This is a genomic window from Thiococcus pfennigii (genome assembly GCF_016583835.1).
Lineage (GTDB): Bacteria > Pseudomonadota > Gammaproteobacteria > Chromatiales > Chromatiaceae > Thiococcus > Thiococcus pfennigii.
The window spans coordinates 1-51,966 of record NZ_NRRW01000027.1 but is presented as its reverse complement, the minus strand read 5'-3'; the positions used below and the strand labels follow the sequence as shown (position 1 = coordinate 51,966).

General features: G+C 70.1%; 44 protein-coding genes and 2 pseudogenes. 26 read left to right on the top strand and 20 right to left on the bottom strand.

The features are described 5' to 3' along the window. Window positions 1-72: 72 nt before the first annotated feature. On the bottom strand, window positions 73-1,203 hold the full coding sequence (locus tag CKO41_RS10540) for an NAD(P)/FAD-dependent oxidoreductase (RefSeq protein WP_200382177.1): 1,131 nt from the start codon (window positions 1,201-1,203) through the stop codon (window positions 73-75). Between the two features lie 94 nt (window positions 1,204-1,297). Next, window positions 1,298-1,948 (bottom strand): arylesterase, encoded by a 651-nt coding sequence (locus CKO41_RS10535; RefSeq protein WP_200249976.1) that lies wholly within the window; start codon window positions 1,946-1,948, stop codon window positions 1,298-1,300. Between CKO41_RS10535 and CKO41_RS10530 the strand changes: the two genes are divergently transcribed. The 6 genes from CKO41_RS10530 to CKO41_RS10505 all read left to right on the top strand — a co-directional run bounded on the left by CKO41_RS10530 (window position 1,947) and on the right by CKO41_RS10505 (window position 10,940). Then, complete coding sequence (locus CKO41_RS10530; protein WP_200249975.1) at window positions 1,947-2,636, top strand: ABC transporter ATP-binding protein; 690 nt, start codon at window positions 1,947-1,949, stop codon at window positions 2,634-2,636. The two genes, CKO41_RS10535 and CKO41_RS10530, sit on opposite strands and share 2 nt — an antisense overlap. Beyond that, the gene (locus CKO41_RS10525; RefSeq protein ID WP_200382176.1) at window positions 2,633-5,122 is read left to right on the top strand and encodes an ABC transporter permease; all 2,490 of its coding nucleotides are present in this window, start codon (window positions 2,633-2,635) and stop codon (window positions 5,120-5,122) included. The genes CKO41_RS10530 and CKO41_RS10525 overlap by 4 nt, the downstream gene beginning before the upstream one ends. Before the next feature lie 492 nt (window positions 5,123-5,614). After that, window positions 5,615-6,856, top strand: a complete 1,242-nt coding sequence (locus CKO41_RS10520) for a DUF1015 domain-containing protein (protein ID WP_200249973.1) — start codon at window positions 5,615-5,617, stop codon at window positions 6,854-6,856. Window positions 6,857-7,034: 178 nt separating this feature from the next. Next, entirely contained in the window at window positions 7,035-9,257 is a 2,223-nt protein-coding gene (locus CKO41_RS10515; protein ID WP_200382175.1) for a RelA/SpoT family protein, read from the top strand. Between the two features lie 222 nt (window positions 9,258-9,479). Next, complete coding sequence (locus tag CKO41_RS10510) at window positions 9,480-9,689, top strand: YgdI/YgdR family lipoprotein (RefSeq protein WP_200249969.1); 210 nt, start codon at window positions 9,480-9,482, stop codon at window positions 9,687-9,689. 177 nt (window positions 9,690-9,866) lie between these two features. After that, window positions 9,867-10,940, top strand: coding sequence for a phospholipase A (locus tag CKO41_RS10505; protein WP_200249967.1), 1,074 nt, complete (start codon window positions 9,867-9,869; stop codon window positions 10,938-10,940). A gap of 449 nt (window positions 10,941-11,389) precedes the next feature. Here CKO41_RS10505 and CKO41_RS10500 read toward each other — a convergent pair whose 3' ends face one another. Continuing rightward, window positions 11,390-12,433 carry a YihY/virulence factor BrkB family protein gene (locus CKO41_RS10500; RefSeq protein ID WP_200382174.1) on the bottom strand — a complete coding sequence of 348 codons (1,044 nt, stop codon included), beginning with the start codon at window positions 12,431-12,433 and terminating at the stop codon, window positions 11,390-11,392. A 341-nt stretch (window positions 12,434-12,774) separates the two neighbouring features. Between CKO41_RS10500 and CKO41_RS10495 the strand changes: the two genes are divergently transcribed. Continuing rightward, the gene (locus CKO41_RS10495; protein ID WP_200249963.1) at window positions 12,775-13,143 is read left to right on the top strand and encodes a TusE/DsrC/DsvC family sulfur relay protein; all 369 of its coding nucleotides are present in this window, start codon (window positions 12,775-12,777) and stop codon (window positions 13,141-13,143) included. 389 nt (window positions 13,144-13,532) lie between these two features. On the opposite strand, the gene CKO41_RS10490 is transcribed toward CKO41_RS10495, so the two are convergent. The 3 genes from CKO41_RS10490 to CKO41_RS10480 form a co-directional block, all read right to left on the bottom strand. Beyond that, window positions 13,533-14,066: a hypothetical protein gene (locus CKO41_RS10490; protein ID WP_200249961.1), complete on the bottom strand. Its 534-nt coding sequence runs from the start codon at window positions 14,064-14,066 to the stop codon at window positions 13,533-13,535. Between the two features lie 520 nt (window positions 14,067-14,586). Further along, on the bottom strand, window positions 14,587-14,796 hold the full coding sequence (locus tag CKO41_RS10485) for a hypothetical protein (protein WP_200249959.1): 210 nt from the start codon (window positions 14,794-14,796) through the stop codon (window positions 14,587-14,589). 378 nt (window positions 14,797-15,174) lie between these two features. After that, window positions 15,175-15,444, bottom strand: coding sequence for a hypothetical protein (locus tag CKO41_RS10480; RefSeq protein WP_242464250.1), 270 nt, complete (start codon window positions 15,442-15,444; stop codon window positions 15,175-15,177). A gap of 450 nt (window positions 15,445-15,894) precedes the next feature. Between CKO41_RS10480 and CKO41_RS10475 the strand changes: the two genes are divergently transcribed. The 8 genes and pseudogenes from CKO41_RS10475 to CKO41_RS10435 all read left to right on the top strand — a co-directional run bounded on the left by CKO41_RS10475 (window position 15,895) and on the right by CKO41_RS10435 (window position 22,875). Next, entirely contained in the window at window positions 15,895-16,467 is a 573-nt protein-coding gene (locus CKO41_RS10475; RefSeq protein WP_242464249.1) for a Na+/H+ antiporter subunit E, read from the top strand. Then, window positions 16,464-16,727 (top strand): MrpF/PhaF family protein, encoded by a 264-nt coding sequence (locus tag CKO41_RS10470; protein ID WP_200249957.1) that lies wholly within the window; start codon window positions 16,464-16,466, stop codon window positions 16,725-16,727. Before CKO41_RS10475 ends, CKO41_RS10470 begins: the two co-directional genes overlap by 4 nt. After that, window positions 16,727-17,017, top strand: coding sequence for a monovalent cation/H(+) antiporter subunit G (mnhG, locus tag CKO41_RS10465; protein WP_200249955.1), 291 nt, complete (start codon window positions 16,727-16,729; stop codon window positions 17,015-17,017). Before CKO41_RS10470 ends, mnhG begins: the two co-directional genes overlap by 1 nt. Next, window positions 17,014-17,963, top strand: a pseudogene (locus CKO41_RS10455) (hydrogenase subunit MbhD domain-containing protein). The gene mnhG and the pseudogene CKO41_RS10455 overlap by 4 nt, the downstream one beginning before the upstream one ends. Further along, the gene (locus CKO41_RS10450; RefSeq protein ID WP_200249950.1) at window positions 17,960-18,241 is read left to right on the top strand and encodes a cation:proton antiporter subunit C; all 282 of its coding nucleotides are present in this window, start codon (window positions 17,960-17,962) and stop codon (window positions 18,239-18,241) included. Before CKO41_RS10455 ends, CKO41_RS10450 begins: the two are co-directional and overlap by 4 nt. Further along, the gene (locus CKO41_RS10445; RefSeq protein WP_200382172.1) at window positions 18,234-19,676 is read left to right on the top strand and encodes a proton-conducting transporter transmembrane domain-containing protein; all 1,443 of its coding nucleotides are present in this window, start codon (window positions 18,234-18,236) and stop codon (window positions 19,674-19,676) included. Before CKO41_RS10450 ends, CKO41_RS10445 begins: the two co-directional genes overlap by 8 nt. Further along, complete coding sequence (locus CKO41_RS10440) at window positions 19,673-21,172, top strand: complex I subunit 5 family protein (RefSeq protein WP_200382171.1); 1,500 nt, start codon at window positions 19,673-19,675, stop codon at window positions 21,170-21,172. The genes CKO41_RS10445 and CKO41_RS10440 overlap by 4 nt, the downstream gene beginning before the upstream one ends. Then, the gene (locus CKO41_RS10435) at window positions 21,169-22,875 is read left to right on the top strand and encodes a proton-conducting transporter transmembrane domain-containing protein (RefSeq protein ID WP_200382170.1); all 1,707 of its coding nucleotides are present in this window, start codon (window positions 21,169-21,171) and stop codon (window positions 22,873-22,875) included. Before CKO41_RS10440 ends, CKO41_RS10435 begins: the two co-directional genes overlap by 4 nt. 59 nt (window positions 22,876-22,934) lie before the next feature. Here CKO41_RS10435 and CKO41_RS10430 read toward each other — a convergent pair whose 3' ends face one another. Beyond that, window positions 22,935-24,848, bottom strand: a complete 1,914-nt coding sequence (locus tag CKO41_RS10430; RefSeq protein WP_200382169.1) for an ABC transporter substrate-binding protein — start codon at window positions 24,846-24,848, stop codon at window positions 22,935-22,937. Window positions 24,849-25,210: 362 nt separating this feature from the next. On the opposite strand from CKO41_RS10430, the gene CKO41_RS10425 reads away from it, so the two are divergent. Genes CKO41_RS10425 through CKO41_RS10415 form a run of 3 tightly spaced genes read left to right on the top strand, consistent with a single transcriptional unit; the run spans window position 25,211 to window position 28,541 of the window. Further along, window positions 25,211-26,236 (top strand): amino acid ABC transporter substrate-binding protein, encoded by a 1,026-nt coding sequence (locus CKO41_RS10425; protein WP_242464248.1) that lies wholly within the window; start codon window positions 25,211-25,213, stop codon window positions 26,234-26,236. Window positions 26,237-26,266: 30 nt separating this feature from the next. After that, the gene (locus CKO41_RS10420; RefSeq protein WP_200249943.1) at window positions 26,267-27,454 is read left to right on the top strand and encodes an amino acid ABC transporter permease; all 1,188 of its coding nucleotides are present in this window, start codon (window positions 26,267-26,269) and stop codon (window positions 27,452-27,454) included. Between the two features lies 1 nt (window position 27,455). Continuing rightward, a complete protein-coding gene (locus CKO41_RS10415) occupies window positions 27,456-28,541 on the top strand; it encodes an amino acid ABC transporter permease (protein WP_200382168.1) in 1,086 nt (361 codons plus the stop codon). A 20-nt stretch (window positions 28,542-28,561) separates the two neighbouring features. On the opposite strand, the gene CKO41_RS10410 is transcribed toward CKO41_RS10415, so the two are convergent. The 5 genes from CKO41_RS10410 to CKO41_RS10390 form a co-directional block, all read right to left on the bottom strand. Continuing rightward, a complete protein-coding gene (locus tag CKO41_RS10410; protein ID WP_200382167.1) occupies window positions 28,562-29,254 on the bottom strand; it encodes a M48 family metallopeptidase in 693 nt (230 codons plus the stop codon). Window positions 29,255-29,292: 38 nt separating this feature from the next. Further along, the gene (locus tag CKO41_RS10405; RefSeq protein WP_242464247.1) at window positions 29,293-29,916 is read right to left on the bottom strand and encodes a YMGG-like glycine zipper-containing protein; all 624 of its coding nucleotides are present in this window, start codon (window positions 29,914-29,916) and stop codon (window positions 29,293-29,295) included. A 101-nt stretch (window positions 29,917-30,017) separates the two neighbouring features. Beyond that, a complete protein-coding gene (locus CKO41_RS10400; protein WP_242464245.1) occupies window positions 30,018-31,145 on the bottom strand; it encodes a vWA domain-containing protein in 1,128 nt (375 codons plus the stop codon). Window positions 31,146-31,316: 171 nt separating this feature from the next. Continuing rightward, window positions 31,317-33,077, bottom strand: coding sequence for a serine/threonine protein kinase (locus CKO41_RS10395; RefSeq protein WP_200382165.1), 1,761 nt, complete (start codon window positions 33,075-33,077; stop codon window positions 31,317-31,319). 78 nt (window positions 33,078-33,155) lie between these two features. Then, window positions 33,156-35,438 carry an ATP-binding cassette domain-containing protein gene (locus tag CKO41_RS10390; protein ID WP_200382163.1) on the bottom strand — a complete coding sequence of 761 codons (2,283 nt, stop codon included), beginning with the start codon at window positions 35,436-35,438 and terminating at the stop codon, window positions 33,156-33,158. 780 nt (window positions 35,439-36,218) lie between these two features. On the opposite strand from CKO41_RS10390, the gene CKO41_RS10385 reads away from it, so the two are divergent. Further along, window positions 36,219-37,529 carry a vanadium-dependent haloperoxidase gene (locus CKO41_RS10385; protein ID WP_200249935.1) on the top strand — a complete coding sequence of 437 codons (1,311 nt, stop codon included), beginning with the start codon at window positions 36,219-36,221 and terminating at the stop codon, window positions 37,527-37,529. A gap of 722 nt (window positions 37,530-38,251) precedes the next feature. Here CKO41_RS10385 and CKO41_RS10380 read toward each other — a convergent pair. After that, window positions 38,252-38,572, bottom strand: coding sequence for a nucleotidyltransferase domain-containing protein (locus tag CKO41_RS10380; RefSeq protein WP_200249933.1), 321 nt, complete (start codon window positions 38,570-38,572; stop codon window positions 38,252-38,254). After that, window positions 38,569-38,982 (bottom strand): nucleotidyltransferase substrate binding protein, encoded by a 414-nt coding sequence (locus CKO41_RS10375; RefSeq protein ID WP_200249985.1) that lies wholly within the window; start codon window positions 38,980-38,982, stop codon window positions 38,569-38,571. The genes CKO41_RS10380 and CKO41_RS10375 overlap by 4 nt, the downstream gene beginning before the upstream one ends. A gap of 761 nt (window positions 38,983-39,743) precedes the next feature. Between CKO41_RS10375 and CKO41_RS10370 the strand changes: the two genes are divergently transcribed. Genes CKO41_RS10370 through CKO41_RS10355 form a run of 4 tightly spaced genes read left to right on the top strand, consistent with a single transcriptional unit; the run spans window position 39,744 to window position 41,297 of the window. Continuing rightward, entirely contained in the window at window positions 39,744-39,950 is a 207-nt protein-coding gene (locus tag CKO41_RS10370; protein WP_338115564.1) for an AbrB/MazE/SpoVT family DNA-binding domain-containing protein, read from the top strand. 16 nt (window positions 39,951-39,966) lie between these two features. Beyond that, window positions 39,967-40,704 carry an amino acid ABC transporter ATP-binding protein gene (locus CKO41_RS10365; RefSeq protein WP_476718490.1) on the top strand — a complete coding sequence of 246 codons (738 nt, stop codon included), beginning with the start codon at window positions 39,967-39,969 and terminating at the stop codon, window positions 40,702-40,704. A 44-nt stretch (window positions 40,705-40,748) separates the two neighbouring features. Beyond that, window positions 40,749-41,063 (top strand): hypothetical protein, encoded by a 315-nt coding sequence (locus CKO41_RS10360; protein ID WP_200382159.1) that lies wholly within the window; start codon window positions 40,749-40,751, stop codon window positions 41,061-41,063. A 3-nt stretch (window positions 41,064-41,066) separates the two neighbouring features. Continuing rightward, on the top strand, window positions 41,067-41,297 hold the full coding sequence (locus CKO41_RS10355; RefSeq protein WP_200382157.1) for a hypothetical protein: 231 nt from the start codon (window positions 41,067-41,069) through the stop codon (window positions 41,295-41,297). 15 nt (window positions 41,298-41,312) lie between these two features. Here the strand turns inward: CKO41_RS10355 and tsaB are convergent, their stop codons facing one another. The 6 genes from tsaB to CKO41_RS10325 form a co-directional block, all read right to left on the bottom strand. Beyond that, window positions 41,313-41,990: a tRNA (adenosine(37)-N6)-threonylcarbamoyltransferase complex dimerization subunit type 1 TsaB gene (gene tsaB, locus CKO41_RS10350; RefSeq protein WP_200382156.1), complete on the bottom strand. Its 678-nt coding sequence runs from the start codon at window positions 41,988-41,990 to the stop codon at window positions 41,313-41,315. A 39-nt stretch (window positions 41,991-42,029) separates the two neighbouring features. Further along, a complete protein-coding gene (gene yoaA, locus CKO41_RS10345) occupies window positions 42,030-43,973 on the bottom strand; it encodes a DNA repair helicase YoaA (protein WP_200382155.1) in 1,944 nt (647 codons plus the stop codon). A gap of 62 nt (window positions 43,974-44,035) precedes the next feature. Continuing rightward, window positions 44,036-44,704, bottom strand: a complete 669-nt coding sequence (locus tag CKO41_RS10340) for a tetratricopeptide repeat protein (protein WP_200382154.1) — start codon at window positions 44,702-44,704, stop codon at window positions 44,036-44,038. 8 nt (window positions 44,705-44,712) lie between these two features. Further along, a complete protein-coding gene (gene mrcB / locus CKO41_RS10335) occupies window positions 44,713-47,154 on the bottom strand; it encodes a penicillin-binding protein 1B (protein ID WP_200382153.1) in 2,442 nt (813 codons plus the stop codon). Window positions 47,155-47,315: 161 nt separating this feature from the next. Beyond that, the gene (locus tag CKO41_RS10330) at window positions 47,316-48,092 is read right to left on the bottom strand and encodes an ABC transporter permease (RefSeq protein WP_200252887.1); all 777 of its coding nucleotides are present in this window, start codon (window positions 48,090-48,092) and stop codon (window positions 47,316-47,318) included. Continuing rightward, on the bottom strand, window positions 48,089-49,084 hold the full coding sequence (locus CKO41_RS10325; RefSeq protein WP_207143974.1) for an ABC transporter ATP-binding protein: 996 nt from the start codon (window positions 49,082-49,084) through the stop codon (window positions 48,089-48,091). Before CKO41_RS10325 ends, CKO41_RS10330 begins: the two co-directional genes overlap by 4 nt. 335 nt (window positions 49,085-49,419) lie before the next feature. Between CKO41_RS10325 and CKO41_RS10320 the strand changes: the two genes are divergently transcribed. The 3 genes and pseudogenes from CKO41_RS10320 to CKO41_RS10310 form a co-directional block, all read left to right on the top strand. Continuing rightward, on the top strand, window positions 49,420-50,247 hold the full coding sequence (locus CKO41_RS10320) for an RMD1 family protein (protein WP_200382152.1): 828 nt from the start codon (window positions 49,420-49,422) through the stop codon (window positions 50,245-50,247). 130 nt (window positions 50,248-50,377) lie between these two features. Beyond that, on the top strand, window positions 50,378-50,827 hold the full coding sequence (locus tag CKO41_RS10315; protein ID WP_200382151.1) for a DUF411 domain-containing protein: 450 nt from the start codon (window positions 50,378-50,380) through the stop codon (window positions 50,825-50,827). Window positions 50,828-51,456: 629 nt separating this feature from the next. Then, a pseudogene (locus tag CKO41_RS10310) lies at window positions 51,457-51,840 on the top strand (Uma2 family endonuclease); the annotation flags it as partial. Between the last annotated feature and the right edge of the window lie 126 nt (window positions 51,841-51,966).

Here is a 51,966-nt window from a genome sequence, read left to right as displayed (position 1 = left end):
TACCTGCGCCAGTTCCGCTGATGGGCGGCCCCGGAGGGGACTGCCCCGGCGCGAGGCGCGCGGGGCCGCCGATCAGCGGAACTGGCGCAGGTACCACCACTCGAACGCGTGCTTCAGCCAGTGGAAGACGCGCGAGTTCGGGAGAACCAGGTTGTGCTTCTCGGTGCGCGCGATCAGCATGCCGCGATCGTATGCGTCGACGATGCAGAGGAGCTCCACCTTGAAGGTCTCGCTCGGGGCATGTCCAGCGAGCTCGGCGACCAGGTTCTTGGCCGCCGTCCGCCCCTGCAGGTCGGCCATGTGGCCCTGCTTGGGCATCCAGTCGGGGCCCGGGAAGCTGCCGCCGTCGCCGGCGACGTAGACCCGCTCGAACCCAGGGACCCGGCAGTGCGCATCGCCCTGGATCAGGCCCCCCGGCGAGCGCGGCAGGGTGGTGTCGTCGAACCACCGATTGCCGGTGATGCCGGGCATGAAGAGGATCAGGTCGGCGTCCAGGTCGCCGCCCTCGGTCATCACCTTGTCCGCCGTGAAGCCCTTGAGCTTGTGGCCGAGATGGGCGCGGATGCCGCACTTGGCCATCTCGGCGAGGAGGCCGTCGACGGCCTTCGGTCCGAGGCGGTTGCCGGGGCGCTCGGCCGGGGTGAAGAAGACCAGCTCGAAACGCTCGCGACGACCCTCCGCGCGCAGCTGCCGATCGATGCCGAACAGGAACTCGAAGATCGGCCCGCCGCGCATCGAGCCCTGCTCCTGCGGGTTGCCGGCGAAGCCCATCGCGATCGTGCCACCGTCCATCGCCCGCAGGCGGTCGCGGATCTGCTCGGCGGCCGCGATGCCCTCGCAGGGCGTAATCGCGTGCTCGATACCGGGCAGCTTTCGGATGAAGCGCCCGCCGGTCGCGATGATGAGGCCGTCGTTCTCGATGTCGCCGGCCGTCGTCTCGAGGACCCGTCCGCCCTCGCGCAGGCCGGTCGCCTCGGCGGCGACGTGCGTCACACCCATCCGCGCGAGGAAGCGCGTGAGGTCGACCCGCAGGTCATCGCCGCGGCGCTGCCCTGACGGCAGCCAGATCAGGCCGGCGTAGTAGACGAACTCGGGGCGCGCGCTGACGAGGGTGATGTCGAGCGGCTGACCCGCGGCGCGCAGGGTCTTGATGGCGGTGAGCCCGGCGAAGCCGGACCCGACGATGGTGATGCGTCGTGACATGGCGACTCCCAAAGATTCGGATCGGTCGAGCGATGCGCCCCTCTGGCGCGGCCATCGCCGGCCGTTGGTGTAGGCTGGACGTGCGCCCGGGTCGTCAGCGCGCGCCCACGTCGTCGAGGAGCGGGGCCAGCACCGGCCAGACGTTCTCGAACAGCTGCGGCTGGGCGGCGGCCGTCGGGTGCACGCCGTCGGGCTGCATCAGCTCCCAGCGCTCGGCGACGCCGGCGAGGAGCGCCGGGACCAGCGCCGCCCCGGTCTCCTCGGCCACCGTCTTGAACACGGCTTGAAAGCGCTCCGTGTAGTCCGCACCGTAGTTGGGCGGCAGCCGGTTGCCGACGAGCAGGACCCGGCCACCGGCGGCCCGCGACCGCTCGATGATGGCCCGCAGATTCGCCGCCATCCGCTCCAGGTCCAGGCCACGCAGCCCGTCGTTGGCCCCGAGCTGGACGATGACCAGCTCCGGTCGTTCACGCTCGAGCAGGGTCGGCAGCCGGGTGAGGCCGCCGGCCGTCGTCTCCCCGGAGACACTCGCGTTGACGACCCGCCAGTCGAGCCCGGCCTCGCGCAGACGCCCATCGAGCAGGGCCACCCAGCCCTCGCTCGGGCGCGCTAGGCCATAGCCGGCGCTCAGGCTGTCGCCGAGGACCAGGATCGCGGGGGCCGGGTCGGCGCGCGCGACGGACGCGCCCGAGGATGAGATCAGCGCCAACAGCAACGCACCAGTGAACAGGAGTAGGCGGAACATGACAGCAGGGCTCGGCTCGGTCGTCTCGCGGGCCACGGGATTGGGTAAGGATGTTAACGGCCCGGGCGGGCGCTTGACCATACTGAGCGACTGCGAGCTGAGCGTGCGCGCCGGCGAGGCGGTCGCGATCCTCGGCGCCTCGGGCTCGGGCAAGTCGACGCTCCTCGGCCTGCTCGCCGGCCTCGACACGGCCAGCGCCGGCGAGGTCTGGCTCTGCGGCGAGCGCCTGGTTGGGCTCGACGAGGACGGGCGCGCGGCGCTGCGCAACGGCCGCGTCGGTTTCGTCTTCCAGAGCTTCCAGCTGCTGCCGACCCTGACCGCCCTGGAGAATGTGCTGCTACCGCTGGAACTCGGCGGGCATGCCGATGCGCAGGCCGTGGCCGCCGACGCGTTGGCGCGGGTCGGCCTCGCCGCGCGCGCCGGACACTTCCCGCGGCAACTCTCGGGCGGCGAGCAGCAGCGCGTCGCGATCGCCCGCGCCTTCGCCCCGGCCCCGGCGATCCTCTTCGCCGACGAGCCGACCGGCAACCTCGACCCGGCCACCGGCGGCCAGGTCATCGACCTGCTGCTCGCGTTGCGTGGCGACTCGGGTGCGGCGCTGGTCCTGGTCACCCACGACGCGGCGCTCGCCGAGCGTTGCGACCGGCGCCTGGCGATGCGCGACGGGCGCCTGGAGCCACTCGCATGACGGCCTGGCGCATCACGCTGCGGCTGCTGCGCCGCGATTGGCGCAGCGGCGAGCTCTCGCTGCTGGCCGCCGCCGTCGTCCTCACGGTCGCCGCGATCACGGCCGTCGGCTTCTTCACCGATCGCGTCGAGGGCGCGATGGCCCGTCAGGGCGGCGAGCTGATCGCCGCCGACCTGGTCATCCAGGCCTCCTCGCCGCCGGCCGGCGAACTCGTCGAGGAGGCCGCCGCGCTCGGGCTGGCAACCGCCCGCACGCTGGAGTTCCCGAGCGTCGCCGCGCGCGGCGAGAGGACCCAACTCGTCGAGGTCAAGGCCGCCGACCCGGCCTACCCGCTGCGTGGACAGCTGCGCACCCGCACCGACGCCGAGGCACCAGTCGAGCCCGCCACGACCGGCCCGACCCCCGGCAACGCCTGGGTCGAGCCGCGCCTCCTGTACCTGCTCGCTGCGGCCCCCGGGGATCGGCTGCGCCTCGGCGAGAGCGAGTTCGTCATCGAGCGCCTCCTCGACTACGAACCCGACCGCGCCGACGGCCCCTTCGCAGTCGCCCCCCGGGTCCTGATCGGCACCGCCGACGTCCCGGCGACGGGCCTGGTCACGCCGATGAGCCGGGTCCACTACCGCCTGCTCGTCGCCGGCGACGAGGCCGCCATCGCCGAGTTCCGCGCCTGGGCGGCGACGCGCCTGCCGGCCAACGCCGAATTCCTCGATGCGCGCGAGGCGCGCCCCGAGTTCGAGGGTTCGATCGCGCGGGCCTCGAGTTTCCTGCACCTGGCGGCGCTCGCGACCCTGCTGGTGGCCGGTGCGGCGATCGCGCTCGCCAGCCGGCGGATGGTCGAGCGCCAGACCGACGCGGTGGCCGTGATGCGCTGCCTCGGGGCACCGCGCCACCTGCTGACGCGGATCTTCGTGCTGCGCCTGATTGCCTTCGGGCTCGCCGCCGGCCTCCTCGGCAGCCTGCTCGGCTTTCTCGCCCAGTTCGGCCTGGCCGCGCTCCTCGCCGGGCTCTTCACGGCCGACCTGCCGCCGCCGTCGGTGCGCCCGATCGCCGTCGGCGTCGGCACGGGCCTGGTCGCGCTGCTCGGCTTCGCGCTGCCGCCGCTCCTGCAACTCGCCCGGGTGCCACCGCTGCGCGTGCTGCGCCGCGACCTCGGGGCACCGCGCCTGTCGGCGGCGCTGGCCCTGGGCGCCGCCGCGGCCGCGCTCGCCCTGCTCGTCTTCTGGCAGGCCGACGACCCGCAGCTCGCCTGGAAGCTCCTGGCCGGGGTCGCCGCAACGGTCATGACCCTGGCCCTGCTCGTCGCCCTCGCCGTGCGCCTCGCGCGGGGCCTCTCGCACCGCGCCCGCGGGGTCTGGCGGCTCGGCCTCGCCGGGCTGACCCGCCGCCCGAGCGCCGCGCTGTTCCAGATCACCGGTTTCGGGCTCGGCATCCTGGCGCTGCTGCTGCTCGCGGTCGTGCGCGTCGACCTGATGAGCGCCTGGGAGCAGAGCCTGCCCGAGGGGGCGCCGAACCGCTTCCTCGTCAACATCCAGCCCGACGAGGTCGCGGCCCTGCGCGGCTTCCTCGCCGAGCACGAGATCGCCGACTCGGGCCTCTTCCCGATGATCCGCGGCCGGCTGACCGCGATCGCCGGGCGCCCCGTCGACCCCGATGCCTACCCGGACGAGCGCGCCCGGCGGCTCGCGACGCGCGAGTTCAACCTGAGCCACGCCGAACGCCCGCAGGCCGACAACCGCATCGTCGCCGGAGACTGGTGGGCGGACGCCGAGGCGCCGCCGCAGTTCTCGGTCGAGCGCGGGATCGCCGAGACGCTCGGGATCGCGCTCGGCGACGAACTCACCTTCTGGGTCTCGGGGCGCGAGGTCAGCGCACCGGTCACGAGCCTGCGCGAGGTCCGCTGGGACAGCTTCAACGTCAACTTCTTCGTGATCGCCACACCGTCGCTGCTCGGCGATGAGGCGGCGACCTACATCACGAGCCTCTACCTGCCCCCGGACCGTGAGTCCCTGCTCCCCGAATTGGTGCGGGCCTTCCCGAGCGTGACCCTGATCGACGTGGTCGCGATCCTCGAGCAGGTGCGCCGGGTCATCGAGCGTGGCGCCTGGGCCGTCGAGTACGTCTTCCTGTTCACCCTCGCCGCCGGCCTCCTCGTGATGTACGCGGGCATCCAGGCGAGCGTCGCCGAGCGGCGCGCCGAACACGGCGTCCTGCGCACCCTGGGCGCCGGCCGAGCCCAACTCCTCGCGAGCCTGGCCGTCGAGTTCACCCTCGCCGGGCTGCTGGCCGGTGCGATCGCGGCGCTCGCGGCCGAGGCGACGGGCTTCGTCCTGGCCCGCCAGGTCTTCGACCTCGAGTTCGCACCCAACCCCTGGCTGTGGCTCGGCGGTGCCCTCGGCAGCGCGCTCGCGATCGGCCTGGCCGGGACGCTGGCCGCGTATCCGTTCCTCGTGCGCCCGCCGCTGCCGGCCCTGCGCGAGGATGGCTGACGGCGGTCAGGGCTGATCCGTTCTGCGGCCTTTTTCGCTGAGGGCGCAGGGGTGGCGGTCGATCCTCGACCGGGTGCGCCGTGCCGATGACCGCGCGGCACACTCGGTCGGGTCAGCCCCGCAGTGCGTAACCCGACAGCCGGCAACGCGGCTCCGAGCAAGGCCGCTGTCGGGTTACGGCGCGCGCAGGGCTGTTCTTTGTTGGCGACCGCCGTGCCGGCGCGCCTAACCCGACCTACGGGCCGTGCCATCGGCCCAGGCAACGCTGGCGGAGTCCGCCGGTAAGCCTCGTCGGCCCCCAGCGGATCAGAACAGATCCGTCGTGTGACGGCGGTGCACTTGCCTGCGGGCGGTCGCGGGCTTCTGGTAACATCGGGGGCCAGGGCCGGTCAGGGGGCAGCGGTACCCGCACTGCGGCGGGCGTCGCCAATGGGTCTGCCGGGCCGGGCGGTCCCCCGTCCATCGTCTCAACTCGCACGGGAAGCCAGGAGCATGTCGCTGATCAAGCCCTTCGCCGGCCTCAGGCCAGCCCCGGGGCGGGCCGCCGAGGTGGCCGCCCCGCCCTACGACGTGATGAGCAGCGCCGAGGCGCGGGCGATGGTCGCCGGGCGTCCCTGGAGCTTTCTGCACATCTCGCGCCCCGAGGTCGACCTGCCCGAGGGGACCGATCCCTACGACGCCGCCGTCTACGAGCGGGCCCGGGCCAACCTGGCGACCATGGTCGACGAGGGCATCCTGGTGCGCGACCCCGAGCCGCGCTACTACGTCTACCGCCTGACGATGGGCGCCCATCGCCAGACCGGCCTGGTCGTCGCGGCCTCCGTGGCCGCCTACGAGGCGAACCGCATCCGCCGCCACGAGCTGACCCGACCGGTCAAGGAAGACGATCGGGTCCGCCAGATCGAGGCCCTCGCCGCCCAGACCGGCCCCGTCTTCCTCGTGCACCCGAGCACGGCGGCGATCGACGGGCGGCTCGCGGCGGTGACCCGCGATGCGCCCGAGGTCGATATCACGCGCGAGGACGCGGTGCGCCACGAGCTCTGGTCGATCGCCGATGCGACGTCGATCGCCGCGTTGACCGCCGCCTTCGAGGCCCTGCCGGCCCTCTACGTCGCCGACGGACATCACCGCTGCGCGGCGGCGGCTCGCGTCGCCGCCAGCCGCCGCGCCGCCTCGTCCGGGCAGGCGGCCGAGACGGCGGCCGACCACTTTCTCGCGGTGACCTTTCCGCACACCCAGATGCAGGTCCTCGACTACAACCGCGTCGTGCGCGATCTCAACGGGCTCGATACCGAGACCTTCCTGCGCCGGGTCGGCGAGGTGTTCAGGGTCACGCCGAGCGGGGCGCCGGTGCGGCCCGTGCGCCCCGGCGAGTTCGGCCTCTACCTCGACGGCGCCTGGTACCTGCTCGCGATCGGCGCCGAGCGCATCCCCACGGACGATCCGGTCGCGCGCCTCGATGTCAGCCTGCTCCAGGATCACCTGATCGGGCCGGTCCTCGGCATCGCCGACCCGCGCCGCGACGAACGCATCGACTTCGTCGGCGGCAGCCGTGGCCTGGCCGGCCTGACCGCGCGCGTCGACAGCGGCGAGATGCGCCTCGCCTTCACCCTGTTCGCGACCCGGGTCGAGGACCTGATGGCCGTCGCCGACGCCGGCGCCCTGATGCCACCGAAGTCGACCTGGTTCGAGCCCAAGCTGGCCGACGGCCTGGTCAGCTACCTGCTCGAGTGAGGCGCCTCCCGACGGCCGGGCGCGCCGCGCCTCCCTGACCCGACATGACACCGCCCCGTATCGGATCCAAACGGGCCCCTACCGCGCGAGGATCGCGGCGGCCCTGGGGCACGTCATTCGAAGGCCGCACCGCTTCGGGGGCCGAGTTGCACCGCCCATTCTCGAGTCGTTCGTAACCATGGTCACGACCACCTACAGCCTCCCGCACGACGACGCCGACGACGAGACGCTGATCCGCCACTGGCTCGACAGCCTCGCCCCGCTGTACCCGGTGGAGGACCGCAAGCAGATCGCCGGGGCCTGCGCGCTCCTCGCCCGGCATCGTAGCGGCCTCGTGCTCGAGACCGGCGAGAGCCTGGTGCGCCACCTGCTCTCGACCGCCGACATCCTCGTGCAGCTGCGTCTCGACCGCGCGACCCTGATCGGCGCCCTGCTCAACGGCAGCCTCGAGCAGGCCGGGGTCACCGAGGGCCTGATCGAGGGACGCTTCGGCGCCGCGGTGGCGCGGATGGTCGGCGACCTCGCGCGCATCGACCAGATCGCCAACGTCGACGCCGTCATCGCCGCCAAGGACCTGGCCCAGCACGAGGAAAACCTGCGCCGCCTGCTGCTCGGGATCGCCGAGGACGTGCGCGTCGTCCTGATCGTCCTCGCCGAGCGGCTCCAGCTGATGCGCACGATCCGCACGCTCGACGAGACCCGCCAGCGCAAGCTCGCCCTCGACACCCAGCGAATCTTCGCACCACTCGCCAACCGGCTCGGCATCTGGCAGATCAAGTGGGAGCTCGAGGACCTGGCCCTGCGCTATCTGGAGCCCACCGAATATCAGCGCATCGCGCGCCTCCTCGACGGGCGGCGCGCCGCGCGCGAGGCCTACATCGCGAATGTCATCGCGACGTTGCGCGAGAAGTTCGCCGAGGCCGGCATCCGCGCCGAGATCACCGGACGGCCGAAGCACATCTACAGCATCTGGCGCAAGATGCAGCGCAAAGGGCTCGATATCGAGCAGATCTTCGACCTGCGCGCGGTGCGGGTCCTCGTCGACGACGTCGCCGACTGCTACGCGGCCCTCGGCATCGTCCACGGGCTCTGGCGGCACATCCCGAAGGAGTTCGACGACTACATCGCCACGCCCAAGGGCAACATGTACCAGTCCCTGCACACGGCCGTCATCGGCCCGGAGGACAAGCCCCTCGAGGTCCAGATCCGCACCTGGGACATGCATCGCCACGCCGAGTTCGGCGTCGCCGCCCACTGGGCCTACAAGGAGAGCAAGACGCACGACTCGGAGATCCAGCGTCGCGTGACCTGGATGCGCCACTGGCTCGAGCTGAAGAACGAGGGCGAAGACGGCGGCGATATCCTCGAGCGCTTCAGCGCCGAACTCGAGCCGAGCCACGTCTATGTACTGACCCCGCAGGCCAAGGTCATCGAACTGCCGAAGGGGGCCACTCCGCTCGACTTCGCCTATGCGATCCACTCCCAGATCGGTCACCACTGCCGCGGCGCGAGGGTCGACGGGCGGATCGTGCCGCTGACCCATGTCCTGCGCAGCGGCCAGATGGTCGAGATCCTGACCCACAAGAACGCCGCCCCGAGCCGCGACTGGCTGAGCACCCACCATGGCTATCTCAAGACGGCCAAGGCCCGCAATCGGGTACGCCAATGGTTCAAGCAGCAGGACTTCGCCCAGCACCTGACGCAGGGCCGTGCGGCCCTCGAGAAGGAGCTCCTGCGCCTGGGGATCGTCGAGAAACCGCAATTCGAACAACTCGCCGGGCGCTTCAACCTCCAGACGGGCGACGACGTCCTGGCCGCGATCGGCCGCGGCGACCTGGCCGTCGGCGTCGTCGCCCGCCAGATCGGCGAGCCGCGCGTGGAGGAGCGTCGCGAGCCCGAGCATCCACCCACGCCGCCGGCCAGGACCAAGGGACGCGCCGGGGCCGGGCACGCCGAGGTCATCGTCGAGGGGGTCGACGACCTGCTGACGCAGATGGCCCACTGCTGCAAGCCGGTGCCGCATGACCCGATCGTCGGGTTCGTCACCCGTGGCCGCGGCGTCACGATCCACCGCCGCGACTGCTCGAACGTGCGCAACCTGCCAGCGAGCGAGATGGAGCGGTTGATCCGGGTACGCTGGAGCGACCAGCCGCACGACGCCAGCTACCCGGTCGACATCCAGGTCTTGGCCGCCGACCGCAAAGGGCTGTTGCGCGACATCTCATCGATCCTCTCGGATGTCGACGTCGATGTGGTCGGCGTCACGAGCAGCTCCGACCGGCGCCACGATACCGCCAGCCTGCGCTTCACGATCGAGGTCCGCGACCACGAGCAGCTCGTTGGCCTGCTGCTGAAACTCAATCAGATCCCGGACGTCCTCGACGTGCGCCGAGCCTACTGAGGACCTGCGACCGGGAGACCGTCTGGGCCAACGGTTGTATCTTTATTCGCTGGGCGCGCCGCGGGTGACCCTTGGCACCGGCGGCGTCGATCGCGCGACGCGCCGTACCTCCCGGGCGCCGACTCGAGTCGGCGATCCGGGGCCTCGCTCGCGGACGGCACGGCCGATCGCCCGATCCTCGAACGCGACCCTCGTATCCATCCAACATCGGGAGAGCAGCAGATGAAGAAGATCCTCGTCCTCATGGTCTGCGCCGTCGCGCTCTCGGCCTGCGGTTCCCACTACATGGTGACCACCGAGAGCGGCCAGGAGATCAAGACCCAAGGCAAGCCCAAGCTCGATGAAGACACGGGCATGTACCGCTACAAAGACATCGACGGTCACGACGTCCTGATCAAGCAGGACGAAGTGATGCAGATCAAGGAACTCTGACGCCGATTCCCGGCACGGACGCCCTCGCGACCGCCATCGAGGCCGCCCGAGGCGTGACCGACCGCCGGCCCGCGCGCATCGCGTCCGCGCCCGGTCCCCGGCACCGAGGCGTAGAACAGTCTTCGCGACCGGCGATGTCGCGAAGCGGCATACCACCGGCTGAACGAGGATCCGCGCATGCAAGCCGTACCTGCCGCCGACCGTCCGGCTACCCTTCCGTACCCCGTCGAGGCCACACCTCGGCCCGTGGGCCACTGCCTGAGCTGGATCCTGCCGGCGCTCCTCGTCGCGATGCCCGCCGCGGCCACGGCGGACGACCCGCTCGACGCCAGCCTGGCCCGGTGCGCCCGCATCGCAGATCCCCCCGCACGGCTGGCCTGCTTCGATGCCTTGGCGGCGCGCGAATCCGTGCCCCTCGGGAGCACGACGCCACCGCCCAGCGCGCCACTGACGGCCCTGCCGGCGCCCGCCGACGCGGCGCCACCCGCCGAACGCACCGCCCTGAGGGCCAGATTCGGCGTGCTCCCGTACCGGCACAACTACGTCCTGCCGATCACCTACAACGCGAGGCCCAACCGCGATGTCGCCGCCGACGCCGGCGTCGACGAGCCAGTCCTCGGCGATGAACAGGACCAGGCCGAGCTGGAGTTCCAGATCAGCTTCGAGATCCCGCTCTGGACCGAGATCCTCGACCGCGACCTGGATCTCTATTTCGCCTACACGCAGCGCTCGTTCCTCCAGGCCTACAACGGCGACCAGTCGGCGCCGTTCCGCGAATCGAGTTACGAGCCGGAGTTCGGCCTGCACTGGGCGACCGATCTCCCGGTACTGGGCTGGCGGATCGATTCCCTGCGGCTCGCGCTGAATCACCAGTCCAACGGCCGCTCGGACCCGCTGTCGCGCGGCTGGAACCGGGCGATCGGCCAGGTCGAGGCCCGACGTAATGATTGGGAACTCGCGCTGCGGCTCTGGGCACCCTTCGACGACGCACCGGACGATAATCCCGACATCACCGACTACCTCGGCTACGGCGAGATCCATGTCGGCTACGAACTGGCCAAGCACCGCCTCGGCCTGATGTTGCGCAATCCGCGCCACCTGACGACCCAGATCGACTGGAGCTATCCGCTCGGCGACACGCTCCGCCTCTATGTCCAGTACTTCAACGGCTACGGCGAGAGCCTGATCGACTACGACCACTCGGTGAACCGCATCGGTGCCGGCCTGATGCTGAACGACTGGCCCTGGTAGGGACCCGCGCGCCGTAGCCCGACGGGGGCGCCACGTGGCCGGCCGTCGGGTTGCGCCCGAGGGCTAACCCGACGGCCTCGCATCCGAAAAAGAGATCTCGCGCAGAGACGCTAAGGCGCAGAGAAGGAGAGGCGGAGCGTATTGGTGACATCGACTAATGCCTTCTCTTCACTTTGCGCCTCTGCGTCTCTGCGCGAGCCCGTAGGTCGGGTTAGGCGCGCCGCACGGCCTTTTATCAGAAATGAGAGGTTGCGCGCGCCGTAACCCGACAGCGGCCTCGGTGGGGGCCGCGTTGGTGGTCGTCGGGTTACGCCCCGAGTGCATGGCGGGATGCGCTGCGCTTTCCCGCCCTACGTTCTCGCGCCTGCAAAGATCGCCCGCAAGCGGGCTCCTACCACGCGAGGGTGGCAGGCCGCAGCGTGCGGTCTCGGGAATTCCGCAGTCTTGCACTAGCCCGACAGGCGCCGGCCTGGTTCATGCGAACCCCGGGCTGCGGGCCGACCCTCGCGCTCCGCGGTCTCGCCGGGCAGATGGTCGGCGACCCAGGCGCCGCGCGCCCCACGCGGCTGCTCGTCGCCGCGGGTCGTATCGCACCCCGTCTGGCGTTCGAGTTCCGCGTTGAGCACAGCGCCGAGCATGGTTGCCAACGCCGAAAGATAGAGCCACATCAGGAGCACGATCACGGCGCCGACCGAGCCGTAGGTCGCGTTGTAGCTGCCGAAGCGGGAGACGTAGAGCGAGAACAGCGCCGAGGCGCCCAACCACACGAGGACCGCCGCGGCCGAACCCCAGGACACCCATTGCCAGCGCGCCTGTCGGCGGCTCGGCCCGTAGCGGTAGACGATGGCCAGACTCAGCAGTGCAAGGCCGGCGAGGACCGCCCAGCGCAACCACTGGACGAGGACCTGGGCCTGCGCGTCGAGGCCGACGAACGCGAGGACGATCGGCACCGCGACGACCAGGGCGACGACGACCACGGCCAGGATCAGTAACAGGAAGGTCAGCGCGAAGGCGAGGAGATTGAGCCGCACGAGGTCGCGCCGCTCGCGCTCGTCGTACACGATATTGAGCGCCGTCATCAGGGACTTGGTCCCACGCGTCGCGCTCCAGACCGACAGCAGGATCGCCCCGGCAAGCCCCAGGCCGAGCGCCTGATCCGGGCCGGCTGCCAGCCCGCGCATCTGCGCGGACAGGAGCCCATGGACCTCGGCCGGCAGGAGCGCGCCAAGGGCCGAGAACTGGACCTCGACCTGCGTCGGGTCCGAGATCAACCCATAGACGGCGATCAGGGCGGCGATCCCGGGAAACAGGGCCAGCAGGCTGTAGAAGGCGACCCCGGCCGAGACGAGCGAGACATTGTCCTCGGAGACCTTCCGCCAGACCCGGACCAGGACCTCACGCCAGCCGCGGCCCGGCATCTCGCCCGGCGATCGCGCCAGCCGCCCCCGTTCGACGATCGCCGATCGCCGTTTCTCCTCGATACCTGCTCCCATACGCCCGCGCATCTTTGCAACCTCAGAACGGCCGTTGACCGCTTCCTCATGGATGGATTGAAGTCGTTGAAACCGGAAAGCTCACGAGCCAAGTGTACGCACATGGCGCCCCGTGGCCGCGCAATCGTCGGCGGGCCGAGCCGAGGTCCGGCACCACCGCTGGGCGGCGGGGCAAATCCCCCGAGGCGAGGCCAACCCACCCTGCCGAGACGCCTCGGCGCGCCGCCATGGCGGGAGTGGGGCGCCGTGGCGCATCCCTTGCAGCCGTTCTCGCGAATACGACACCCAGGTCTGGCGCCCGCGCGGCGCCCCCCGACCGACCGACCAGCCCGGAGGAGCCGATGGCTACCAGATCGCGTTCGGACGTTACCCCCTTCGATGAATGGGGCTTCCTCGAGGACCCCGACCTGTGGAACCGCGATCTGGCCCTCGGCATCGCGGCCGAACTGGACCTCCCGGAACTGACCGAGGACCATTGGCGGATCGTCGACGGGCTGCGCGAGCACTATCTGACCACCGGCAACCTGCCGGCGCAGCAGACCCTGTGTCACGAATTGGACCTCGCCCCCAACTGCATCATGGAACTCTTCGGCGGCCCGATCGAAGCATGGAAGGTCGCCGGTCTCCCGGACCCGGGCGTGGAGGCCCGCACCTACATGGCCAACATGGAGGGAGACGCCCCCGGGCCAGCGAACGACCGAGACGACTGAGGGCAAGACTGCGCAATTCCCGAGACCGCACGCTGCGGCCTGCAAGCCTCGCGTGGATTCTTGGGACCGATGCAGAAACGACCGATACAGGCACGCGGAAGACAAGAAACTACGAAATGCGCGAAAAAACGGCAGATTCTCCCGCGTATATCTTGCTGTTTCGCGTGTTTCGCGTGTTTCGTAGTTTAAGAAGAAGATGCGCCGGTTGTTTTCGAATCGTCACTTGGGGTGACATGAAGGAGCGGCCCCGGTATTTCTGAAGCGAGACACTAGATCGCGTCGAACCGGGGGCCGCCACGACCGCCGGTGGCCAATCGACGGCGGCAAGGCACGAGGCCCCGTCGCCGTCGCTCGACAACCGGCGTCGTACGGATCGATCAGTCCGAGGCTCACTCCGTCGGGGCGTCGCCGGCGGTCTCCTCCATCGCCTCGTCGGCACCCTCGCCCGCCATGTCGCCAGCCGGCGCGTCGGCACCGCCGATCGCCTCGTCGACCGCCTGGCGGGCCTCGTCCAACCGCTCGCTGGCCTGGTCGGCCATGTCCTGGAGGCCCTCGCCGACCTGTTCCATCATGCCTGGATCGCTCGCCCCTTCACCCGCCGCCGCGGGGGCCTCGCTCTCCTCGACCGCCTCCATCGGCTCGTCGACCGCCTCGGCCGCGCCACCCGTGTCCGCGGGTGCCGCTTCACCCGCCGCGGCCTCATCGTCGCCCGCCCCGTCCATCGACTCGGCAACCGCCTCGTGGGCCTCGTCGAGCTTCTCGCCGGCCGTGTCGCCCATCTGCTCCATGCCCTCGGCGACGTTCTCGACCGCCTCGTCGATCTGACTACCGGCCTGCTCGGCAGGGCCCTCCTGATCGCAAGCGGCGAGCGACACCGCGAGCAGCGCCGAGGCGGAAACCAAGACCAGTCTATTCGTCTTCATACACTTCTCCTGATGGTTGCCAGATCTGCTGGAGAACGATGATCGTACCCGTGCTACGGGCACCGTCGTCGTCCCCCTCCACTCGCCCCCCTCCGCGACCGGGAGGGAAGGCCGGGGTCGCCCGGTGGACGCCCCACGATGACGCATGCGCGTCCCGAGACCGCCGTCCGCCGGGATCGAGAGACGCAAGGCATGGCTGCGCGCTGCGCCCGACGGCCTGTTCGATCGCCGGGCACGAGGTTCGGATATGGCTGCGGGGCTAGGACCCGGCACCCTGCGGTCGGCGGCGCCGACCGGCGGATGCTCGGCGCAAGTATAGACAAGACGCCCGCTGAGGATCGGCAAGGGGGCGACCGCCACGACGACGGCCCAGGTCGCAGGTGGATGGCGTTCGCTTCCGCAAACGCCACAAATAGTCGTTCGACAATGACGAATACATTGCCGGTCGGGTGATCGCCACGCAACCTGGCATCGGGGGCTGGCCAACGTGAGCGCAGCCGACAGTGCTCGGCCATCGGATCTAATCGGCGGCCCGTTCGACGGCATCCCCCGCCGCCTCCAACCGATCTGCCGCCTCCTCGACGGCCTCGTCGATCGCGTCACCGCCCGCTTCCCTCGCCTCGTCGATCTGCCGACCGATCTCCGCGGCCCTCTGCTCGGCTGGCCCCTCCTGCTCGCAGGCGGCCAAGGCCAGCAGCGCGAAGATCCCGATCAGGCTTCTGGTCTTCATGCGTGCCTCCTCCGTTGCGCAGTGCCACGATGCGAATCGAACGGAGCGCGGGCGCTCGATCGTTGCATGTCCGACCCCTTCAATGGCTGCCGTCTCGCTGCGATTCAAGGTGACGGGACCGAGTGCGGCCGAAATCGATGCCGACGCACACGTAAAGTTTAGTCCCGGTTCCATTCAACCTAGAAGCGGCAGTTGGACGGTGCCCGAGGTGCGACGTGCATCGGGTGCCGTAGCGGCCTTCACCGAGCGGGTGGGCAGGACCCACGTAGAGCCTCCGCGCGATTTCAACCACTTGAATCCATGATGTAGCGGTCAACTGCCATTTTTAGGTTCAACGCATGCGTTCGGGGCGCCCCGCCGTCGGTCGAACCGCCTCGCTCAGCCATGCTTGGTCGTCACGTCGTGGAACTCCGACTCGGCCCCGAGGGTGCGCAACGCATCGAGCACCTCGTCCAGCGCGACCGGCGCCGCCACGGTGACCTGCATATTCTCCTCTTCGGCAACCATACCCTCGCGCAGATCGAGTTCCCATTGGCGCAGGATCGCGATCTTCTCGTCGCGGGCCAGGTCATCGCGCGCCAACAGGGCGGCCACGCCGGTCACCTCGCCGGGGCGCGAAGCTGTCATCGTCTCGGGCTTCATCGTCATCGCCTCCTCGATCGTCGCATCATCGGCGGCCGGGTCGTCCTCGCGGCCTCCCGTTCCTCTTCGGTCCGATACCAGTCACGGGGCCGTCGCGGCGTCTCGGTCGCCGCCAAACGCCCCGGGCTGGCCAAGATCCGGCAAGTGCCGGACCAACTCGGCCGCCACCCCGTCCAGCAGCCGGCGGCCTGGCCCAGGTCATCGCGGGACGCCCGGGCTTGCGGGGCAAAACCACCTGCGCGGGGTCTTTGCAACCACCTCGAGGATCGCCCTGCGGTTCTCGGCCTGGCGGCGGAGACGCACGGCCGGCGTCACGTGAGATCGGCCGCCGGTCGACAACGTCGATCGCACCTCGCCTGCATGCCCGTCGATCGGGAAGAATTCGCCTGGCCTCGCCGGCGATCGCGGTTGCACTGTGGCGACGACCAAGTTATCTATGGTGTGCGCGCGGCGACGATGGCCGGTCCCGTGGTCTGCGACCCGGCGGTCGTCCCGCATACCAGCTACCCGACTCGCGAGGCCCCAGCCATGGCCCACCGGCTCACGAGCAGCCCACCGACGGCGATCCTCACCCGGCTCCTGCTCTTCGCCGGGGTCTGGCTGATCCTCGCCGGCGGGGTCGCCGAATCCTGGATCTTCGGCGTCCCGGCCATCCTGTTCGCGACCTGGGCGAGCCTGGCCCTGCAACCGCTACCCGGGCCCTGGCTGCGCTGGCGCGGCCTGGCGCGTTTCATCCCCTTCTTCCTGTGGGGCTCGCTGCGCGGCGGCCTGGACGTGGCGCTACGGGTCATCGGCCCCCGCCTGCGCATCGACCCGGGCTTTCACCGCTTCCGGCTGCGGCTGCGGGGGCGCGCGGCGCGGGTCGTATTCCTCGATACCCTGAGCCTGCTGCCGGGCACCCTGAGCGCCGAGCTGACCGAGGGAGACGCGTTGCTGGTCCACGTCATCGATCGGCGCGTCGACCTGGAGCCGCGCCTGATCGAGTTGGAGCACCGGGTCGGCGCGCTCTTCGGCGAGCAGCCCGCATGAACGGCTTCCTCCTCGTCATCGCCCTGGTGCTGCTCGCGACCATGGCCGCCAGCCTGATCCGCGGCGTGCACGGGCCGGCCGCGGCCGATCGGATGATGGCCGCCCAGCTGCTCGGCACCACCGGGGTCGGGATCCTGCTGGTCCTGGCCCAGGTCCTGACCCTGCCGGCCCTGGTCGACGTCGCGCTCGTCTTCGCCCTGCTCGCGGCCGTGGCGACCGCCGCCTTCACGCGCCGCCCCCCCGACGAGGAGGGCGACTGATGGTGCCCTGGCTCGCGAGCGCCCTCCTCGCCGTCGGCTGCTTCTTCTATCTCGCCGGCACCGTCGGGCTCCTGCGCCTGCCGGACCGGTTCTCGCGGCTGCATGCGCTGACGAAGGCCGACAACCTCGGGCTCGGCTTCCTGGTGCTCGGACTGATCCTGCTCGCCCCGGACTGGCTCTACGCCCTCAAGCTGGCCCTGATCTGGCTGCTCGTCATCGTCGCCGGGGCCTCCGCGGCCCATTTGATCGCGAAGCGGGCCGTGCGCGAACAGGAGGAGACACCGCAATGACGCCGGACCTGGTCCTCTTCGACCTGTTGCTGATCGGCGCGCTCCTCGCGCTGGCGAGCGCCTGCCTCTTCAGCGCCGAGCTCCAGCGGGCCGTCATCCTGTTCATCGTCTTCGGCCTGTTGCTGACCCTGGTCTGGGCGCGGCTGCAGGCGCCCGACGTGGCCCTCGCCGAGGCCGCGATCGGGGCCGGCCTGAGCGGTGCCCTGCTGCTCGCGGCCGCCCGGCGCCTCGCCCGGCGCGGCGGGCGACCCGAGGACCGGCCATGACGGGGGCGGCCCTGCGGGCCTTCGTGACCATCGCCATCGCGCTGGCCGCCGGGGTCCTGTGGTGGGTCTTCTCGCTGGCACTGCTCGAGGGTCCCGGCGAGCGCCTGGCGCCGCTCGCGGCCGAGGCCCTGCCGCGCAGCGGCGTCGGTAATCCGGTCACCGCGGTGCTGCTGAACTTCCGCGCCTACGACACCCTGCTGGAACTGGCCGTGCTGCTCGCCGCCGTGCTCGGCATCTGGGCCAGCGGGCCGCCCGATCGCGGTTTCGCGCCCGCCGAGATCGTCCTGGCGGGCCTGGTCGACTGGCTGGTGCCGTTGCTGATCCTCGCCGCGGGCTACCTGCTCTGGGTCGGCGGCCAGGCCCCCGGCGGGGCCTTCCAGGCCGGCGCCATGCTGGCGGCGGCCGGCGTCGTGCTGCGCCTCGCCGGCACGCCGCGGGCGGGGCTCCCGCGAGGGGACTGGCAGCGCGTCCTGGTCGTGGCCGGCGTCGCCGCCTTCCTCGCCGTCGGCCTTGCGCTGATGGCCATCGGCCACGGATTCCTGACCTATCCGCCCGGCCACGCCAAGTGGCTGATCCTGACGATCGAGACGGCCGCAACCCTGGCCATCGGCGCGACGCTCGCAGCCGCCTATGTCGGTGGCAGCCCCCCCGATGGGCCGCCAGGCGAGGACCGCGCATGATCACGGCCCTGCTCTATACCGCCGCCGGGCTCCTGCTCTTCTGCCTGGGGCTCTGGTCATTCCTGATGCATCGGCCGCTGCTGCGCAAGCTGATCGCGTTGAACGTGATGGGCAGCGGGGTCTTTCTCGTCTTCGTCGCGCTCGCCTACCGCGGCCCGGAGGGCGCCCCGGATCCCGTCCCCCACGCCCTGGTCCTGACCGGCATCGTCGTGGCGGTCAGCGCCACGGCCCTGGCCCTGGCGCTCGGTCGGCGCCTGGAGGAAGCCGAGCGTGATTGACACGCTCGCGCTGGCCATCACCCTGCCGCTGCTCGGGGCCCTGGCCGCGGTCGCGCGACCGCGCGCGGCCCGGGCGATCGGCCTCATCACCGCCCTGGTGACGACGGCGGGGGTCGCGGCGCTGGTCATCGAGGTCGCCCAGTTCGGTCTGCGCCGCACCGACCTGGGCGGCTGGGGCGCCCCGCTCGGGATCGCCCTGCAGGCCGACGGCCTCGCGGCCGCGCTACTCGCGATGACGAACCTGGTGGCGCTCGCGGTCAGCCTCTACGCCTCCGACTATTTCGGCGACGGCCCGATTCGGCGGCATTTCTGGCCCTTGTGGCTCCTGCTCTGGGCGGCGCTCAACGGCCTCTTCCTGGCCGCGGACCTGTTCAACATCTATGTCGCCCTGGAGCTGGTCGGGCTCGCGGCCGTCGCGCTGGCGGCCCTGACCGGCACCCGCGAGGCGCTCACCGCGAGCCTGCGCTATCTGCTCGCGAGCCTGCTCGGGGCCATCACCTATCTGCTCGGCGTGGCCCTGCTGTACGCCGCGCACGGGACGCTCGACCTGGGTCAGCTCGCCAACGCCATCGCCGAGGGTCCCGTCGCCTGGACCGCCCTGGTACTGATGACCGGCGGCCTCTCGATCAAGGCCGCGCTCTGGCCGATGCACTTCTGGCTGCCACCGGCCCACGGCAACGCCCCGGCCCCGGTCAGTGCCGCGCTCTCGGCGCTCGTGGTCAAGGCGGCCTTCTACCTGGTGCTGCGCCTCTGGTTCGGGCTGTACGACACGGCCGCCACCCTGGCCGCCGCCCACTTCCTCGGGTTCCTCGGTGCCGGCGCCGTACTCTGGGGCTCGTGGCAGGCCTTGCGGGCCGAACGCCTGAAACGGATGGCCGCCTACTCGACCGTCGCCCAGATGGGCTATCTGTTCCTGTTCTTCCCGCTGCTCGCCGCGGCCGAGCCGGGCGCGGCGCGCGAGGACCTGCTCGCCGCGCTGGTCCTCTTCGCCCTCTCGCACGGCTTCGCGAAGGCGGCGCTGTTTCTCGCCGCCGGCCATATCCAGCAGTGCGCCGGCCACGACCGGATCGCCGAGCTGAGCGGCACCGCGCAACGGTTGCCGGCGACGACCTTCGTCATCGCACTGGCCAGCGTCACGCTGATCGGCCTGCCGCCGAGCGGAGCCTTCACGGCCAAGTGGCTGCTGCTGAGCGGTGCGATCGCCGCCGGCCAATGGTGGGGGGTCCTCGTCGTCCTCGCCGGGACCCTGCTGGCGGCCGCCTACAGCTTCCGCCTGCTCGGTCGGGCCTTCGGCTTCGAACCGACCCCCTATCGCTGCATCACCGCGGTGCACACCGAGGTCCCGGCGTTGGCGCTAGCGCTGACGGCCACCCTGGGCCTGGGCCTGGCCGGCGATGCGCTCTGGACCCTGCTCCAGGTCGGGGGGCCGCGATGACCCTGACCGCGTGGCTCCCCGCGCTGATCGTGCTGAGCTCGGCAATCCCAGGCCTCGTGATCTTCTTCCTGAAGGAGGAGCAGGTCGCCGCCCGGACCCTGCTCAACATGGCGGGGGCGACGGTCAAGCTGCTCCTCGTCGGCCTCCTGATCTTGGGCATCCAGGATCACCAGGTCTTCGAGTCGCGCCTCGCGCTCGCCCCGGGCCTCGAGCTGGTCCTGCACGCCGATGCCCTGTCGGTACTGCTGGTCGCGCTCTCCTCGGGGCTGTGGTTTGTCACGACCATCTACGCGATCGGCTACCTCGAGGGCTCGCCGTACCGCAGCCGCTTCTTCGGCTTCTTCAGCCTCTGCGTGTCGGCGACGGTAGGCATCGCCCTGGCCGGCAATCTGATCACCTTCGTGATCTTCTACGAGATCCTGACCCTGACGACCTACCCGCTGGTCGCCCACCGTGGCACCCCGCAGGCGACCCGCGGCGCCCGCATCTACCTGGCCTATACGATGATCGGCGGGGTCCTGCTGCTGGCCGGCGCCGTCTGGCTCCAGGTCCTGGCCGGGCCGGTCGACTTCATCGAGCGGGGGATGCTCGCGGCGCTGCCGGTGGAGCGCTTCGGGCAGCTCCAGGCGATCTTCTTCCTGCTCATCGCCGGTCTCGGCGTCAAGGCCGCCCTGGTGCCGCTGCACGGCTGGCTGCCGCAGGCGATGGTCGCGCCCGCGCCGGTCAGTGCCCTGCTGCACGCGGTCGCCGTGGTCAAGGCCGGGGCCTTTGGCATCGTGCGCATCGTCTACGACGTCTACGGGGTCGAGTTCGCCCAGGCGCTGGGCCTGCTGACGATCCTCGCGGTCCTGGCCTCGATCACCATCGTCTACGGTTCGGTCCTCGCGTTGTTGCAGGACGGGATCAAGAAACGGCTCGCCTATTCGACCGTCAGCCAGGTCTCCTACATCGCCCTCGGCACTGCCCTGTTCGGCCCCCTCGGCACCATCGGCGGCCTGGTCCACCTCGTCCACCAAGGCCTGATGAAGATCACCCTCTTCTTCGGCGCCGGCAACTATGCCGAGACGCTCGGCATCCACAAGGTCGCCGACCTCGACGGCGTCGGCCGCCGCATGCCCTGGACCACGCTGGCCTTCACGATCGGGGCGTTGGGCATGATCGGGATCCCGCCGGTGGCCGGCTTCATCAGCAAGTGGTACCTGGGCATCGGCGCGCTCAAAGCCGAGATGGATTGGGCGATCCTGATCCTGGCCGTCAGCAGCCTGCTCAACGCCGCCTATTTCCTGCCCCTCCTCTATCGGGCCTGGTTCCGCGACCCGCCAGCGGCCTGGCCGAAGGAGTCGATCCCGCGCGGGGCCCTGGAGACGCGCGCCAGCCTGCTCGTACCGCCGTTGATCACGGCCGCCCTAGCGCTGGCCCTCGGGCTCTTCGCGGCGGCCCCGTTCGGCGTCCTGGAGTGGTGTCGGCTCATCGCAGCCCGGGAGTACGGGCTATGAGCCAGGCGCTGCTGCTCGCGATCTGGCTCTGGCCGCTCGCGCTGGCCACCGTCGCCCATCGCCCCGGCCTGCACTGGGCCCCAGCGGCCGGCGCGCTGCCAGCCCTGATCGGCCTGCTGCTCTTGCCGGGCGAGGTCCCGACCCTGGAGATCCCCGCGATGCTGCTCGGCGCGGCCGTCGGCCTCGACGCGCTCGGCCGGGGCTTCCTCGCCTTCAGCGGCCCGCTCTGGCTGATCACGGGCCTCTTCATCGGCGACCGGGCGCGCCGGGGCGACCAGGGTGGACGCCTGCGGACCCTCTTCCTGCTCGCGATGAGCGGCAACCTGATGCTGATCCTGGCCGCCGACGGCCCGAGCTTCTACGTCGGCTTCGCGCTGATGGGTCTGGCCGCCTACGGCCTCGTCGTCGACGGCGGCGGCGAGGCCCGCCGCCGGGCCGCGCGGCTCTATCTGGCCTGGACCATCGTCGGGGAGGTGCTGATCTTCTCCGGGCTGGTGCTGGTCGCCCAGCGCAGCGGCGGGGACCTCGGGCTCGCCGCGCTGGCCGCCGGCACCGCCGAATCCAGCCTGGCCTTCGCGGCCTTCCTGGCCGGCTTCGGGATCAAGGCCGGGCTGTTCGGCCTGCACATGTGGCTGCCGGTCACCTACGGCCAGGCGCCGAGCGCCGCGGCGGCGATCCTCGCGAGCGCCATGATCAAGGCCGGCCTGCTCGGCTGGCTGCGCTTCCTGCCGCTCGGCGGCGAGCCGCTGCCGGTCTGGGGCGACACCCTCGCGGCGCTAGGGCTGGCCGCCGTCGCGGGGGCCTCGCTGGTCGGCCTGACCCAGCGCCTGCCCGGCGCGATCCTCGGCTATTCGAGCCTCGCGAAGATGGGGATCCTGGTCCTCGGCCTGGGCCTGATCCTGCGCGAACCGGCCCTCGCCCCGGCCGGCACCCTGGCCCTGACCCTCTTCGCCGCCCATCATGCGCTCGTCAAGGGCGGCCTCTTCCTCGGGATCGGGCTGGGCCACCACTTGCCCCCGGCCTCCGCGCGGCGGCCCTGGATCTGGCTCGGCCTGGCGCTGCTCGCGCTGGCCATCGCCGACGCCCCCTTCTCGAGCGGTGCCCTGGCCAAGCAGGCCCTCGCCCCCCTCGTCGTCGCCAGCGGCTGGCCCTGGCTGAAGCCGGCGCTGGCCCTCGCGACGCTCGGCACCGCGCTGCTGATGGCCCGCCTCGCCTGGGTCGTTTGGCAGGCCCAGGAGGATCCCAGTCGGGCGGACGCGCCGACCAGACCCTGCACCGCCTGCGCCTGGGCCTGGGTCGCCCTGATCGTCACCGTCATCGCCTTCCCGTTCGTCTTGGGCGGGCGCACCGCCCCGGCGGGCACGCCCTGGCCGCTGGTGCTCGGCGCCGCGCTGGCGGCCGCGGTGGCCTTGGTCGCCCGGCGGAGGCCCGAGTGGACGGGCCGGCTCGTCGGCCTGATCCCGCCCGGCGACCTCCTCCACCTCGCCCGGGTGCTCGAACCGCTCGGCGGCCGGCTGGTCTCGGGCTGGTCCCGGCTGTGGGAACGCGCGGACCGGTACGGCCGCGAAAGGCTCGCCGCCCTCGCCGCCCGCCGCACCGGCTGGCCCGCGGATCCTGATCGCCTCGCCGACGCCTGGCCGCTGATCGGCGCCCTGTGGCTCGGCTGCCTCGGCCTGCTGGGGGTGCTGTTGGCGCTGGCGTAATGGAGATGCTTTGCGGTGCGGCGTCGACGGCGGCGGGATGACGAGGGTGGGGTCGTACGCTACGGCAATTCGCTGGCCGGGGCGTGATCGTTGCCGCCGGCCCGCTTGGCCTGGTACATGGCCCGATCCGCGGCGGCGAGGAGCTGTTCGGGCGTGTCGCCGTCGGCTGGAAAGTGGGCGATGCCGATGCTGGCGCCGATCTGGAATCGCCGACCACAGACCTCGAAGGGCTTGGCCAGCAAGGCGATACAATTGCGAGCGACCCGGTAGGCCCCGTCAGGGTCGTCGATCTCGGGCAGCAGGAGCCCGAATTCGTCGCCGCCGAGCCGCCCGACCGTGTCGGAGGCCCGACCGACCCCAGCCAGACGCACGCCGACCTCATGCAGCACCTGGTCGCCACAGAGGTGGCCGCTGGTGTCGTTGACGGCCTTGAAGCCGTCGAGATCGATGAACAGCAAGGCCAGCCCGTGACCGTGCCGGGTCGCCAGGTGGACCGCCTGGCCGAGTCGATCGAGGAACAGGGTCCGGTTCGGCAGGTTCGTCAGGGCATCGAAGTGGGCGCTGCGCTCGAGGCGTTGCTCGAGCTCGACCCGCTCGGTGATGTCGAGGCCGAGGGCGATGACTCGATCCGTCCCCCCGTTCGCGTCGCGGACCAGGGCGTTCATCCACTCGCACAGGACCCGGCTGCCGCTGCGGGTCAGGTTCCAGTTGCGGTTCTGGACGTGCCGACCCGAGTCCAGGACCTCGCGGATCACGCCTTCGAGCCGCCCCCGCTCGAAGTCCGGGATCAGAAATTCACGGAAATCCCGTCCCAGGACCTCGTCGCGCCGCCAGCCGAAGAGGAACTCCGCGCGGCGATTCCAGTCGACGACCTGGCAATCCCGGTCGAAGACGACGAAGGCCAGCGGGGCCGCCTCGTAGACGGCACGATACCAGTCGGCCAGCGTCTCGGCGCGCCGCCGCAGGTGCCGAATGTAGAGGCCGGCGATCCCCGCCAGCAGCGCGAGCGCCAACCCGGCCGCGGCGAGCCAGGAGAGCCAGGCGAGATCCGGGCGACGGCGTGGCTCGTAGAGGAAGCCCTCCAGCGACAGGCCCTCGGGGAGCATCCCGACGCTCGCGTAGGTCTGGGCGATCCGGTGCCAGCGATCGACGCGCATCGCGCCCGGCGCGATCGCCTCGGGCTGGATCAGGCGACGCATCTCGGCCGCCTCGTGGAGGAGGTGGGCGCGCTCGTGCGGGCTGTCCCAACGGGTGAGGATCAGGTCGACGACCTCCTCGACATGGGCCATCGCATAGGCCCAGCCGCGCAGGGTCGCGGCGCGGAAGGCCGCCACGCGTTCGGGGTGGGCGGCGAGCTCGGCCTCGGTCGTGAACAGGTTGTCGCCGTAGAAGTCGATGCCGGCGGCCCGCGGCTCGAACAGCAAGTAGTCGAGGCCCGCGCGGCTCAGCGGATAGGTCTCATCGGTCGTGTAGACCGACATCGCCGCGACCCGCCCGGCGAGGAGGTCGGCGACATCGAAGCTGTGCGGCACGAGACTCAGCTGGGCACCACCGACCCCCTCGCGCTGGAGCAGGGCCAAGAGCTCGGCCGCTGCCGGCTCGAGCATGAGCCGCTTGCCGACCAGATCCTGGAGATTGGCGATGCCCGCATCGCGGCGGGCGGCGATCGCGAGCGGCGAGTGCTGGAAGATGACGGCCAGCACGACGACCGGCGCCCCGCGGTGCCGCCAGAGGAGCAGATCGGCGGTGCCGACGCCGTAATCCGCCTCGCCCGAGAGCACGGCCTCGACCGGCTCCTCACCGGGCCTCGCCTCGATCAGCGTGACATCGAGGCCGACATCGCGATAGAACCCCTTCTCGAGGGCGGCGTAGTAGCCGGCGAACTGGAATTGATGCTGCCACTTGAGCTGCAAGCGCACCGGCTCGCCGGCCCAGGCCGGCACGACGGCACAGGCCAGCAGCGAGCACAGCATCAAGCGACCGCGCCATCGGCTCGGGCGACCCGCCGCCCGCGCCCGCAAGCCCCTGCCCTCGCCCGCCGCATCCCTCGCCGGCCGCCGCGGGCGGCCGACCGCGAGCCCCATCGACCAGGGCGTCTCGCGCGCGCAATCCATCGTGCCCACTACCATCGACCCCGTCGCCTGTACCAGCGGGCATTATAGACCCGAAGACGAGAAGGCGGTCGCATTGGACACGCCGGCGGTCGAATCCGGCCCCGGATGTCCAGGACTGCTGCAATCTTCGGCCTAGGCTGGTTCAATAGACGGGGTCGTCGCCTCGCACGGCACCGCGCCGGGCCGCACCCGACCGACCGGATTCGACAATGGAGGCAGAGATGATGATGAAACCAAGGTTCATGCCCTGGGCCGCGGCGATCCTGATCGCCGCGCTGGCTCAGACGGCCCTCGCCGACGGGACCCTCGCGACCGTCAAGGAGCGGGGCTTCCTCCAGTGCGGCGTCAACACCGGCCTGCCCGGCTTCTCCAACGCCGACGAGAAAGGCTCTTGGACCGGCCTCGACGTCGATCTGTGCCGGGCCGTCGCCGCGGCCGTCTTGGGCGGTGCGGACAAGGTGCGCTTCACACCGCTGACGGCCAAGGAGCGCCTCACCGCGGTCCAGTCCGGCGAGGTCGATCTGCTCGCGCGCAACACGACCTGGACCATGACCCGCGACACCTCGCTCGGGGTCCACTTCGCCGGCATCAACTACTACGACGGCCAGGGCTTCCTCGTCTCCAAGGACCTCGGCGTCAAGAGCGCCCGCGAGCTCGATGGCGCGGCCGTCTGCATCCTGGCCGGCACCACGACCGAGCTCAATCTGGCCGACTACTTCCGCACCCACGGCATGACCTACGAGCCGGTCGTCTTCGACACGGCCGATCAGACCGCACGCGGCTTCGAGTCCGAGCGCTGCGACGTGTTGACCAGCGACCAGTCCCAGCTCTACGCCCAGCGCCTGAAGCTCGCCGCGCCCGACAAGGCGGTGGTCCTGCCCGAGATCATCTCCAAGGAGCCACTCGGGCCCGTGGTCCGCCAGGGCGACGACCGCTGGCTCAACATCGTGCGCTGGACCCTGTTCGCGTTGATCGAGGCCGAGGAACTCGGCGTCACCTCGGGCAACGTCGATGCGATGCGGGAGAGCCGCAACCCGGCGATCCGCCGCCTGCTCGGGCTGGAGGGCATCAAGGGCAGCGGCCTCGGCCTCGACGAGGGCTGGGCCTACCGCGCGATCGAGGAGGTCGGCAACTACGGCGAGATCTTCGCGCGCAACGTCGGGGAGGCCTCGCCGCTGAAGATCGAGCGCGGCCTCAACCGGCTCTGGACGGACGGGGGGCTGCACTACGCCCCGCCGATCCGCTGACCGATCGCCCGCGACCGGCCCCACGGTCCGATGAACGGCCCACCACCGCGCCGCGGCGCCGGGCGTTGGACCGGCTGGGGCGACCCGCGCCTGCGGGCAGTCGCCTTCCAGGCCCTGTTCCTCGCCGCGGTGCTCGCGCTCGCCGGCTATGTGCTGCACAACACGCTCGCGAACCTCGAGGCGCGCGGGATCGCCACCGGCTTCGGCTTCCTCTCCGAGACGGCCGGCTTCGGTATCATCCAGTCGCTGATCGACTACTCGGAGACCTCGAGCTTCGGGCGGACCTTCCTCGTCGGGCTGCTCAACACGCTGCTCGTCTCGGCGCTGGGCATCCTGCTCGCGACCCTGCTCGGTTTCCTGATCGGCGTCGGCCGGCTGTCCGGCAACTGGCTGATCGCGCGGCTCGCCGACGCCTATATCGAGATCTTCCGCAACATCCCCCTGCTGCTCCAGGTCTTTTTCTGGTACTTCGCGGTGCTGCGCGCGCTGCCGCGTCCGCGCGAGAGCCTGTCGCTCGGCGAGGCGGTGTTCCTCAACCTGCGAGGACTCTACCTGCCGCGGCCGCTCTTCGAGCCCGGCTTCGAGCTGGTCGTCGCGGCGCTGGGGGTCGCCGTCGTCGCCGCTGGCCTGCTCGGAGTCTGGGGGCGTCGGCGCCGCGCGCGGACCGGCCGCGGCCTACCGACCGGCTGGATCGGCCTGGCGCTCCTCATCGGCCTGCCGACGATCGCCTTCCTGCTCGCCGGCGCCCCGCTCGGCTGGGAGCGCCCGGCGCTCGCCGGCTTCAACTTCAGGGGCGGCATCACGCTGATCCCGGAGCTGATGGCGCTGCTGCTGGCGTTGTCGATCTACACGGCCGCCTTCATCGCCGAGATCGTCCGCGCCGGGATCCTGTCGGTGGCCAAGGGCCAGACCGAGGCGGCCGCCGCGCTCGGCCTGCGCCACGGCCAGATCCTGCGGCTCGTCGTGATCCCGCAGGCGCTGCGGGTCATCATCCCGCCGCTGACCAGCCAGTACCTCAATCTGCTGAAGAACTCCTCGCTCGCGACCGCGATCGGCTACCCGGACCTGGTCAACGTCTTCGCCGGCACGACGCTCAACCAGACCGGCCAGGCCGTCGAGGTGATCGCGATGACGATGGCCGTCTACCTGACCATCAGCCTCGCGATCTCGTTCGCGATGAACTGGTACAACGCGCGCATCGCGCTCACGGAGCGCTGACATGAGCGACGCGACCGCCCGCGCCATCGCACCGCCGCGCCGCCGCTCGGGCCCGCTCCGCTGGCTGAGGCGCAACCTCTTCTCCTCGCCCCTCGACACGGCCCTGACGCTCGCCGCCCTCTATGGCCTCTACCTGACACTGCCGCCGCTCGTGCAGTGGGCCTTCATCGATGCGGACTGGGTCGGCACCAGCCGCGCCGACTGCACGAGCGGCGGCGCCTGCTGGGTCTTCATCGCGACCCGCCTCGAACAGTTCCTGTACGGCTTCTATCCGGCGGCCGAGCAATGGCGGGTGAATCTGGGGTTCGGGCTCCTCGTCGCCGTGCTCGCCGCCTTGTCGTGGCGCGGCCTGCGCCGCCGGTGGCTCGCCGCCGCGCTCCTGCTCGGCTACCCGGTCGTCGCCTATCTGCTCTTCTACGGCGGCGCCCTCGGCCTGGCCGTCGTCCCGACCCACCAATGGGGCGGCCTGATGCTGACCCTGGTACTGGCTATCGTCGGCATCGTCCTCGCGCTGCCGCTCGGCGTCCTGCTCGCCCTCGGCCGGCGCTCCGAACTGCCGCTGATCCGCGCCGCCTGCATCACCTACATCGAGGTCTGGCGCGGCGTGCCGCTGATCACGGTCCTCTTCATGGCCTCGGTCATGCTGCCGCTCTTCTTCCCCGAGGAGGTGACGCTCGACAAGCTGCTGCGGGCGATGATCGGCATCGTGATGTTCCAGGCCGCCTACATGGCCGAGGTCGTGCGCGGCGGCCTGCAGGCGATCCCGAAGGGCCAATACGAAGCCGCCGAGGCCCTCGGCCTCGGCTACTGGCAGCGCATGGGCCTGATCGTCCTGCCGCAGGCCCTGCGCCTGGTGATCCCCGGCATCGTCAACACCTTCATCGCGCTGTTCAAGGACACGACCCTGGTCCTGATCATCGGGCTCTTCGACCTGCTCGGCATCGTCCAGCAGGCCTTCGCCGACCCGGACTGGCTCGGCTACTCGGTCGAGGGCTACGTCTTCGCCGGGCTCCTCTACTGGGTCTTCTGCTTCGGCATGTCGCGCTGGAGCCAGCGGCTGGAGCGCCGCCTCGGGCAGGGCCGCTGAGGGGCCGCGGCGCAGGGTCGTCAGCGACAGCGCTCGATGGCTTCGCCGACATCCTCGAGGACACGTCGGCGGACCCGCTCGAAGGCCGGATCCGGCGCGACCCGACGGGCCGTCGCCAGGCCGGCCAGGGCCTCGAGGCGGGCGGCGAGCGCCGGGTCCGCGCGGCCAGGCGCGCGCTGCGCGAGGCAGGTGAGCACGCCGCGCATCGCGGCCGGATCGAAGCCGGCCACGGCCAGGCGGCGCACGGCCGCGGCATCGGCGGCGACCTCCAGATCGAGATCGAAATGCTGGACGACCGAGCCGAGCCGGATGCGCTGCACGGCCTCGGACGAGGCGCGGCAGAAGTGTCCGAGCTGCTGGTGGGAGATCTCGTGCGCAAGGACGGCCGCGAGTTCGTCCTCGCCGCGCACGAGGGCGATCAGGCCGTCGCTGACGACGAACTGACCACCGCCGAGCGCGAAGGCGCTCGGCGCCAGGTTGCGCACGACATGGAAGGACCAGGGGCCGGCGCTGTCGCCGTCGTCGGCCCTCGCCAGGCGCTCGCCGAGCGCCTGGACATAGGCGACGACCGGGTCGACCGGCGGACGCAACGGCCACTGCCGCTCGACCAGTTGGAGCGTCCGCGCGGCCTGGTCGGCGGCCTGCGGGCAACCCCCGTCATGACCGCCGAGCAGGCCACCGAACAGCCAGAGCCCGACGATGACTGGGCTCATCGCCGTGCCGACGCCCCGGGCTCCTCGCACGACCGACCTCAGGTCTGGACGACGAAGGTCGACTCATCCGTGTCGTAGCTGGAGCCGGCCTTGACCTTGTGCTCGATTACATAGGTGCCGGCCGGGACATTGTCCGGGATCGTGATCGCGGCATCGGCCTGCCAGCCGCCGGCGGTGCGGGTCGAGGTCTTCTTCGGCAGATTGGCGACCGTGCTGCCGTCCTTCTTCAGGACCCAGCTCTCGGTGACCTGAGTGCTCGAGACACCGCTCGGCAGCAGCACCGAGTAGTCGGTCGAGATGTCGACCGAGTCGCCAGGGCGAACGCTCTTGGGCGAACTGGCCCCCTGGCGGATCTTGACCTGCGTATCGCTGACCGGGGCCGTCAGGCCGTAGATGCGGCTATCGGCGGTGCTCGAGCGGACCTGCTGGGCGTTGTACTGCGTCAGCGCCACCGCCCCCCAGCCGAGGAGGCCGCCGATCGCGGCACCCGTCGCACAGCCGCGGCCGTTGCCGCTGACCAGCGCGCCGATGCCGCAGCCCACCAGGGCACCGACACCGGCGCCGGCCACCTGATCCTGCGTGCCGCCGGTCGTCTGGCAGCCGGCCATCGCCAGGCTCGTGACGATCGCGGCAACGCCAATTACCAATCGCTTGCTCTTCATTCGCGCGTTCCTCGTGGAGGATCCTGTCATGGTCGTTCGTCCCGGTGACCTGGGGCTGTTGGCGACCCTCGAATGACCGAGGCTCGCCGCACCAGCGACCGCTATTCGCCGCCGACCCCAGGGACGCCCATGCCCGGGGTATCCCAGAAGGGGTTGCCGTCGGGCACTGCCGGGATCTTGCGATCGAGCTGGCGCAGCATCTCCATCACCTCCGGCACCGGCGGCGGTTGAATCGCCTCGAAGGTCGCATCGTCGTAGACGTACTTGCCGCTGCCGCTCGGGTACTCGACGCCGATCTTCATGCTGTGGCGCTCGCCGTCGACCGGGATGTAGGAGCGGAAGGTCACGACATAGTCGCTCTGCAGGATATTCTGGATCGACTCGACGATGCGCTGCATCTGCTCGGTCGTCTCGCCGACGTTGTAGTAGATGCCGAACGAATTCTTCGACAGGGCCTCGAGGTTGCGGAACCAGGTCGGATCGGTCCGCGAGTAGGCCAGCGAGTAGATCGGCACCGGGATGGGCATGTTCGTGATGCGGGCCATCAGTTCGTCGCGGCCCACGGAACTGCCCTCATCCTTGCCGTCCGACATCACGACGATCGAGCAGGAGACGATGTAATTGCCGCCGCGGACCGACCCCTGCGCGCTCATCGCGCACATCTGCAGCGCCGCGCCGATGCTGTCGTAGAGGCGGGTCTGCATCGCGTCGGCGCGGATGTCGGCGATGCGCCGCGCGAGCGCGCGCTCGTCACGCTCGAACTGCGAAACGACCTCGTAGCCGTCCTTGGTGTCGCGGATCGCGAGCACGGCGACCTCGTCCTGCGGCCGCTTGCTCTCGATGAAGCGCACCGCGGCGCGCAGCGCGTCGTCGAACGGATTGCGGCCCTGCGACGCGGCCATCGAACCGCTCGCGTCGATGACCAGGACCGAACGCGTCGCCTCCTCGCGCTGGCGGATCGATTGCACGCCGTACTGGCGCTTGATCGGGTCATAGGTCTTGCCCTTGACCATCAACCCGATGTTGCGCTCGTTGAGATTGACGAGCGGCTGCATCTCGGCATCGAAGGTGCGCAGATAGACCTGCACGAACGGATAGAGGGAGTAGTTGGTCTTGTAGATCTTGATCCCGTAACCACCCGGTGCGGCAAACCCGTAGCCCTGCGCCGACGCACCGGCGCTCACCGCCAACAGCATCGCGGCGAAGGACAATAGAACCCCTCTACGCAACAAGAGACCCCTGCAAATGGATAGGCTGTGGTTCATTGCGATTGCTCCATGGTCGACATTGTGCGCCCCGAAGATCCCGAGGTGCCCCTGCAAGACGGGGACGCCGGGTCCGCAAGACCGACATCACGGCAATGCAGGCCGCCTCCCCGTCGATTCCAAGTCGCGATCCCCTCAATACTTCCTCGTCGCCCCCTTGTACTCGAAGCCCCAATCCGACCCGCTGGCGGCCTTCGCCGGCGGCGGCGCGGTGGGCTTGGCCGCGGGTTTCGGTGGTGGTGTCGTCTTGGCCACCTGCGCCGGCTTCGGCGGAGGGACCGCGGGCGCCGGCGGCGGGGCGGGCGGAGTCACCGGCTCGGGCGCTGGCGCGGCCGGCGCCTCCTGTGCGACCTCGGCGCGATGCTTCTCGAAGAGGTCCATCAGCGACTCCCCCGAATCGCGGGCCGGACCGGCGGTCTGTGGACGGGGGCTTCCCGAGCGTCGATCGGGCACCGAGTCCTGTTCGTCGGAGAAGATCGACGGTAGGTCGGCGTCTTGCACGGACGCCTGTCCTGTCGACGGCACGGACGGACGCGGCGCCGGCGCGCCGGCAGGGGGCGACGCCGGGATCGCGGTTGCAGGCGCGCCCGCAACGCCGATCCCGGCGGCCTCGGGGGCCGCTTCGGTTGGCGCGGCGGTCCGGGCGGGCACGGCCCCCTCCCCGGCCACCTCCGGCGCCGCCTCGTCACCGCTACCGAGGAACCACCAGGCGCCGCCAGCTACGGCGAGGATCAGCACCGCACCGGCGCCGATCGCCGCCCACGGCGGGCGGCGCACCGCCGGGGCCGGTGGCGGGTCGGCGATCCGCACGCTGGCCGAGGCCGGCACGCCGGTGCCCGAGCGGGTCGAGGGCAGGTGGACGCTCGGCAGGACGACCCCGGTGCCACCGGTCGGCACCTGGCTCGGCATCTGCCCGGCGACGCTCACCGTCGCCGCGCTGTTGGAACCGGATTGGACCAGATCCAGCACCTGAGCCAGCTCGCCGATCGACTGCTGGCGCAGGTTGATGTTGAGCTCGAGGGCCTGCATCACGGCCGCCTCGATCAGCGGCGGGATCTCGGGCAGATGAGTCGACAACGGCTCGATCACCGAGCCGGTGATCCGTTCGTGGGCGGCCGGCGGCATCCGCCCGGTCAGCAGGTTGTAGAGGATCGCGCCGAGGGCGTAGACATCGGAACGGGCGTCGGTACCGGTGCCGAGGACCTGCTCCGGCGGGCTGAAGCCGTGCGACACCGCCCGCCCGATGGTGCGGGTCACCGTGTCGGTCTTCGCCTCCTTGGCGATGCCGAAGTCGATCAGCATCACGCGATCGCCGTCGTCGAGCAGGACGTTGTCCGGCTTGAGGTCACGGTGCACGATCGGGGGGTCCTGCTCGTGCAGATACTGGAGCGCGGCGCAGAGTTGGCGGATCCACGGCAACAGCACGAAGAGCGGGATCCGCCCGCCGCGCCGCTCCTGCTCGATGCGCAGCGTGCGGTCGCCGCCGAACTCGAGCACCAGATAGATCATCCCGCCGGCGGTGAAGCGGTCGGTGATGTCCGGGATGGCCGGGTGGTGCAGGCGCCCGAGGAGGCGGGTCTCGTACTCGTCGAAGAGGAGCTCGGGGATCTCCTTCATCGCCCGACGCTTGCCGTGCAGGAGCAGGTCGTCGACGAGATAGGTCACGCCGAAGCCACCCTTGCCGAGCACGGCGGTGACCCGATAGCGACCCTGGACCTCGACGCCGATGTCGAGGAGCCAGCCGAGGACGTCGCGGATCGCGCCAGTCGAGAGGGTCGTGAAGTGGGCGAGCTCCAGGCCGCAGTCCCCGCAGCGGTAGTCCCGCTGTGGTAGCTCGGCGGCGCGGTTCACCGCCCCGCACCTGGGGCAGCGCTTCTCCTCGGGGGTCTCAGACATCGCCCTTGTCCTCGTCTTGGTGACGGCTCATCTGTGCGCCCCTTGCGTCTTCTTGGCTTGTACGCGCGGTTGGCCGGCCTAGACCTTGCGGTCCTTGAGCTTCAGACCGACCAGCGTGATCGCGAGGAAGGCGACCGCTTGGGCCGCCAGATAGAGGATGTCGCGCGACCACTCGCCGGTCACCTGGATCAGCGCCCCGCCCTTCGGCCCCGGGAGCGCGAGCAGCGCCGGATCGAGCGTCGCGCGCATCGCGTCGATCCCCCAGTAGGCGATGACCGTGACCTGGGCGAAGACCTCGGTGACCCCGGACAGGGTCACGACCGAGTTCGACAGGATGAACTGGGGGATCAGGAGCAGCGGCAGCGCCGCGATCGCCTTGTCGTTGGAATCGACGAAGGCGCTGACCGCGAGCCCCATCGCGGTCGCCGCGAAGCCGGCGAGGAAGAGCGTCAGCAGGCGGTCGAGGAATGGGCCGGTGAAGCCGAGCATCAGCGTGACGATCGCGAGGAAGCTCGCGCACTGGATCAGGCACAAGAGCGCGAGCGGCACCAGCTTGCTCAGCAGATAGGCCGGTAGCGTGACCGCCACCGAACGCTCGCGCAGATAGACCGGCAGCTCCTTGACGATCTCGCGCGCCGAATTGATGCCGCCGAACCAGATCGCCGAGAGGACGAGGACGAAGCTGATCTGGCTCTCGGCCGCGGCGCGCTCGGGCAGCGGCCCGTCGATGTCGAAGACCGCGCCGACGACCAGGGCGATCAGCGGCGCTTGCAGCAACAACACCAGCAGATTTAGCCGGTCGGACAGCAGCAGGTCGACATAGCGGCGCATCAGGGTCGCCGTCTGGCGGACGTCGAAGAGCTTGCGCCCCTCCTTCGCCGCGGGCGCCGGTTCCCCCTGCTGGGCCTGGGCGAGCGCCTGCCCCGCCTCGAGCCGCGCCGCGACGTAGCGCGCGTGGAGGTCGGAGCGGGCGAAGCGCTCGGCCCAGACCTGCGGGTCCTGCCCCTCGAGGGCCTCGTAGACGTCCGACAGGCGCGACAGGCCGAAGTGGGCGGCGGCCTCCTGCGGCGGGCCGTAGTAGACCAGGTAGCCGCGATGCAGCAGGGCCACCATGTGGCAGGCGTCGATGTTCTCGAGGCTGTGGGTGACGCAGACGACCGTCTTGCCGTCCTCGGCCAGACCGGCGAAGAGCCGCATCATCCGCTTGTCGGTGCCGGCATCGAGGCCGCTGGTCGCCTCGTCGAGGAACAGGATGTTCGGATTGGCGACCAGCTCGACGGCCAGGCTGACGCGCTTGAGCTGCCCGCCGCTCAGGGGCTCGGGCGTGTCGACGGCGAGATCGGCCTTCTCGGTCAGGTCGACGCGCTCGAGCACCCGGTCGATGTGCTCGTCGATCTCCTGGCGCGAGGTATCGGGCGGCAGCCGCAGCCGCGCCGTGTAGCGCAGCGCGTTGCGCACGGTGATCTTGCGGTGGACGATGTCCTGCTGCGGGACATAGCCGATGCCGGCGCGAAACAGATCGAAGGCGCGATAGAGATCGACACCGTTGTAGGCGATCTGCCCGGTGCTCGCCGGACGGCGGCCGTTCAGGGCGTCGAGCAGCGTCGACTTGCCCGAGCCGCTGGTGCCGAAGATCACGACGAACTCGCCCGGGTCGATCGCCAGATCGATCCCCGTCAACAGGTTGCGTGCCTGCCGCGTGGCGCGGTCCCTGACCGTCTTGGTGAGCCCGCGGGCCTCGACGCGCACGCGGTTGCCGACCTCGGCTGGTTCCAGCGCGTGACCGGTGAAGACGAAGACGAAGCTCGCGAAGGCGACGCGGTCGCCGGGCTGGAGTAGGACCGGCTGGGCGATCCGCTGGCCGTTGACCCAGGTGCCGTTGGTACTCTTGAGATCCTCGACCTGGACGCCGTCGGCACGTATCGAGAGGCGCGCGTGCTCACGCGAGATCAGCGGCGAGTCGATCGGCAGGTCGCAGCCGCGCAGGCGCCCGACGAGGACCTCGCCGCCACGCTCGGGGGCGCCGAGCGGCATCCCCTCTTGGGCCGCGCCGGCGTCGTCGCGCCCCGGGCGCGGCAGGCGGACCTGGAGCAGCGTCTCGCCGAAGGCGACCCAGTCGCCGTCGCCGACCTGGGTCGCCCCCGCGGCGGCGGCGCCATTGACGAGGACCGGGGCGTCCCCCTCCGGCTCGATCTGGAGGCGTCCATCGCTGAGCCGGAGATGCGCATGGAGCGGTCGGACACCGGCGCCGGACAGGATGATCTGATTCGATGCGCCGCTGCCGATCGCGCAGGCGCTGCCCGGCGACAAGGTCATCTGGGCCAGCGAGCGGCGCGAGGTCCTCAGCTCGAGCTGTTGCATCCGGCGACTCCGATCCGATCCGAGAGCCGGCCGCACCGCCCGCCGACCGCGTCGAGCGACGGGGCTGGCGACGGCCCTGCGACCGGAGCCCGTGCCGACCGAGGCATCCCTGGGTCGTCACATCCGATTTCTTGTGCTCATAGCCTAGGCGGAAAGCCGGGCGACGGCTACATCGGCCCGATCGTGGGATCCGATCGGGACGGACGGGCCCGAGGCTGCCGAGGCGTTTCCGCACATCGGGTACGTCGGAAGCCTAGCCGCGGATCGGCCGCCAAGCAAGGCACCGCCGCCAACGGGCCTCGATCGGTGAGACCGAGATCGGCGACCTGGTGCAGGGCCGTTGGGGGCATCGCGAAGCGCGCCAGTGGCTGAGCAGCCAGCGGACCACCGAAAGGGGGGGTCGCCCCAGACGTCGCGGTTCGACGACCCAAGCCAGACCAAAACACTCGGACTTGACCGACCTGCTCGACAGGGCTAACCTCGAACTGCGACCGCTCTCAATTCGCCGAGGCGCTTGGATTTTCCCATTCCGCGGGCGGCGCGATCCTGCCGTCGGCGCCTCGCCCCCTCGTGGAGGCCCCTATGAATCGATCCGCTCTGCCGAGGTTGGCATTGGCCGGGATCGTATCGCTGAGTATCCCCTCCGCCGTCGACGCGTTCGAGTGCCCGCCAGGCGCCCCACCGATCTGCGCCCCCGCCGCCGTGATCGAAGTCGTCGTTCCGAACCTCTTATCGACCGTGGCGCCTGGCGACGCGCCACTCGTACTTCGCACGACGACCTTGATCACCAACGCCTGGTTCGACGCGATCGCGCCCTACAGCGGCTGGACGGGCATCTACTCCAACCTGGGCAACCTGCCCGGTGGCGACAGCGAGCGGAACATCGCACTCCTGTACGCAAGCCATGAGGTGCTGCTCAGTCTGATGCCGCAGTTCGCGGCCGACTGGGACGGGATCCTCGTTGGATTCGGCCTCGATCCCCACGACGACGTGATCGACGACTCCCCGGCGGGGGTCGGCAACCGGGCCGGTGCCGCCCTGGTGGCGGCCCGAGAGCACGACGGCATGAATCAACTGGGCGATGCGAACGGGAGCTTGTACAACCGGCGCCCGTACGCCGATAGTACCGGCTACACCCCCGTCAACAAGGGCGAGCGCCTGATCAATCCCCGACGCTGGCAACCGGACACGTTGACCACGGGGAACGGCCTCTTCGTCACCCAGCAGTTCGTCACGCCACAGTGGGCAGAGACCCAGCCCTATAGCTACAGCGAGCCGACCCTGACGGCACCCTTCCCGTGGAAGAGCTATGCGGTGCGGCCGAACGGGGCCGCCTTACCGCCCTACAAGGCACAGGCTGACGAGGTGCTCGCCGTGCAGGCGGCACTCACCGACCGCCAGAAGCTTCTCGCGGAATTCTTCGACGACAAGATTCACAGCCTCGGCTTCTCTACGCTGGCAGCGACACTCGCACTCGGGCTCGATCTCGAGCAGTTCGTTCAACTGGACTTCCTCGTGAACGCGGCCGCCTTCGACACCGGGATCACGGTCTGGGACAACAAGCGCCGATACGACGCCGTGCGACCATTCTCGGCCATCGCCTACCTGTACCCGGAGACGACCATCACCGCCTGGGGCGGCCCCGGGGAGGGCACCGTGACCGACATAACAGGTGCGGAGTGGCGCCCCTACCTGCAGACCGCCAACCACCCCGAATATCCGTCGGCCAGTGCCAGCTTCTGCCGCGCGCACGCGACAGCGACGAGGCTCTACTTGGAGCAGATCATCGGACTCGCGCCGGATGCCGCGAACAACCTGTCCTACTGGACCCCGGCCATCCCCATCGCCGGCGCGCCGCTATCGGTGCCCACCGGCAAATCGCTCATCGAGCCCGGCGTGACCCCCGCGGCGGATACGATCCTCGGCTGGGATACCTGGGATGAGTTCTCCGAGGACTGCGGCATCAGCCGCCTGTGGGGCGGCGTGCATTTCTTCGACTCGATCCCCGCCGGCCAGGACATCGGCGAGCAGATCGGCACCGAGGTCTTCAACTGGTTGAAGGCGCGAATCGTAGGCACGTCGGGGGAGTGAGCCGCTACGCTCGCCCGGTCTTCGTGCCGCGCGGCCAACCCTCAGGAAGAGCAGCGCCCGCCAGGCCAGGACGTGGCGGCGGTGTGGACGGGCGAGTCCCTCGGGGCGTAACCCGACGGCGGGCTATGCGGCGCCCGCCGAGGCCGCTGTCGGGTTGCGGCGCGCGCGGGCCTGTCCCTTGTCGGCGACCGCGGTGCCGGCGCGCCTCACCCGACGGGCCGTGCCGGTCTTCGCCGGGGGCGTGGACCGACCATGCAAGGAAGGCCCACCCCTGGCCCTGGACCGACGCTGAGGTATCGCCACAAAATCGGCCGCGACGGCGAGTCGATACGCACTGGGAGCGCCGGCTTTCAGCCGGCTTCGCGCGGGGGCTCGATGACCCCGGCGCGCGACCTTCGGCGCTGGAGCCAGGAGATCACCGATGAGCGCCGCTGGATGGCCGGCCCCACACGTGCCCTCCTACCGGCCCTGACGCCGCCGACGCGGCATCGAGCCGCGACGGCGACGGGCCGGCTAGAAAGCCGGCGCTCCCAGTGAGCCGCGACGGCGACGAGCCGGCTGGAAAGCCGGCGCTCCCAGTGAGCCACGCGACGGCGAGATAGCCCAGATCGCGAGAGCCGGCTTCCGTCGGTCAGTCGACCTACGCCACGGCGGTTTACGCCCTTTATCCGGGGATACCTCTGGGACGGAGCCCTCGCTGGCCCGACACGGGGCCGCGCGTGTCAGGCAGCCCTCTCGTAGATCGGCGCCCCGACGCGGTCGATGTGGGCGCGCAGATCGGGGTTACCGATCTCCCGATATTGCGACAAGTCGACGGTGTAGGGCAGCAGCAGGTCGTCGATCTCCACCTCGATCTGCATGAGTTCCGCGAAGGGCATCGGGTCGCCCTTGATGGTCAGATCGATGTCCGACCCAGCGCGGTAATTGCCCTTGGCACGGGAGCCGTAGATGACCACGCTCGCGATGGCAGGATGCCGGACGAACACGCCCCTCAGTTTGTCCAGCGTGTCCGACGACAGGCCGAAAGGCGGTGCGCCGCTCATCGCAGATGCGCCTCCATCTCGGCCTCCAATGTCACGAAGAGGGGGAAGTAGTGCTGCACGATGGCCTCGACCAACCGCTCCGCCGTCTGCTCGTCATAGGTGTGCGAAGAGAGATTGCGACTCTGGATCATCGCCATCCATCCCTCACCGTCAGTGATGAGCGCCACCCGGAACGCCTCGCGGGTGGCGTCCCGCGACCCGCTGATCTGCTGATTTCCCTGATCCTGCAAATAGTCCTTTAGCAGGTTCCAGGCGAGTTCATGGGTGAACTCGAAGGCCTGAATCACGCCTTGCTTTTCTAAACGCGACAATTCGCGCTGCGCAATCAACTCGACCGCTTCCCGCAGTTGCCGCAACGCCTTTTGATAGCTCGCGAAACGCTGTTGCCAGCGGATGTCCCGATCATTCATCATCGATCACTGCCTTTCATACGGTGGTGGGTCGACAGGCAACACCGCGGATTAGGGCCTCACAGTAACCCTCGTCCACGCCGTGAGGGCACCGGCCAAGGCACATCGCCGGGTCTCGCCCTGCATGCAACCCTGGATCATGCAGCCGCGCTGCCTCGCCGTCCAGACGATCGCCGACCCCGATCATGGCGGATCCGTTCTGATCCGCCGGCGTCGCCTGCGCCGATGGCACGGCCCGTAGGTCGGGTTAGGCGCGCTGGCACGGCGGTCCGGGTCAAACAAAGGATGGCACGCGCCGTAACCCGACAGGGGCCTCGGAGGGCGCCACGGTGTCGGCCGTCGGGTTACGCCCCCGCGGGGGGCTAACCCGACCGACGGGCCGCGGCGCCGTGCGAGGGGGCGGGGTTGGGCGCGCTGGCACGGCGACCCAAATAAAACAAAGGATTGCGCGCGCCGGAACCCGGCAGCGGCGCTACTCGGAGCCGCGTTGCCGGCTGTCGGGTTACGGCGCGCGGGGCTAACCGGACCGCGTGTGCCGCCCGGTATGGGCCTCCGCGGCCGCCGTCTCGATCGCTGCGAGAGGCGAGCATTCGCCTGCGCACCACCCAGTCGAGGATCGACCGCCAACCCTTCACCCTCAGCGAAAAAGGCCGCAGAACGGATCAGCCCTGCGACCCCGATCATCGTGACTTGTGGGAGGGGTTCCTATAGCCTCTCTTCGCATGTCAGAGAATCGCACCCCGATCCTTTCTACCGTCGCCGTGTCCGACAAAGCTCGAGCCGTCATCCCAGCGGCCAGCCGCCGCGGACTCGGCATCGGCCCCGAGGCCAAGCTCGATTTCGAGCTCGAGGGCGACAGTGTCCGCGTGCGGCTGCGCAAGGCCATCCCGTCGTGGCGAGCGGAAGACGGCTCCGGCTCCCTGCGTTGCGACCTGCCCGGCGAGACGGGAGGCACCGATGAGCGTTGACGAAAGGACCCCCGCCATGCCGGAACCGCCGATGATCGAGATCCAGGATCTGCACAAGTGGTTCGACGACTTCCATGTGCTCAAGGGCATCGATCTGACGGTCGCGCGCGGCGAGCGGATCGTCATCTGCGGGCCGTCCGGGTCCGGCAAGTCGACGCTGATCCGCTGCATCAACCACCTCGAGACCCATCAGCGCGGGCGGATCGTCGTCGACGGCATCGAGCTCAACGAGAACCTGAAGCAGATCGAGCAGGTGCGCAGCGAGGTCGGCATGGTCTTCCAGCAATTCAACCTGTTCCCGCACCTGACGGTCCTGGAGAACTGCTGCCTGGCCCCGATCTGGGTGCGCAAGGTGCCGCGCCGCGAGGCCGAGCGGGCCGCGATGGCCTACCTGGAGCGGGTGCGGATCCCGGAACAGGCCGACAAGTATCCAGGCCAGCTCTCCGGCGGCCAGCAGCAGCGCGTCGCGATCGCCCGCAGCCTGTGCATGAATCCGCGCATCATGCTCTTCGACGAGCCGACCTCGGCGCTCGACCCGGAGATGATCAAGGAGGTCCTCGACGTCATGGTCGAACTCGCCCAAGAGGGCATGACCATGCTCTGCGTGACGCACGAGATGGGTTTCGCGCGCACCGTCGCCGACCGCGTGATCTTCATGGACGGCGGCGAGATCGTCGAGGCTGCCCCGCCCGAGACCTTCTTCGCCAATCCGCGCCAGGAACGCACCCGGGCCTTCCTCGGCCAAATCCTCTGACGCCGCTGGAGCTTCCTTGTTGTCGCCGATGGCGAATCGGCCGCATGGGCAGAACCTTCAGCCGCACGACGGCCACGGCCCTGGCCGTCTGGCCGTTGCGGGCGAGGCTGTATCGACAGCGAGCATTGCAGCTGAAGCCGCACCTACACCACACCTACACCGCGATCGGGACCCGTTGTGGGCGGACGCCGATGGCGTCGTCTCATTCGATCTTCGGCCAGCGCACGGACCGCATCGACGCGGCGATCGCCGCGTCGATGCTTGCCATCGATGAAGGGTTCATGACAGGCTTGGAGGCGGGGTATCGCCTCACTGCAATGGCGCGACTGGCCCACCGAGCCACGATCGATCAGGGGTAGAGCATGAAGTGTAGTGCGGGTCGGGACTTCTCCGCGTGGGCCTTCGTGATGGTGGCCATCATCGCCGCCGTCGTCACCTTCGTCACCTGGCTGACCCTGTCGCTGAGCGACGTCGACCGCACGGTGCAGATCGGCGGGAGCGCGCTCGTCTTCCTGGCCGTCGGGGGCACCCTGCTCCACTATGTCCTGAGCTGCATGCGACGCCACCGCGCCCAGGGCCGGTCCCGCCAGTAGCCGCTTCGTCGACCCTCAGCGGCTGAAGGTGACCCGGTCGCGCAGATAGACGGGTAACGCCGCCTCGGCGGCGACACCGCCTTCGCGGGCGAAGAGGTCCGCAGCCAGGTGCGCGACGTCCTGCGCCTCGCAGAAGACCTCGGCCAGCTCCCCGGTCAACCGCCCTGCCAGGCGCGCGTGCAGCGCCGCGCGATGGGCCTGCCAGCCGCTGCCGACCCCGTACCAATCGGCGTCCGCCGGTACAGGCACCGCCTCCGGGGCTAGAACGGCCTCATCGCCGACGAGCTCTGGCGCCCCGTCCGCCGCAAGCCGGTAGGCCCCCCAGTAGACCTGATCCATGCGCGCGTCGATGGCGACCAGGCAGCGCCGCACACCCTGTTGTCGGAAGGCGCCGTGCGCCGTGGCGGCCAACGTCGAGACGGGCACGACCGGCAGGTCGGCGCCGAAGGCCGCGCCCTGGACCACAGCGGTCGCGATGCGCACGCCGGTGAAGGAGCCGGGGCCGCGCGCGAAGGCGAGCGCATCGAGCCCGGCGAGGCGCAGCCCGGCCTCGGCGAGGAGCCCGTCGGCCATCGCGAGCACCAGCTCGCCGTGGCGGCGCGGCACCCGTTCTAGACGCTGGCGCACGTCGCCGTCGCACCAGAGCGCGACCGAGCAGGCCTCGCCGGAGGTATCGAAGGCCAGAAGCTTCATGGGGCTGTCACCTGTTCTGCGTAGTTCGAGACGGTTGGGTCAGGCTGGGATGGGTCGCTCAACGCCGACCTCCTCGCCGGGCGCATCGACGAAGAAGGCCGCGACCTCTGCCGCATCGCGCGTGCGGGCCATCGGCGGCAGGCTCTCGAGGAAGCGTCGGCCGTAGGAGCGGGTCAGCAGGCGCGGATCGCAGACGACGAGGACGCCGCGATCGCCCTGGTCGCGGATCAGGCGCCCGGCGCCCTGCTTGAGGGCGATGACCGCCTGCGGCAGCTGAAAGTCCTGAAACGGATTGCCGCCGCGCCGGCGCAGCGCCTCGATGCGCGCGGCCATGACCGGATCGCCGGGCGAGGCGAAGGGCAGCTTGTCGATCAGCACGCAGGAGAGCGCCTCGCCGCGCACGTCGACCCCTTCCCAGAAGCTCGCGCTGCCGAGCAGCACGGCATTGCCGAGCTGAGCGAAGCGCTCGAGCAGCTCGGCACGCGGGGCGCTGCCCTGGACGAGGAGCGGGAACGGCAGCCGCCGCTCCAGCAGGGCCGCCGCCTCGCGCAACGCCCGATGGCTCGTGAAGAGTAGAAAGGCCCGACCGCGGCTCGCCGTCAGGATCTCGACGGCCAGCTCGACGACCGCGCGCGTGTAGCCGGGCGAGGCCGGATCCGGCAGGCCGCTCGGGATATACCAGAGGGCCTGCCGGGGATAGTCGAACGGGCTGTCCCAGCGCTCGGTGCGGGCCGCAGGGATCCCGAGCCGGCGGCTGAAGTGACCGAAATCGTCGCCGACCGCGAGCGTCGCCGACGTGAAGATCCAGGCGACCTGGCCGCGGGCGAAGTGGGCCTCGAACTGGCCCGCGACCTCCAGCGGCGTCTGGTGCAGGCGAAAGCCGCGGCCCTGGGTCTCGAACCAGCGCACGTCCTCCCCGCCGCCGCCGGTCAGGGCCGCGAGGCGCTCGGCGAGCTCGGTGCCGCGCGCCAGGCAATTGTCGAGCCCCTTACCGCGACCGGCGAGCACCTCGAGGTCCTGTCGCAGGCCGTCGAGGCACATGGCCAGGCCCTCCAGGGCGGCGAGGGTCGCCCGATCGGCCTCGAGCGCCTGCCAGGGACCGCGCCGATCGACCTCGCCCAGCGCCAGGCGCAACCCCTGCACGGCGCTGCGCAGGTCGCCGGCGGCCCCGCTCAGGGCCGGCGTGTCGGGGGCCTCGCGACGCTGCTCGAGCTCGAGGTCGCGGGCCAGGTCGAGCAGCTGTCGGCCGCTCAGCGACAGCCCGAAGAAGGCGCTGGCGATCTCGGGCAGTTGGTGGGCCTCGTCGATGATGACGCAGTCGGCCCCGGGCAGGATCTCGCCGAAGCCCTCGTCCTTCAAGGCCAGATCGGCGCAGAGGAGGTGGTGGTTGACGACCACCAGGTCCGCCTCTTGGGCGCGCCGCCGGGCCTCGACCAGATGGCAGGCACCCCAGTCGGGGCAGTCCTGGCCGAGACAGTTGTCGCTGGTCGAGGTGACGGCCGGCCAGACCCGCGCCTCCTCCGGCAAGCCGGCCTCGGCGATGTCACCGCGCCGGGTGACCGCCGCCCACTGCCGGACCCGGGCGAGTTCGGCGCGCCACTGCGGATCGACGAAACGTTCGTCCTGTTCGGCGGCGTCGAGGCGATAGCGGCACAGGTAGTTGGCCCGCCCCTTGAGGAGGGCGACGTCGACCGGGCGGTGCAGAAGCCTGCGCACGCGTGGCAGGTCGCGATGAAAGAGCTGATCCTGGAGGTTGCGGGTGCCGGTCGAGACCAGCACCCTGCGCCCCGAAAGCAGCGCCGGCACCAGATACGCGAAGGTCTTGCCGGTACCCGTGCCGGCCTCGCAGATCAGGATGCCGCCCTCGGCGAGGGTCTCGGCGACGGCCTCGGCCATCGCCTGTTGCTGGGGGCGGTGGCCGAAGCCCGGCAGGTGCCCGCAGAGGAGACCCTCCGCGCCGAAGATCGCGGCCAGATCGTCCATCGCTCAACGCCGCCGGGCGGCGGATGGCGCACGACCGGCCGACGGCCGGGCGGGCCGCGCCATCAGCCGCCGCGGGCCAAGCGATCGGCCTCGGCGGCACCGGCGGCGTCGCCGGCGCTGCGCCGGGCGACGGCGATCATGGCCCAGTTGTCCTGCTTGAGGCTCGGCTCATCGCCGGCCAGGGAGTTGGAACGCGCCGCCAGGTTACCCGCCTGGCTGATCAGGCCCTGCTCGAGGCGCACCCGGGCCAGACGATTCCAGAGATAGGCCGACTGCGGCTCGATGCGTAGCGCCCGCTCCAGCGAGGCCGCCGCCCCGGCATAGTCCCGGGCTTGACGCTGCTGTTCGGCCCGCTGGGTCAGCGACTGGGCCGCTGCCGGCATCTGCGGGGCCTCGGCGACGTCCGGCACCGACGGCGGCACGGCCGAGGCGACCTCGCTCGGCGCGTCGGCCGTCCCGGACCTGGTCGGCTCGGCGGCGGTCTCGGGGCGGGGCAGTGCGCCCGGGGCGGTCGGGGCCTCTGCCGCCGGCCCTTCGTCGATCGTGCTCGGCGCCTTGTAGGCATAGACGGACGCGACCTCGGGCTCCGGCTCCACGGGCCGCACGGGCGTTGCCTGGGTCGGGGGGCTCGTCGGCGCGCTGACGATCGGGGCCGGCGGCCCCGTACGGATCGGAGTGGCGCAGGCGGTGAGCCCAGCGACGGCGAGACAGAGGATGGCGGTTCGAATCATGGCTGACCTCAGAATCCCGGGAGGAACAGATTCCGTCCCTGTGAATGGCGCCAGGGGCGCCGCTCGGGTTCATCCTCCGCCTTCTCGTCCCCAGACCGCGCAGGCTGGTCCTCGGGGGCCGCGCCGGCGCCGCAGTCGGATCGAGCGGTCGGGACGCTGCCGCGCGCGACGGGGATGACGATGGCCCGCTGGCAACCCTCGCCCGCGAGCAGACCATTGACGCGATCCACGCGCACGATCTCGATGCCATCGGGTACGAAATCGGCGAGTGGTTCGTTGTCGATGGCCGTCATGATGTCGCCCCAGACGGGCAATGCGCCACTGCTGCCGCTCAGCTTGGTCGGGAGATTGTCGTCGCGCCCCACCCAGACCGCGGCGACCCGGTTGCCGCTGAAGCCGGCGAACCAGCTGTCGCGCAGATCGTCGGTCGTCCCCGTCTTGCCCGCCATCGTCATGCCCTCGGGCAGCCGCGCGGCCAGCGACCGGGCCGTGCCCTCCTGGACGACCTTCTGCATCGCCCAGGTCGTCAGATAGACCGACTGCGGATCGGCGACGGCCTCGACGGCCAGCGGGTAGCGGTTCAACGGCCGGCCGGTGGCGTCGACCACCTCGCGGATCGCCCGCAGCGGCGAGCGGAAGCCGCCGGCGGCGATCGTATGGTAGACCTGCGCGACCTCCAGCGGCGTCAACGACACCGACCCCAGGAGGATCGCCGGCACCACCGGAAAGCGCCGCGCGGCACCCAGGTCGGTCAGCGTCTGGGCCACCTCGCGCACGCCCAGGTCGAGGCCCAGGTTGACGGTGGCCAGATTCAGCGAGCGGGCCAGTGCACTGTAGAGCGGCACAGCGCCATAGACCTTATGGTCGTAGTTCTTCGGTTCCCAGCGACTGCCGTCGCCGGCCGGGATACTGACCGGGGCGTCCTTCAGCGGTGTTGCGAGCGTATATCGGTCGCGGTGCGAGAGGGCCGTCAGATAGATGGCCGGCTTGACCAGCGAGCCGATCGAGCGGACCGCATCCAGCGCCCGGTTGAAGCCGGCGTAGCCCGGATCGCGCCCGCCGACCAGGGCCAGCACCTCGGCCTGGGCGACGGAGGCGACGATCGCGGCCGTCTCGAGCGTCCCGACCTGAAAGCCGCGCGCACCATCGAGCTGCGGCAGTCGCTTGGTGACCGCCGCCTCGACCTCGGCCTGGATCGGCAGGTCCAGCGTCGTGAAGATATTGAGCCCCTCCGAGCGCAGGTCCTCCTCGCGGTAGTCGCGCTGGAGCTGCCGGCGCACGAGCTGTAGGAAGGCCGGATAGTCGCCGGTCGGCCGTCCACCGCCGGCACGCAGGCTGATGGGCGTACGCTTGGCCTGCTCGGCCGCCTCACGCCCGATGACCCCCTCCTGGACCATCAGGTCGATGACCAGGTTGCGCCGATCCAACGCCCGTTCCGGGTAGCGCCTGGGATCGTAGCGCGACGGCCCCTTGATTAGGCCGACCAGCAGGGCCGTCTCGGCGATGCCGAGTTCATCGAGCGAACGATCGAAGTAGAAGTGGCTCGCAAGGCCGAAGCCGTGGATTGCGCGCCGCCCGTCCTGACCGAGGAAGATCTCGTTGGCGTAGGCCTCGAGGATCTGGTCCTTCGTGTAGCGACGCTCCAGCAGGATGGCCATATAGGCCTCGTTGAGCTTGCGCTCCCAGGTCCGTTCATGGGTCAAGTAGAAGTTCTTGACGAGCTGCTGGGTCAGCGTGCTGGCCCCCTCGACGACCCCACCGGCGCGCAGGTTGCGCCAGAGCGCCCGGGCGATCGCGCGCGGGTCGACGCCGAAATGGCTGAAGAAGTCGCGGTCCTCGACCGCCACGAGGGCGTTCACCAGCAGGTCCGGCAGATCCGTGCGCCGCACCAGGATGCGGTCTTCATTGTGCGTCGGGTAGATGCTCGCGATCAGGGCGGCATCGAGGCGCACGAGCGGCAGGTCGGTGCCGCCCTCCGCATCCCCGAGGGCGCTGATCCGACCATCGGCGAACGACACGGCCAGGAGCCGGCTCGGCTCGGGCCCATCCCAGAACCGGAACGCACGGGTACGCACCAGGGCCCGATCGCCGCCAAGGCTATAGCTGCCCGGGCGCTCCGGGGCCGCGAGGGCGCGGTAGTTGAGCCGCTCGAGCTCGGCCCGGAGCAGCTGCGGGGTCAGCTGCCGCCCGACATAGAGTTCCATCGGCTGGGCGTAGACGCGCGCCGGCAGCGCCCAGCGCTTGCCCTCGAACTTCGCGCGCACGACGCGATCGAGGTGGATGCCGTAGAGGGCGAGCGCCAGCCCCCCGGCGAGCGCGACCAACAGGGTCCAGCGCAGCAGGAAGAGGGTGAACCTCGGGTGCCGTCGGGTCCGAGCCTTGGTCTTGGGGCGCCGTGTCGGGCGGCGCGTCGAGCTGCTCGGGCGGGTCGGTCGTTTCGTCTTGGCCACGGCCTACCTGCCCTGGCGAGGCGCAGATCGCGGCGGGGAAGGGGGAGAACTGCAGGACATGGGGTTGGAATTCGCTCGTCGTTCCGTTGATGATCCGGCCGTTATAGTCACATTTGCCGGGGCCGCAGACAACCGCGGATCCGCGCCCCGCGCGGTGCGTCTCAGGTCTTGATGCCGACCCCGCGCCGCAGCAGGTGCAGGCAGACCAGCGTCAGCCCGACGATGAAGACCATCACGATCGCGAAGGCCACCCCGAGCGGGATGTCGCTCACACCCAGGAGTCCGTAGCGGAAGGCATTGATCATGTAGAGGATCGGATTGGCGAGCGACACCGATTGCCAGAACGGCGGCAGCAGGTCGATCGAGTAGAAGACGCCGCCGAGGTAGGTCAGCGGGGTCAGGATGAAGGTCGGCACGATCGAGATGTCGTCGAAGCTGTTGGCGAAAATCGCGTTGATGAAGCCGGCCAGCGCGAACAGGACCGCCGTCAGCAGGAAGACGACGAGGGTGATGCCGACGCTGTGGATGCGGATGTCGGTGAAGAGCATCGCCACCGTGATCACCGCGACGCCGACGAGCAGGCCGCGCGCGACGCCGCCCGCGACATAGCCGGCGAGGATCACCCAGTTCGGCGCCGGCGAGACCAGCATCTCCTCGATGAAGCGCGAGAACTTGCTGCTGTAGAAGGACGAGACGACGTTGGCGTACGTGTTCGTGATGACCGCCATCAGCACGAGGCCCGGGACGATGAAGTCGAGGTAGGGATACCCGTCCATCGGCCCGATCCGCTCGCCGATCAGGCGGCCGAAGATCACGAAGTACAGCGCCGTCGTGATCACCGACGGCAGGACCGTCTGGACCCAGATGCGCGAGAAGCGCAGCACCTCCTTGACCAGGATCGTGGTCAAGGTCACCCGGTAGCGCTGCCAGCGGCTCACCGGGCGTCCTCCCGAGCAGCGGCCTCGCGCCCGTCGACCATGTCGAGGAACAGCCGTTCCAGGCGGTTCTGCTTGTTGCGCAGGCTCAGGACCTCGATGCCGTTGCGCGAGAGGGCCTCGAACAGACCATTGATCGTGTGGTCGCGCGTGATCTCGACCTCCAGCGTGCCGTCGTCGAGGTGCTGGAAGACGAAGCCATCGAGCTGCGGTAGCTCGGCGATGCGCCCCTTGAGGTTCAATACGAAGGTCTCGGTCCGCAAGCGTGCGAGCATCTCGCCCATCTCGACGCGCTCGGTGATCTCGCCGCGGTTGATGATCGCAACGTCGCGGCAGAGGCTCTCGGCCTCCTCCAGATAGTGAGTCGTCAGGATGATGGTCGTCCCCTCGCGGTTGAGCCGTCGCAGGAACTCCCACATCGAGCGGCGGATCTCGATATCGACACCGGCCGTCGGCTCGTCGAGGATCAGCAGGCGCGGCTCGTGCACCAGGGCGCGCGCGATCATCGTGCGCCGCTTGAGACCGCCGGAGAGGCGGCGCATCTCGGTATGGCGCCGGCCCCACAGATCGAGCTGGCGCAGCGAGCGCTCGGCACGCCGCATCGCCTCGCGCCGCGGGATCCCATAGTAGCCGGCCTGGTTGAGGACCACCTCGAGCACCGGCAGGAACAGGTTGAAGTTGTACTCCTGCGGGACCAGACCGAGGCAGGTCTTGACCGCCTCGGGGTCGCGGTCGAGATCGTGACCGAAGACCTCGACGGTGCCGGCGCTCTTGTTCACGAGCGAGGTCACGATGCCGATCAGCGTCGACTTGCCGGCCCCGTTGGGGCCGAGCAGCGCGAAGAAGTCGCCCTCCTCGACCGTCAGGTCGACGCCCTTCAGGGCCTGGAAGCCGCCGCGATAGGTCTTGGTCAGGCCGCGCACGGCGAGCGCCGGCACCCGAGACGAACGGGCACCGTCGGCGTGCGTCGACGGGGGGGCGCTGGTGACTGGCATAGAGGCCCGCTAAGCTAACGATGCCCGGCCGGCTTTTCAACCTACGAGCGGCAGTTGGACGGTGCCCGAGGTGCGCCGCGCGGGGTGTCCGGCAAGGCACGAGGAGGCGCAATCGCCAAACCATTGCCACGACTCGGAACACCGCCGGGCGCCGCGCGCGACCTGCATCGGGCGTCGTATTGGCCTTCACCTAGCTGGCGAGCAGGACCCACATGAAGCCTCTTTACGGTTTCAACGATTTCCAGCCATGATGAAGCGGTCAACTGCCGTTCTTAGGTTCAACCACCGGCAGGCCGCGCCGAGCGCCATCGGCACCGTCACTCGGATCCCGCGCCATGGCCCAGACCGATACCCCAACCGACCCACCAGCGCACCCACCGCTGCGTGCCCAGGCCATCCTCCTCGGCCGCCACCTCGATCCGCGCGGCCTCGCGCTGCGCAGCCCGCAGGCGACCAATCCCCCGCTGGTCGAGGTCCCCGGCGGCGGCCAGGCGGTGCTGCTGCGCTCTGGGGCATTGGTCCTCTTCGGCGTCGCCCAGGCCGACGAGTGCCGACTGATCGAACGGCTCGCCCCGTTCGTCTCCGACCCCTTGCCGAACCCGGAGGTCGAGACCCTCGAGATTCTGCTCGCCCCCGGGCGCCCAGCCGCCTTCGACCAGGGCCGCCTGGTGCTCGCGCAGGCAGACCCGCCGCGCCTCCAGGTCATCGCCTCGGTACTCGGCAAGAGCGTCCTCCTCGCCGAGCAGGAGGCGCGCGTCGCGAGCACCTTCGAGCGCATCGAGCCGCTCGCCGAAGAGCTGCAGAGCCATGGACGCGGCGCACATCGCGCCGGCGGCCTGATCCGCCACATCGGCGAGACCCTGCTGATCCAGCACCGAATGGTCGCCCGCGGCGAGGTCGGCGACAAACCGGACATCCTCTGGGAACACCCGGAGCTCGAGGGCCTGTTCCTGCTCATGGAGGGCGAGTACGAGATCCGCGAGCGCCAGCTGATCCTCGAACGCAAGCTGGAGCTCATCAACGCGACCGCCGGCACCCTGCTCGACCTCCTGCAGAGCAAGCGCTCGCTGCGGGTCGAGTGGTACATCGTCATCCTGATCGTCGTCGAGATCCTCCTGACCCTCTACGAACTCTTCATCCACGGGCACGGCGTCGGCGCCTGATCGGGTGCCGACAGGGACGTGGGCGAATTGCCGGGCGCTATGGCTGGCGCGGATCGTCACCACCTGTGAGAGAGCGGCACAGCCGATGCCGACGATCCACGACGACCAACACGGCCACGAGGACCCTTGCATGAAGACTGCCCTTCGCCACCATCCCGCCGCACTCGCGCTGACGGCCCTGCTCGCGTTCGCCGCCCCGGCCGCGGCCGGGCTGCCGGCGGTGACCGTCTACAAGACCCCGACCTGCGGCTGCTGCACGGCCTGGGCCGACCACCTGAGCGCCAACGGCTTCGAGGTGAACACCATCGATCTGCCCGACCTCGGTCGCCTCAAGGCCGTCGCCGGTATCGACGCGGAGCTGGCCTCCTGCCACACGGCGATGGTCGACGGGTACGTGATCGAGGGCCATGTGCCGGCCGGCGACATCGAACGGCTGCTCGCCGACCGCCCGCCGGTGCGTGGCCTCACCGTGCCGGGCATGCCGCTCGGCTCGCCGGGCATGGAGGGACCGCGCGCCGAGCCCTACCAGGTCCTGATGATCGACGCCGACGGGGGCACGAGCGTCTTCGCCGAACACTGATGCATCCCGGGCGCCCGAGCCACGCGGAGCCGAGGCCGTGAGACCCCTCGAGGGGGCCTCGCCTCCCCCACCTGCACGGCAGGCCGCGCGATCGGGACGAGCGGCGGACCTCGGCCGAACGCCGGGATTTCCGCGGCCTGGGACCCGCGGGCGACCTGGAACGGTTTCGCGCTCGGCGTACGATCGTCGCGCCGTGCTCGTGGTTTCGGGCCGCCGTCGGCCTGCGTTCGGTGCTCGACTCTGACGAACTGTTCGACGGTGCCCCCGATCTGAGATCACAGACAAGGAACGGCGCGGAAAGGCCTTGACCATAACTCCGACCATCCCGGGGACTACAAGAGCCCGCGCCGGATAGAGTCCGCTGTGCGGACCAACGGCGCCTTGGTCAGACCTATGATCGACGCCGCGCGGAAACAACCGACACAAGCACGAGGAAGACAAGGAACTACGAAATGCACGAAAGTCGCGAAAAACGGCAGATTATCCCGCATATATCCCGCCTTTCCGCGAGTTTCGCGTGTTTCGTAGTTTGAACAAAATGCGCCGCTTGTTTTTGAGTTGTCACTAAGCTCTGTGGTCTCTGTGTTCTCGCTGGTCTGTGAAGAGGCCAAGTAACGACGACAACCGCCATGCAACATGCCTACAAACAAACGCTCTACGAACAGCTCGTGGCCCTTCCGGAGGGTTTGACCGGAGAGATCCTCAACGGGCAATTGCACACCCAGCCACGGCCGGCAGGTCCGCATGCACTGACCGAGTCGAACCTCCAGATCGAGATCGGCGGACCCTTCGGCAAGGGGCGCGGCGGGCCAGGCGGCTGGTGGATCCTCGTCGAACCGGAGATCCACTTCGTCACCGATCGGGAGGTCGCAGTCCCCGACCTGGCGGGTTGGCGCAAGGAGCGCATGCCCAAGATCCCCGAAGGCCATCGCTTCGAGGTCGTCCCAGACTGGATCTGCGAGGTCCTCTCGCCATCCACGGCGAGCAAGGACCGCGAGATCAAGATGCCCATCTAGTGCCTGGACGGAAAGTCGTTTTCAATCGCAAGAACAATGCCTTATAATCGAATCGGGCACCGGAAGTCGAGCGGCCGGAAGCCGTCTGGGCCCACGGCGCCGCCGCTAACTGCCTGATTGTTC

Bases quoted from the DNA above. Each gene is read 5' to 3' on its own strand.
- CKO41_RS10355 (WP_200382157.1), top strand. From the start codon at position 41,067: ATGAAGTGTAGTGCGGGTCGGGACTTCTCCGCGTGGGCCTTCGTGATG.
- CKO41_RS10485 (WP_200249959.1), bottom strand. From the start codon at position 14,796: ATGAAGACCAGAAGCCTGATCGGGATCTTCGCGCTGCTGGCCTTGGCC.
- CKO41_RS10495 (WP_200249963.1), top strand. From the start codon at position 12,775: ATGGCTACCAGATCGCGTTCGGACGTTACCCCCTTCGATGAATGGGGC.
- mnhG (WP_200249955.1), top strand. From the start codon at position 16,727: ATGGTGCCCTGGCTCGCGAGCGCCCTCCTCGCCGTCGGCTGCTTCTTC.
- CKO41_RS10515 (WP_200382175.1), top strand. From the start codon at position 7,035: ATGGTCACGACCACCTACAGCCTCCCGCACGACGACGCCGACGACGAG.
- CKO41_RS10430 (WP_200382169.1), bottom strand. From the start codon at position 24,848: ATGCTGTGCTCGCTGCTGGCCTGTGCCGTCGTGCCGGCCTGGGCCGGC.
- CKO41_RS10540 (WP_200382177.1), bottom strand. From the start codon at position 1,203: ATGTCACGACGCATCACCATCGTCGGGTCCGGCTTCGCCGGGCTCACC.
- CKO41_RS10390 (WP_200382163.1), bottom strand. From the start codon at position 35,438: ATGCAACAGCTCGAGCTGAGGACCTCGCGCCGCTCGCTGGCCCAGATG.
- CKO41_RS10325 (WP_207143974.1), bottom strand. From the start codon at position 49,084: ATGCCAGTCACCAGCGCCCCCCCGTCGACGCACGCCGACGGTGCCCGT.
- CKO41_RS10535 (WP_200249976.1), bottom strand. From the start codon at position 1,948: ATGTTCCGCCTACTCCTGTTCACTGGTGCGTTGCTGTTGGCGCTGATC.
- CKO41_RS10320 (WP_200382152.1), top strand. From the start codon at position 49,420: ATGGCCCAGACCGATACCCCAACCGACCCACCAGCGCACCCACCGCTG.
- CKO41_RS10510 (WP_200249969.1), top strand. From the start codon at position 9,480: ATGAAGAAGATCCTCGTCCTCATGGTCTGCGCCGTCGCGCTCTCGGCC.
- CKO41_RS10480 (WP_242464250.1), bottom strand. From the start codon at position 15,444: ATGACGATGAAGCCCGAGACGATGACAGCTTCGCGCCCCGGCGAGGTG.
- CKO41_RS10435 (WP_200382170.1), top strand. From the start codon at position 21,169: ATGAGCCAGGCGCTGCTGCTCGCGATCTGGCTCTGGCCGCTCGCGCTG.
- CKO41_RS10440 (WP_200382171.1), top strand. From the start codon at position 19,673: ATGACCCTGACCGCGTGGCTCCCCGCGCTGATCGTGCTGAGCTCGGCA.
- CKO41_RS10425 (WP_242464248.1), top strand. From the start codon at position 25,211: ATGATGATGAAACCAAGGTTCATGCCCTGGGCCGCGGCGATCCTGATC.
- CKO41_RS10340 (WP_200382154.1), bottom strand. From the start codon at position 44,704: ATGATTCGAACCGCCATCCTCTGTCTCGCCGTCGCTGGGCTCACCGCC.
- CKO41_RS10525 (WP_200382176.1), top strand. From the start codon at position 2,633: ATGACGGCCTGGCGCATCACGCTGCGGCTGCTGCGCCGCGATTGGCGC.
- CKO41_RS10410 (WP_200382167.1), bottom strand. From the start codon at position 29,254: ATGAGCCCAGTCATCGTCGGGCTCTGGCTGTTCGGTGGCCTGCTCGGC.
- CKO41_RS10475 (WP_242464249.1), top strand. From the start codon at position 15,895: ATGGCCGGTCCCGTGGTCTGCGACCCGGCGGTCGTCCCGCATACCAGC.
- CKO41_RS10375 (WP_200249985.1), bottom strand. From the start codon at position 38,982: ATGAATGATCGGGACATCCGCTGGCAACAGCGTTTCGCGAGCTATCAA.
- CKO41_RS10360 (WP_200382159.1), top strand. From the start codon at position 40,749: ATGGGCAGAACCTTCAGCCGCACGACGGCCACGGCCCTGGCCGTCTGG.
- CKO41_RS10420 (WP_200249943.1), top strand. From the start codon at position 26,267: ATGAACGGCCCACCACCGCGCCGCGGCGCCGGGCGTTGGACCGGCTGG.
- CKO41_RS10490 (WP_200249961.1), bottom strand. From the start codon at position 14,066: ATGAAGACGAATAGACTGGTCTTGGTTTCCGCCTCGGCGCTGCTCGCG.
- CKO41_RS10395 (WP_200382165.1), bottom strand. From the start codon at position 33,077: ATGTCTGAGACCCCCGAGGAGAAGCGCTGCCCCAGGTGCGGGGCGGTG.
- CKO41_RS10505 (WP_200249967.1), top strand. From the start codon at position 9,867: ATGCAAGCCGTACCTGCCGCCGACCGTCCGGCTACCCTTCCGTACCCC.
- yoaA (WP_200382155.1), bottom strand. From the start codon at position 43,973: ATGGACGATCTGGCCGCGATCTTCGGCGCGGAGGGTCTCCTCTGCGGG.
- CKO41_RS10520 (WP_200249973.1), top strand. From the start codon at position 5,615: ATGTCGCTGATCAAGCCCTTCGCCGGCCTCAGGCCAGCCCCGGGGCGG.
- CKO41_RS10415 (WP_200382168.1), top strand. From the start codon at position 27,456: ATGAGCGACGCGACCGCCCGCGCCATCGCACCGCCGCGCCGCCGCTCG.
- CKO41_RS10405 (WP_242464247.1), bottom strand. From the start codon at position 29,916: ATGAAGAGCAAGCGATTGGTAATTGGCGTTGCCGCGATCGTCACGAGC.
- CKO41_RS10470 (WP_200249957.1), top strand. From the start codon at position 16,464: ATGAACGGCTTCCTCCTCGTCATCGCCCTGGTGCTGCTCGCGACCATG.
- CKO41_RS10500 (WP_200382174.1), bottom strand. From the start codon at position 12,433: ATGGGAGCAGGTATCGAGGAGAAACGGCGATCGGCGATCGTCGAACGG.
- tsaB (WP_200382156.1), bottom strand. From the start codon at position 41,990: ATGAAGCTTCTGGCCTTCGATACCTCCGGCGAGGCCTGCTCGGTCGCG.
- CKO41_RS10365 (WP_476718490.1), top strand. From the start codon at position 39,967: ATGCCGGAACCGCCGATGATCGAGATCCAGGATCTGCACAAGTGGTTC.
- CKO41_RS10530 (WP_200249975.1), top strand. From the start codon at position 1,947: ATGACAGCAGGGCTCGGCTCGGTCGTCTCGCGGGCCACGGGATTGGGT.
- CKO41_RS10450 (WP_200249950.1), top strand. From the start codon at position 17,960: ATGATCACGGCCCTGCTCTATACCGCCGCCGGGCTCCTGCTCTTCTGC.
- CKO41_RS10380 (WP_200249933.1), bottom strand. From the start codon at position 38,572: ATGAGCGGCGCACCGCCTTTCGGCCTGTCGTCGGACACGCTGGACAAA.
- CKO41_RS10315 (WP_200382151.1), top strand. From the start codon at position 50,378: ATGAAGACTGCCCTTCGCCACCATCCCGCCGCACTCGCGCTGACGGCC.